Origin of the sequence: Serratia marcescens (assembly GCF_001902635.1) — a bacterium.
Classification (GTDB): domain Bacteria; phylum Pseudomonadota; class Gammaproteobacteria; order Enterobacterales; family Enterobacteriaceae; genus Serratia; species Serratia marcescens_F.
Genome location: NZ_MJAO01000022.1, coordinates 1 through 57,671, shown reverse-complemented (window position 1 = coordinate 57,671; position 57,671 = coordinate 1). Strand labels below are relative to the sequence as shown.

At 60.0% G+C, this 57,671-nt stretch carries 44 protein-coding genes, 3 tRNA genes and 1 pseudogene (1 of these 48 running past the window's edge); 14 read left to right on the top strand and 34 right to left on the bottom strand.

Annotated features, from left to right (window positions below):
• From BHU62_RS19500 to rpsB, 18 genes are all read right to left on the bottom strand, one after another.
• On the bottom strand, nucleotides 1-1,995 hold the 5' portion of the coding sequence (locus BHU62_RS19500) for a lysine decarboxylase LdcC (RefSeq protein ID WP_073533724.1). The gene continues 150 nt to the left of window position 1, outside the view; the window shows 1,995 of its 2,145 coding nt (coding positions 1-1,995); its start codon is at nucleotides 1,993-1,995; the stop codon falls past the left edge of the window.
• Nucleotides 1,996-2,107: 112 nt separating this feature from the next.
• On the bottom strand, nucleotides 2,108-3,067 hold the full coding sequence (gene accA / locus BHU62_RS19495; protein WP_004931972.1) for an acetyl-CoA carboxylase carboxyl transferase subunit alpha: 960 nt from the start codon (nucleotides 3,065-3,067) through the stop codon (nucleotides 2,108-2,110).
• A gap of 12 nt (nucleotides 3,068-3,079) precedes the next feature.
• Nucleotides 3,080-6,568, bottom strand: coding sequence for a DNA polymerase III subunit alpha (gene dnaE, locus BHU62_RS19490; RefSeq protein ID WP_073533722.1), 3,489 nt, complete (start codon nucleotides 6,566-6,568; stop codon nucleotides 3,080-3,082).
• A gap of 82 nt (nucleotides 6,569-6,650) precedes the next feature.
• Nucleotides 6,651-7,244, bottom strand: a complete 594-nt coding sequence (gene rnhB / locus BHU62_RS19485; protein ID WP_073533720.1) for a ribonuclease HII — start codon at nucleotides 7,242-7,244, stop codon at nucleotides 6,651-6,653.
• Nucleotides 7,241-8,389 (bottom strand): lipid-A-disaccharide synthase, encoded by a 1,149-nt coding sequence (gene lpxB / locus BHU62_RS19480; protein WP_073533717.1) that lies wholly within the window; start codon nucleotides 8,387-8,389, stop codon nucleotides 7,241-7,243. The genes rnhB and lpxB overlap by 4 nt, the downstream gene beginning before the upstream one ends.
• A 3-nt stretch (nucleotides 8,390-8,392) precedes the next feature.
• The gene (lpxA, locus tag BHU62_RS19475) at nucleotides 8,393-9,181 is read right to left on the bottom strand and encodes an acyl-ACP--UDP-N-acetylglucosamine O-acyltransferase (protein WP_073533713.1); all 789 of its coding nucleotides are present in this window, start codon (nucleotides 9,179-9,181) and stop codon (nucleotides 8,393-8,395) included.
• A gap of 3 nt (nucleotides 9,182-9,184) precedes the next feature.
• Nucleotides 9,185-9,640, bottom strand: a complete 456-nt coding sequence (gene fabZ / locus BHU62_RS19470; protein ID WP_004931962.1) for a 3-hydroxyacyl-ACP dehydratase FabZ — start codon at nucleotides 9,638-9,640, stop codon at nucleotides 9,185-9,187.
• A gap of 160 nt (nucleotides 9,641-9,800) precedes the next feature.
• Nucleotides 9,801-10,823, bottom strand: a complete 1,023-nt coding sequence (gene lpxD, locus BHU62_RS19465; RefSeq protein WP_073533710.1) for a UDP-3-O-(3-hydroxymyristoyl)glucosamine N-acyltransferase — start codon at nucleotides 10,821-10,823, stop codon at nucleotides 9,801-9,803.
• 3 nt (nucleotides 10,824-10,826) lie between these two features.
• Complete coding sequence (gene skp / locus BHU62_RS19460; protein WP_004931958.1) at nucleotides 10,827-11,324, bottom strand: molecular chaperone Skp; 498 nt, start codon at nucleotides 11,322-11,324, stop codon at nucleotides 10,827-10,829.
• Between the two features lie 156 nt (nucleotides 11,325-11,480).
• Nucleotides 11,481-13,910: an outer membrane protein assembly factor BamA gene (gene bamA, locus BHU62_RS19455; protein WP_073533701.1), complete on the bottom strand. Its 2,430-nt coding sequence runs from the start codon at nucleotides 13,908-13,910 to the stop codon at nucleotides 11,481-11,483.
• A 35-nt stretch (nucleotides 13,911-13,945) separates the two neighbouring features.
• Nucleotides 13,946-15,301: a sigma E protease regulator RseP gene (gene rseP / locus BHU62_RS19450; protein ID WP_073533768.1), complete on the bottom strand. Its 1,356-nt coding sequence runs from the start codon at nucleotides 15,299-15,301 to the stop codon at nucleotides 13,946-13,948.
• Nucleotides 15,302-15,328: 27 nt separating this feature from the next.
• Nucleotides 15,329-16,171 carry a phosphatidate cytidylyltransferase gene (gene cdsA / locus BHU62_RS19445; RefSeq protein WP_073533699.1) on the bottom strand — a complete coding sequence of 281 codons (843 nt, stop codon included), beginning with the start codon at nucleotides 16,169-16,171 and terminating at the stop codon, nucleotides 15,329-15,331.
• Nucleotides 16,172-16,180: 9 nt separating this feature from the next.
• Nucleotides 16,181-16,939 (bottom strand): (2E,6E)-farnesyl-diphosphate-specific ditrans,polycis-undecaprenyl-diphosphate synthase, encoded by a 759-nt coding sequence (gene ispU, locus BHU62_RS19440; RefSeq protein WP_073533695.1) that lies wholly within the window; start codon nucleotides 16,937-16,939, stop codon nucleotides 16,181-16,183.
• A 277-nt stretch (nucleotides 16,940-17,216) separates the two neighbouring features.
• On the bottom strand, nucleotides 17,217-18,413 hold the full coding sequence (gene ispC, locus BHU62_RS19435) for a 1-deoxy-D-xylulose-5-phosphate reductoisomerase (protein ID WP_073533693.1): 1,197 nt from the start codon (nucleotides 18,411-18,413) through the stop codon (nucleotides 17,217-17,219).
• Between the two features lie 157 nt (nucleotides 18,414-18,570).
• A complete protein-coding gene (gene frr / locus BHU62_RS19430) occupies nucleotides 18,571-19,128 on the bottom strand; it encodes a ribosome recycling factor (protein ID WP_073533691.1) in 558 nt (185 codons plus the stop codon).
• 119 nt (nucleotides 19,129-19,247) lie between these two features.
• On the bottom strand, nucleotides 19,248-19,973 hold the full coding sequence (gene pyrH, locus BHU62_RS19425) for a UMP kinase (RefSeq protein WP_004931940.1): 726 nt from the start codon (nucleotides 19,971-19,973) through the stop codon (nucleotides 19,248-19,250).
• Between the two features lie 148 nt (nucleotides 19,974-20,121).
• Nucleotides 20,122-20,973: a translation elongation factor Ts gene (gene tsf / locus BHU62_RS19420; RefSeq protein ID WP_073533687.1), complete on the bottom strand. Its 852-nt coding sequence runs from the start codon at nucleotides 20,971-20,973 to the stop codon at nucleotides 20,122-20,124.
• 129 nt (nucleotides 20,974-21,102) lie between these two features.
• Complete coding sequence (gene rpsB, locus BHU62_RS19415) at nucleotides 21,103-21,828, bottom strand: 30S ribosomal protein S2 (RefSeq protein ID WP_016929891.1); 726 nt, start codon at nucleotides 21,826-21,828, stop codon at nucleotides 21,103-21,105.
• Between the two features lie 345 nt (nucleotides 21,829-22,173).
• Between rpsB and map the strand changes: the two genes are divergently transcribed.
• From map to BHU62_RS19395, 4 genes are all read left to right on the top strand, one after another.
• On the top strand, nucleotides 22,174-22,968 hold the full coding sequence (gene map / locus BHU62_RS19410; RefSeq protein WP_073533681.1) for a type I methionyl aminopeptidase: 795 nt from the start codon (nucleotides 22,174-22,176) through the stop codon (nucleotides 22,966-22,968).
• A 72-nt stretch (nucleotides 22,969-23,040) separates the two neighbouring features.
• The gene (gene glnD, locus BHU62_RS19405) at nucleotides 23,041-25,704 is read left to right on the top strand and encodes a bifunctional uridylyltransferase/uridylyl-removing protein GlnD (protein ID WP_073533766.1); all 2,664 of its coding nucleotides are present in this window, start codon (nucleotides 23,041-23,043) and stop codon (nucleotides 25,702-25,704) included.
• A gap of 42 nt (nucleotides 25,705-25,746) precedes the next feature.
• Nucleotides 25,747-26,571 (top strand): 2,3,4,5-tetrahydropyridine-2,6-dicarboxylate N-succinyltransferase, encoded by an 825-nt coding sequence (gene dapD / locus BHU62_RS19400; RefSeq protein ID WP_004931932.1) that lies wholly within the window; start codon nucleotides 25,747-25,749, stop codon nucleotides 26,569-26,571.
• A gap of 129 nt (nucleotides 26,572-26,700) precedes the next feature.
• The gene (locus BHU62_RS19395) at nucleotides 26,701-27,090 is read left to right on the top strand and encodes a DUF3461 family protein (RefSeq protein ID WP_004931929.1); all 390 of its coding nucleotides are present in this window, start codon (nucleotides 26,701-26,703) and stop codon (nucleotides 27,088-27,090) included.
• 57 nt (nucleotides 27,091-27,147) lie between these two features.
• Here BHU62_RS19395 and BHU62_RS19390 read toward each other — a convergent pair whose 3' ends face one another.
• The 5 genes from BHU62_RS19390 to BHU62_RS19370 all read right to left on the bottom strand — a co-directional run bounded on the left by BHU62_RS19390 (nucleotide 27,148) and on the right by BHU62_RS19370 (nucleotide 37,302).
• Nucleotides 27,148-27,600 (bottom strand): flavodoxin, encoded by a 453-nt coding sequence (locus tag BHU62_RS19390; protein WP_047729983.1) that lies wholly within the window; start codon nucleotides 27,598-27,600, stop codon nucleotides 27,148-27,150.
• A gap of 33 nt (nucleotides 27,601-27,633) precedes the next feature.
• Nucleotides 27,634-28,404: a tRNA pseudouridine(65) synthase TruC gene (gene truC / locus BHU62_RS19385; protein WP_073533679.1), complete on the bottom strand. Its 771-nt coding sequence runs from the start codon at nucleotides 28,402-28,404 to the stop codon at nucleotides 27,634-27,636.
• Between the two features lie 60 nt (nucleotides 28,405-28,464).
• Nucleotides 28,465-30,813, bottom strand: coding sequence for a penicillin-binding protein 1C (gene pbpC, locus BHU62_RS19380; protein WP_073533678.1), 2,349 nt, complete (start codon nucleotides 30,811-30,813; stop codon nucleotides 28,465-28,467).
• A gap of 49 nt (nucleotides 30,814-30,862) precedes the next feature.
• The gene (locus tag BHU62_RS19375; RefSeq protein WP_073533677.1) at nucleotides 30,863-36,829 is read right to left on the bottom strand and encodes an alpha-2-macroglobulin family protein; all 5,967 of its coding nucleotides are present in this window, start codon (nucleotides 36,827-36,829) and stop codon (nucleotides 30,863-30,865) included.
• Nucleotides 36,830-36,975: 146 nt separating this feature from the next.
• Nucleotides 36,976-37,302 (bottom strand): YqcC family protein, encoded by a 327-nt coding sequence (locus BHU62_RS19370; RefSeq protein WP_073533765.1) that lies wholly within the window; start codon nucleotides 37,300-37,302, stop codon nucleotides 36,976-36,978.
• Between the two features lie 178 nt (nucleotides 37,303-37,480).
• On the opposite strand from BHU62_RS19370, the gene BHU62_RS19365 reads away from it, so the two are divergent.
• Nucleotides 37,481-38,719, top strand: a complete 1,239-nt coding sequence (locus BHU62_RS19365) for an MFS transporter (protein ID WP_073533676.1) — start codon at nucleotides 37,481-37,483, stop codon at nucleotides 38,717-38,719.
• 610 nt (nucleotides 38,720-39,329) lie between these two features.
• On the opposite strand, the gene syd is transcribed toward BHU62_RS19365, so the two are convergent.
• Nucleotides 39,330-39,878: a SecY-interacting protein gene (gene syd, locus BHU62_RS19360; protein WP_073533673.1), complete on the bottom strand. Its 549-nt coding sequence runs from the start codon at nucleotides 39,876-39,878 to the stop codon at nucleotides 39,330-39,332.
• Between the two features lie 63 nt (nucleotides 39,879-39,941).
• Between syd and queF the strand changes: the two genes are divergently transcribed.
• From queF to xni, 3 genes are all read left to right on the top strand, one after another.
• A complete protein-coding gene (queF, locus tag BHU62_RS19355; RefSeq protein WP_073533671.1) occupies nucleotides 39,942-40,787 on the top strand; it encodes an NADPH-dependent 7-cyano-7-deazaguanine reductase QueF in 846 nt (281 codons plus the stop codon).
• 192 nt (nucleotides 40,788-40,979) lie between these two features.
• On the top strand, nucleotides 40,980-42,344 hold the full coding sequence (gene ppnN / locus BHU62_RS19350; RefSeq protein WP_073533668.1) for a nucleotide 5'-monophosphate nucleosidase PpnN: 1,365 nt from the start codon (nucleotides 40,980-40,982) through the stop codon (nucleotides 42,342-42,344).
• Between the two features lie 55 nt (nucleotides 42,345-42,399).
• Nucleotides 42,400-43,158: a flap endonuclease Xni gene (xni, locus tag BHU62_RS19345; protein ID WP_073533666.1), complete on the top strand. Its 759-nt coding sequence runs from the start codon at nucleotides 42,400-42,402 to the stop codon at nucleotides 43,156-43,158.
• A 39-nt stretch (nucleotides 43,159-43,197) separates the two neighbouring features.
• Here the strand turns inward: xni and rlmM are convergent, their stop codons facing one another.
• From rlmM to BHU62_RS19325, 4 genes are all read right to left on the bottom strand, one after another.
• Complete coding sequence (rlmM, locus tag BHU62_RS19340) at nucleotides 43,198-44,301, bottom strand: 23S rRNA (cytidine(2498)-2'-O)-methyltransferase RlmM (protein ID WP_073533663.1); 1,104 nt, start codon at nucleotides 44,299-44,301, stop codon at nucleotides 43,198-43,200.
• Complete coding sequence (locus BHU62_RS19335; protein ID WP_004931896.1) at nucleotides 44,294-44,689, bottom strand: DUF423 domain-containing protein; 396 nt, start codon at nucleotides 44,687-44,689, stop codon at nucleotides 44,294-44,296. Before BHU62_RS19335 ends, rlmM begins: the two co-directional genes overlap by 8 nt.
• Before the next feature lie 51 nt (nucleotides 44,690-44,740).
• Entirely contained in the window at nucleotides 44,741-45,658 is a 918-nt protein-coding gene (locus BHU62_RS19330) for a transcriptional regulator GcvA (protein WP_004931894.1), read from the bottom strand.
• Between the two features lie 385 nt (nucleotides 45,659-46,043).
• Nucleotides 46,044-46,268: a YgdI/YgdR family lipoprotein gene (locus BHU62_RS19325; protein WP_073533656.1), complete on the bottom strand. Its 225-nt coding sequence runs from the start codon at nucleotides 46,266-46,268 to the stop codon at nucleotides 46,044-46,046.
• A gap of 196 nt (nucleotides 46,269-46,464) precedes the next feature.
• Between BHU62_RS19325 and csdA the strand changes: the two genes are divergently transcribed.
• On the top strand, nucleotides 46,465-47,670 hold the full coding sequence (csdA, locus tag BHU62_RS19320) for a cysteine desulfurase CsdA (protein ID WP_073533654.1): 1,206 nt from the start codon (nucleotides 46,465-46,467) through the stop codon (nucleotides 47,668-47,670).
• Between the two features lie 19 nt (nucleotides 47,671-47,689).
• On the top strand, nucleotides 47,690-48,124 hold the full coding sequence (csdE, locus tag BHU62_RS19315; protein WP_073533652.1) for a cysteine desulfurase sulfur acceptor subunit CsdE: 435 nt from the start codon (nucleotides 47,690-47,692) through the stop codon (nucleotides 48,122-48,124).
• Here the strand turns inward: csdE and tcdA are convergent.
• Entirely contained in the window at nucleotides 48,115-48,921 is an 807-nt protein-coding gene (gene tcdA / locus BHU62_RS19310) for a tRNA cyclic N6-threonylcarbamoyladenosine(37) synthase TcdA (protein WP_004931886.1), read from the bottom strand. The genes csdE and tcdA overlap by 10 nt on opposite strands.
• 84 nt (nucleotides 48,922-49,005) lie before the next feature.
• Nucleotides 49,006-50,142 carry a murein transglycosylase A gene (gene mltA, locus BHU62_RS19305; RefSeq protein WP_073533650.1) on the bottom strand — a complete coding sequence of 379 codons (1,137 nt, stop codon included), beginning with the start codon at nucleotides 50,140-50,142 and terminating at the stop codon, nucleotides 49,006-49,008.
• A gap of 216 nt (nucleotides 50,143-50,358) precedes the next feature.
• On the opposite strand from mltA, the gene BHU62_RS19300 reads away from it, so the two are divergent.
• From BHU62_RS19300 to BHU62_RS19290, 3 genes are all read left to right on the top strand, one after another.
• A tRNA-Met gene (locus tag BHU62_RS19300) sits at nucleotides 50,359-50,435 on the top strand.
• Between the two features lie 58 nt (nucleotides 50,436-50,493).
• Nucleotides 50,494-50,570: transfer RNA gene (locus BHU62_RS19295), tRNA-Met, on the top strand.
• A gap of 65 nt (nucleotides 50,571-50,635) precedes the next feature.
• Nucleotides 50,636-50,712: transfer RNA gene (locus BHU62_RS19290), tRNA-Met, on the top strand.
• 47 nt (nucleotides 50,713-50,759) lie between these two features.
• Here the strand turns inward: BHU62_RS19290 and BHU62_RS19285 are convergent.
• Both BHU62_RS19285 and amiC read right to left on the bottom strand, forming a co-directional pair.
• Complete coding sequence (locus tag BHU62_RS19285; RefSeq protein ID WP_139282299.1) at nucleotides 50,760-52,103, bottom strand: MFS transporter; 1,344 nt, start codon at nucleotides 52,101-52,103, stop codon at nucleotides 50,760-50,762.
• A 276-nt stretch (nucleotides 52,104-52,379) separates the two neighbouring features.
• Nucleotides 52,380-53,633: an N-acetylmuramoyl-L-alanine amidase AmiC gene (gene amiC / locus BHU62_RS19280; RefSeq protein ID WP_073533647.1), complete on the bottom strand. Its 1,254-nt coding sequence runs from the start codon at nucleotides 53,631-53,633 to the stop codon at nucleotides 52,380-52,382.
• 240 nt (nucleotides 53,634-53,873) lie between these two features.
• Here amiC and argA point away from each other — a divergent pair, with 240 nt between their 5' ends.
• Nucleotides 53,874-55,199, top strand: coding sequence for an amino-acid N-acetyltransferase (argA, locus tag BHU62_RS19275; RefSeq protein ID WP_073533764.1), 1,326 nt, complete (start codon nucleotides 53,874-53,876; stop codon nucleotides 55,197-55,199).
• 42 nt (nucleotides 55,200-55,241) lie between these two features.
• Here argA and recD read toward each other — a convergent pair whose 3' ends face one another.
• Together recD and recB are read right to left on the bottom strand one after the other, a co-directional pair.
• Nucleotides 55,242-57,092: an exodeoxyribonuclease V subunit alpha gene (recD, locus tag BHU62_RS19270; RefSeq protein WP_073533646.1), complete on the bottom strand. Its 1,851-nt coding sequence runs from the start codon at nucleotides 57,090-57,092 to the stop codon at nucleotides 55,242-55,244.
• Nucleotides 57,089-57,671, bottom strand: a pseudogene (gene recB / locus BHU62_RS19265) (exodeoxyribonuclease V subunit beta); the annotation flags it as partial. The pseudogene recB and the gene recD, both read right to left, overlap by 4 nt.

Below are 57,671 nucleotides of genomic sequence, written 5' to 3'. Positions count from 1 at the left end.
GATCATCTCCCCCGGCATCACCAGCGGTACGCCCGGCGGATACGGCAGGATCATATTAGCCGCCACCTTGCCCACCAGCTGATCCAGCTCACAGGTTTCCACGTTGCCGCGCACCTGCTCCTGGAACATTTGGTGCGGCGTCAGCTTCATTTCCGGCAACACGTCAAACGCCCGCTGCATCAGGCGCGGCAGATCGTGTTGGCAGATCAGGTGATGAATGCCGGCGGCCAGATCCTGGATGCGCATATGGCGGTAGAAATCCGGATCTTCGGCGTACAGATCCGGCAGCATGTTCTTCACCCGCAGGTTGAGATCGTAGGCACGCTTGAAATCGGTCAGGCCGCGCAACAGGCTCATCGCCTTGGTTTTGTCGATGCCGATGCTGAACAGGAACAGCAGATTATACGGCCCGGTCTTCTCCACCACGATGCCGCGTTCGTCGAGATACTTCGCCACCAGCGCCGCCGGGATCCCCTCCTCCTCCAGCGCGCCCAGCTCATTCATGCCCGGTGTCAGGATCGTCACTTTGATCGGATCGAGGTACATGTGATCGCGATCGGTCTGGCCAAAACCGTGCCAGTTGTCGTCCGGATCCAGCGGCCAGCACTGCGCCTCATCGATCGCTTCCGGCTGCCAGATGTCGAAGAACCAACTGTCGCTCTCCTCACGCAGCCGCTGCACTTCACGGCGGAAATGCAGCGCGCGCTCCACCGAACGGTTGATCAAGCGGCGCCCGGGGTTGCCGCGCAGCATGGCGGCGGCGGTTTCCATCGACGCCACGATGCCGTAGTGCGGCGAGGTAGTGGTGTGCATCATGTAAGCTTCGTTGAAGGTGCTTTCGTCATAGTCGCCCTTGATATGAATCATCGAGGCCTGCGAGAAAGCCGCCAGCAGCTTATGCGTCGACTGGGTTTCATAGATCACCTTACCGGGCACCCGATCGCCGCTCATGCCGCTCTTGCCGTCGTAAATCGGATGGAAGTTGGTGTAAGGCACCCAGGCGGAATCAAAGTGGATCGACGGCACCTCCAGCGTCTGCTTGATGTAGTCGGTGTTGTACAGCAGGCCGTCATAGGTGGAGTTGGTGATCACCGCGTGCACCGGCCAAGTGGCGTTCAGGGTTTCCTGCACCCGGGTGGCGATGCTGGCGCGGGTGAACTCGCGCTGCGGAATGCCGCCGAGAATACCGTAGGCGTTGCGCAGCGGGCGCAAATAGATCGGCACGATATCGCTCATCATCAGCAGGTGGCACAGCGATTTGTGGCAGTTGCGGTCGATCAGTACCGTGCTACCGGCCGGCGCCGAATACATGCCGACGATCTTGTTGGCGGTGGAGGTGCCGTTGGTGACCAGATAGCTCTGCTCGGCGTTGAAGGTGCGCGCGATATACTCTTCGGCCTCCAGATGCGGCCCGGTGTGATCCAGCAGCGAACCGAGTTCGGTAACCGAAATCGAGATGTCGGCCTTCAGGGTATTGGCACCGAAGAAGTCATAGAACAGGCAACCCACCGGGCTTTTCTGGAACGCGGTGCCGGCCATGTGGCCCGGCGTGCAGAAGGTGTATTTCCCTTCGCGCACGTAGTTGAACAACGCCTTGGTCAGCGGCGGCGTAATGGTGTCGATATATTCCGCGGTGTACTGCTGGATGCGCTGCGCGATATCGTCCGCCGCATTCAGGCCGTACTCGAAGAAGTAGAGCACCATGCGCATTTCATGCAGGCTGACGTCGAAGGTGGAGTGGGTATTGATAAAGGCGTACAGCGGCAGGTATTCGTTCAGTTCGTTGATCTCGCTGCACAGCTCCAGACTGTAATCGTCCCAGTCGAAGATCACCCCGCAGATGCGGGCATTGGCTTCGATCAGCTTCAGCAGGTCGCCGCTGTTTTTGGGGTACACCAGCTGAAAACCCATGGCGGCCAGCGCAGCGTGGAGCTCGCGGATCGGCTCATCTTTGTAGTAGACGCCCGTCGGGCCCATGATGGCGATGATATTCATCGGCAGCTCCTGTCAGTTAACGGCCAAGTCTCTATAACACCACGAAAATCCGGCGGTGTGTAGCCAAAAAAAAAACCGCCCGAAGGCGGTTTCTTACAGCGAAGAACAGAACTCAGCAGTAGCCGTAGTTCATCAGGCGCTGGTAGCGGCGGTTGAGCAACTCTTCGTCGTTCAGACCGTCCAGATCTTTCAGATCGGCCAGCAGCTGCGCTTTCAGCGCGGCGGCCATCGCCGGCACGTCGCGGTGCGCGGAACCCAGCGGCTCCGGGATCACCGAGTCGATCAGCTTCAGCTCTTTCAGACGCGGCGCGGTAATGCCCATCGCTTCTGCAGCCAGCGGCGCCTTGTCGGCGCTCTTCCACAGGATGGAAGCACAGCCTTCCGGCGAAATCACCGAGTAGGTGCTGTACTGCAGCATGTTCACCTTATCGCCCACGCCGATCGCCAGCGCGCCGCCGGAGCCGCCTTCGCCGATGACGGTGCAGATGACCGGTACGTTCAGACGCGACATCTCACGCAGGTTGCGCGCGATGGCTTCGGACTGGCCGCGTTCTTCCGCGCCCACGCCCGGATAAGCGCCTGGGGTATCGATAAAGGTGATGATCGGCATCTTGAAACGCGCGGCCATTTCCATCAGGCGCAGCGCCTTACGGTAGCCTTCCGGCGCCGGCATGCCGAAGTTACGGCGGATCTTCTCTTTGGTTTCACGGCCTTTCTGGTGCCCGATGATCATCACCGGGCGGCCATCCAGGCGCGCAATACCACCGACGATCGCTTTGTCGTCGGCGTAAGCGCGATCGCCCGCCAACTCTTCGAAGTCGGTAAAAATGTGTTTGATATAATCCAGGGTATAAGGACGGCGCGGGTGGCGTGCCAATTGGGCAATCTGCCAAGCCCCAAGATCGGCAAAAATCTTGCGCGTCAGCTCAACGCTCTTTTCACGCAGGCGCTGAACCTCTTCGTCCAGATTAATATCTAATTTTTCGTCTTGACGGCTGACTGCAGTCAGCGAGTCAATTTTCGCTTCCAGCTCCGCAATCGGCTGTTCAAAATCAAGAAAATTCAGACTCATAGCATTCCTATTTTAGTCAAATTCCAAGTCCACCTGCTCGTTGCCTACCAACGTCCGCAAGTCGATCAACAAGCGGTCGGTGGGCGTCACGCGCCAGGTTGCGCCAAAACGCAGCTTGGCTCGCGCATCTTCCCGTTGATAGTAGAGATGCACTGGAATCGTCCCCGATCGATGGGGTTCCAACGACTGACGGAGACGGTTCAAAAGCTGGTCATCAATTTGCCTGTCAGTCAGCGAGATAGCAAGCCCACGAGCGTATTTTTCACGGGCTTCACTGATGTCCATTACTTCGCGGGCCATCATTTTAAGCCCGCCGCTAAAGTCATCAAAGCTGACCTGTCCACTGGCGATAAGGATACGGTCTTTTTCCAACAAATGCTGGTATTTTTCTAACGCTTCGGTGAATAACATCACTTCCAGGCGGCCCGAACGGTCATCCAGCGTACAGATGCCGATGCGGTTGCCACGCTTGGTCACCATCACCCGCGCGGCGACCACCAGCCCGACGGCGGTGGTCATTTTGCCCCGATCCGTCGGGTGCATGTCTTTCAAACGCTGGCCACCGGCGTAACGTTCGATTTCCTTCAGGTACTGGGTGATCGGGTGGCCAGTCAGGTACAGCCCCAGCGTTTCCCGCTCTCCGTCCAGCACCACCTGCTCCGGCCAGGGCGCGATATTGGCGTAGGATTGCTCAACCTGCTCCGGCGCTTCCGCCAACACGCCAAACATATCCACCTGGCCGATCGCTTCGGCTTTCGCATGCTGATCCGCCGCTTTCAACGCGTCGCCGAGCGAATTCATCAGCGCGGCGCGGTGCGGCCCAAGGCGGTCGAACGCCCCGGACATGATCAGTTTTTCCAGAATGCGGCGGTTCAGTTTCTTGATGTCAGAGCGCGCGCACAGGTCGAACAGATCCTTGAAGTAACCTTGTTCGCCGCTGTTGCGCGCCTCGATGATGGCTTCGATCGGCCCTTCCCCCACGCCCTTGATGGCGCCGATGCCGTAAACGATCTCGCCTTCGTCGTTGACGTGGAAGTGATACAGGCCGCTGTTGATGTCCGGCGGCAGGATCTTCAGCCCCATGCGCCAACATTCATCCACCAGCCCCACTACTTTGTCGGTGTTGTCCATATCGGCGGTCATCACCGCCGCCATAAACTCGGCCGGGTAGTGCGCTTTCAGCCACAGCGTCTGGTAGGAGACCAGCGCATAGGCGGCGGAGTGCGATTTGTTGAAGCCGTAACCGGCGAATTTCTCCACCAGGTCGAAGATTTTCACCGACAGTTCGCCGTCGATGCCGCGCGATTTCGCTCCGTCTTCAAAGCCGCCGCGCTGCTTGGCCATTTCGACCGGGTTCTTTTTACCCATCGCACGGCGCAGCATGTCCGCGCCGCCCAGCGTATAGCCCGCCAGCACCTGGGCGATCTGCATCACCTGTTCCTGATACAGGATGATGCCGTAGGTCGGTTCCAGCACCGGCTTGAGCGACTCGTGCTGCCACTGGATATCCGGGTAGGAGATCTCTTCGCGGCCGTGTTTGCGGTCGATGAAGTTATCCACCATGCCCGACTGCAGCGGCCCCGGACGGAACAGCGCCACCAGTGCGATCATGTCTTCGAAGCAGTCGGGCTTCAGACGTTTGATCAAGTCTTTCATGCCGCGCGATTCAAGCTGGAACACCGCCGTGGTTTCCGAGCGCTGCAGCATGTCGAAGCTTTTCTTGTCGTCGAGCGGAATGGCGGCGATGTCAATCGGCTCCAGCCCGGTCTTGGCGCGCCGGGCGTTGATCATCTCCAGCGCCCAGTCGATGATGGTCAGGGTGCGCAGACCGAGGAAGTCGAACTTCACCAGCCCAGCGTATTCCACGTCGTTCTTGTCGAACTGGGTCACCGGGTGATGCCCTTCGGCGTCGCAGTACAGCGGCGCGAAGTCGGTGATTTTGGTCGGTGCGATCACCACGCCCCCGGCGTGTTTACCGGCGTTGCGCGTCACCCCTTCCAGCTTGCGCGCCATGTCGATCAGCGCCTTGACCTCTTCGTCGGCCTCGTAAATTTCCGGCAGTTGCGGTTCGGCGGCGAAGGCTTTCTCCAACGTCATGCCCGGATCCGGCGGCACCAGCTTGGAAATGCGATCGACGAAGCCGTACGGGTGCCCCAGCACCCGGCCTACGTCGCGGATAACCGCTTTCGCCGCCATGGTACCGAAGGTAATGATCTGCGATACCGCTTCGCGGCCATACATCTCCGCCACGTGCTCGATCACCTGATCGCGTTTCTCCATGCAGAAGTCGACGTCAAAGTCGGGCATTGAGACACGTTCCGGGTTCAGGAAGCGTTCGAACAGCAGGTCGAACTCCAGCGGATCGAGGTCGGTGATTTTCAACGCATAGGCCACCAGCGAACCGGCGCCGGAGCCGCGCCCCGGGCCAACCGGCACGTTGTTATCCTTCGACCATTGGATAAACTCCATCACGATCAGGAAGTAGCCGGGGAACCCCATCTGGTTGATCACCTTCAGCTCGACGTCGAGGCGCTCGTCGTATTCCGGGCGGCGCTGCGCACGCACTTCAGGATCGGGGAACAGGAACTCAAGGCGCTCTTCCAGCCCCTCTTTCGATTTGAGCACCAGGAAGTCCTCGGTGCTCATATCGCCGGTCGGGAACTGCGGCAGGAAGTATTCGCCGAGGCGAATGGTGACGTTGCAGCGCTTGGCGATCTCGACGCTGTTCAGCAGCGCTTCCGGGATGTCGGCGAACAGCTCGCACATCTCGTCTTCGCTGCGCATGTATTGTTGCGGGCTGTAGTTGCGCGGCCGCTTGGGATCGTCCAGCGTAAAGCCGTCGTGAATGGCGACGCGAATTTCATGGGCGTCGAAGTCGTCTTCCACCAGGAAACGCACGTCGTTGGTGGCCACCACCGGTAAGCCGCGTTCGGTGGCCAGCGCCACCGCCGCATGCAGGTAGTTCTCTTCGTCCGGGCGGCCGGTGCGAATCAGCTCCAGATAGTAACAATCTGGGAAATGCTGCCGGTAGAAGTCCAGGCACTGCTCCACCTGCGCCTGATTGCCGCGCAGCAGGAATTTGCCGACGTCGCCCTGACGTGCGCCGGAAAGCAAAATCAGCCCTTCGCGATGTTCGATCAGCCAGTCGCGATCGATGACCGGGCCGGCGGCGCCGTAGCCACGCTGATAGGCGCGGGAAATCAGCAGCGTCAGGTTCTGGTAGCCTTCGTTGTTGCTGGCCAGCACCGTCAGCTGAGCCAGTTCATCGCCCAGCTCTTCGCTTTGCACATGGAAATCCGCGCCGATGATCGGTTTGATCCCGGCGCCGTGCGCGCTGCCGTAGAACTTCACCAGCCCGCACAGGTTGGTAAAATCGGTGATTGCCAGAGCAGGCATGGCTAACGCGGCGGCTCTTTTCACCAACGGCGCCGTCTTGGCCAATCCATCAATCATGGAGTAGTCACTGTGGACGCGCAGGTGAATAAAACGAGGTTCGGCCATCTCCAGATACCTGAATGAAGGGGTTCAGCGTGTTGAACCCGGGTTAATGCTATCGTCGAGCCTGAGCAATCAGGCCCGCAGGCTACAGCGCCAGCGCCCTTTTCACCGGCGCGAAGCTGCGGCGGTGATGCTCGGTGGCGCCCAGCGCAGCCAGCCGCTCCAGGTGGAAGGCGGTCGGGTAGCCTTTATGCTGCGCGAAACCGTAGTCCGGGAACTCGCGGTCCAGCTCGGCCATTTCGCGATCGCGCGTGACCTTCGCCAGAATGGACGCCGCGCTGATCTCCGCCACGCGGCTATCGCCCTTCACCACCGCCTGCGAACGCATCGGCAGGTTCGGGCAACGGTTACCGTCGATTAAAACCATGTCCGGCGCGATATGCAACCCGGCCACCGCGCGCTGCATCGCCAACATGGTGGCGTGCAGGATGTTCAATTGGTCGATTTCCGCCGGTTCGGCGCGCCCCAGGCTCCAGGAGAGCGCTTTGGCGACGATTTCGTCATACAGCGCCAGGCGGCGCTTTTCACTGAGTTTTTTGGAGTCCGCCAGCCCGACGATAGGCTGCGCCGGATCGAGGATCACCGCCGCGGTGACCACCGCACCGACCAACGGGCCACGGCCCACTTCGTCCACACCGGCAATCAGCGTGGCAGCGGGATAGATAAAGGGTTCAATCATGCTTTCGCCAGCTCCAACACAGCCTGAGCGGCCTGTTCGTCCGCACCGCAACGGATGCTTTGGTGCAAGGTAAGGAAAGTGTGTTTCAGCGCGTCGGTTTCGGGGCTCGCTTCCAGCAATGGCATTACGGCGGCGGCCAATTTGTCCGGCACGCAGTCATGCTGCAGCAGCTCGGTGACGATCTCGCGCCCCGCCAGCAGATTCGGCAGCGAAACGTAAGGCGTTTTCACCAGCTTCTGCGCCAGCCAGAAAGTGAACGGCTTCATGCGATAGCCCACCACCATCGGGCACTTGGCCAGCATGCACTCCAGCGCCGCCGTGCCGGACGCCAGCAGCGCCGCGTCGCTGGCGATCATCGCCTCGCGCCCCTGGCCGTTCAACAGGTGTACGGTCAGATCCGGCGCCACTTCAGCCTTGATGCGCTCAAACTGTTCGCGCCGCTTGGCGTTGACCAGCGGCACCACCACTTCCAGCTCGGGATAACGCGTGCGCAGCAGCTGCGCGGTTTTGAGGAAGTCGGCGCTCAGCATCTCGACTTCGGCGCCGCGGCTGCCCGGCAACAAGGCCAGACAGCGCGCCTGCGGGGCGATGCCAAGCTGAGCGCGCGCCGCCAGCCGATCAGGCTGCAGCGGCATGGCGTCCGCCATGGTGTGGCCGATAAACCGGCAGGGCACGTTGAAACGATCGTAAAACGCTTTTTCGAAAGGGAGAAAGGCCAGCACCAGATCGGTGGCTTTGCCAATTTTGAAAACGCGCTTTTGCCGCCAGGCCCACACGGAAGGGCTGACGTAGTGGATGGTGCGGATGCCGCGCTGCTTGAGACGGCCTTCCAGCGTGATATTGAAGTCCGGCGCGTCGATGCCGACAAACACGTCCGGCTGCAGTTCGCTAAAGCGACGGGTCAGATCCTTGCGGATCTTCAACAGGCGTGGCAAGCGCTCGAGCACTTCCACCACGCCCATTACCGCCAGCTCTTCCATTTCGTACCAGGCTTCACAGCCTTCGGCCTGCATCAGCGGGCCGGCGACGCCAACGAAACGCGCGTCGGGGATCTGCGCCTTGAGCGCGCGGATCAAACCGGCGCCGAGAATGTCACCGGAAGTTTCTCCGGCGACCAATCCGATAGTCAATGGACGCTTTGACATAACTCAGCGAATGATGCCGCGGGTGGAACGGGTGAAGAAATCGAGGTACAGCTGCACCACCGGCTGCTCTTTGGCCAGGGCTTCGATTTCCGCTTTCGCTTCATCCAGCGTTTTCTCGCTGCGATACAGGATTTTGTAGGCGTTGCGAATCGCCTGCATTTCATCCTTGTCAAAACCGCGACGTTTCAGGCCGACCGCATTGACGCCGAACGGCGTCGCGTGGTTGCCCTGAGCGATGACGAAAGGAGGCACATCCTGAGCAACCCCGGAACAACCGCCTACCATCACATGCGCACCGATAACGCAGAATTGGTGGATCGCCGTCATGCCGCCGATGATGGCGTGATCGTCGATTTCCACGTGGCCACCGAGCGTTGCGTTATTGGCCAGCACGCAGAAGTTGCCGACTACGCAGTCATGCCCGATATGCGTGTTGACCATCAGCAGGTTGTCGCTGCCCAATTTAGTCACGCCGGTGCCCTGCGCGGTGCCGCGGTGAATGGTGACGCTTTCGCGGATGCGGTTGCGGTCGCCCACTTCAACGCGTGTCGGTTCGCCCGCGTATTTCAGATCCTGGTTCACTTCACCGATAGAGGCGAACTGATAGATCTGGTTATCGCGGCCAATCTTGGTAATGCCGTTCACCACCACGTGGGATTTCAGCACCGTGCCGGCACCGATTTCCACCTGGGAACCCACGTAGCAGAAAGGGCCGATATGCGCACCGGCGCCGATCACGGCGCCTTCTTCGACTATCGCGCTTGGATGGATAAAGGCGGTTTGGTCAATCACGGATTAAGCCTCCCGGCTGCGGGCACACATCATGGTTGCTTCGCAGACAATTTTACCGTCAACGGTCGCCACGCCTTTAAAACGCGTCAGACCGCGGCGAGTTTTCTCGAAGGTGACTTCCATGACCATCTGATCGCCAGGCACAACCGGGCGCTTGAAGCGAGCTTCGTCGATACCGGCGAAGTAATACAGCTCGCCCGGTTCCAGTTTGCCGACGCTCTTAAACGCCAGGATGCCGGTGGCCTGCGCCATGGCTTCCAGAATCAATACGCCTGGGAAAATCGGTTTGCCAGGGAAGTGGCCCTGGAAAAACGGTTCGTTCACCGATACGTTCTTCACCGCACGCAGATATTTGTGCTCTTCAAACTCGAGGACGCGGTCGACCAGCAAGAACGGGTAACGGTGAGGAAGCAGATCCAAAATTTCTGCAATATCCAGAGTATGAGTGTCAGTAGTCAAAATACTCTTCCTGTCTCTAAAAACTGATGGCATCAACAACACGGCCTGCGCTGACCCCAAAAGGAGATCATCATGCAGGCCGCAAATTAACATCTCTTTGCGCTTTTGGTCTCACGACCAACGCGTTTCGTTTTGTCCCCGCCAGGGCGGGTGGCAATGATTAGTCTTTTCCGACTTTACGTTCGACAGCTTTCAAGCGCTTGCTGATCTCATCGATATTCATCACCAACGCAGCGGTTTTACGCCAAACCTTGTTAGGCTGCAACGGAATGCCCGAAGAGTATACCCCAGGTTCGGTGATTGGTCGCATAACCATTCCCATTCCGGTAACAACAACCTTGTCGGCAATCTCCATGTGACCGTTGATCACGCTGGCGCCGCCGATCTGGCAGTAGCGGCCGATTTTCAGGCTGCCGGCCATGATCACACCGCCGGCGACGGCGGTATTGTCGCCAATCACGACGTTATGTGCAATCTGGCATTGATTGTCGATGATAACACCATTCCCGATCTGGGTGTTATCCAAAGCGCCGCGGTCAATGGTGGTGCAAGCGCCGATTTCGACGCGATCGCCGATAATCACCGTGCCCAACTGAGGGATTTTGATCCACTCGCCGCGCTCGTTCGCATAGCCGAAACCGTCGGCGCCGATCACGGTGCCGGACTGGATCAGGCAGCGCTGGCCGATTTCAACCGCATGATAAATCGTGACGTTCGCCCACAGACGCGTACCCGCGCCGATGCGTGCGTGTTTGCCGATGAAGCAGCCCGGGCCGATAACCACGTTATCGCCAAGCACCGTGCCCGACTCGATCACCGCGTTCGCCCCAATGGCGACGTTCTGCCCCAGCTGCGCTTCAGGCGAGATCACCGCGCTTGGCGCGATATCCTGCGCCGGTGCCGGCGTGGTGTCCATCAGCTGCGCCATGCGCGCGTAGGTCAGGTAAGGGTTCTTAACCACCAGCGCCGCAGTACGACAGTGTGGTAAATCCGCTTCGGTAAGCACCACGGCGCTTGCCTGGCAGGAAGACAGCTGCTCTTGATAGCGGCTGTTTGACAAAAACGTGATTTGGCCAGGCTGTGCCGAATGCATAGAAGCAATGCCGGTGATGACGATATCGCCATCACCGTGCAATTGTGCATCCAACTGCTGCGCTAAATCAGCCAGTCGAATTGAAAGCATGTGTTATTTAACCTGTTTCAGCACGTCAGCAGTGATATCTTTGGAAGAGTCTGCATAGGCAACGGCGTTGGCGTCGATCACCACGTCATAACCGCCTTTGCTGGCGACGGATTTCACAGCGTCCTGGATACGGCTCAGGATCTTGTTACGCTCTTCCATCTGGCGGCGACGGTTGTCCTGCTCGAAAGCCTGCGCTTTCTGAGAGAACTGCTCGCGCTGCGCCATCACGTCTTTTTCCAACTTGCTGCGATCGCTGGCTTTCATGGTAGCGCCGTCACGCTGCAGACGTTGCATTTTGGTCTGCAGGCTACGTTCCATGTTCTGGAGCTCGCTTGCACGGCCTTTAAACTCGTTTTCCAGCTGTTTAGCGACCGCTTCGCGGGCCGGCAGCTGTTGGAAAATGCTGGAGACGTTAACGACAGCGATCTTATCTGCTGCCTGAACGCCAGCTGAAGCAGCCATTGCTAAACCGAGGCCTGCGGCACACAACCACTTTTTCACTATAAACTCCTTACCATCACCCATTTGTGTCATATGACACTGAAGTACACAATTTGCCAGACTTATCCCACCAAACAATGAGAATCATCTCCCTCTGCCGGCGGGCGCCTGGCCATTGCGATTCTTAATAACTGTTATGCCCAGAGGCGAGACCCGTTACCAGGTCTTACCGATGTTAAACTGGAACTGTTCGGATTTGTCGCCTTCGTATTTCTTGATCGGGTTGGCGTAAGAGAACACCAACGGCCCCAGTGGCGACATCCACTGCAACGCGATACCGGCGGAGGAACGAATATTTCCGGCCTTGCTGTAGTCAGGCACGCCATACATCAGCGTCTGGTCGGTATTCTTCCACTTGGTATCCCACACGGTACCCGCATCGATGAACAGCGAAGTCCGCACCGAGTTGGCGTATTTCTCGCTGATGAACGGCGTCGGGGTGATCAGCTCCAGGCTGGCCACCGCCATGGCGTTACCGCCCACCGCATCGGTCGAATTACAGATGCTCTGACGCGTGGTAGTGCTGCCGGCGTTGAACTGGCACTGATACGAGTTGGAGTTGTAGTACACCGCCTTCGGACCGATGGTGTTGGACTGGAAGCCACGCACGGTGCTCGAACCACCGGCATAGAAGTTCTCATAGAACGGCATTTCCTTGCCGCCCAGCCCATCCGCGTAACCCAGACGGCCACGGCCCAACAGCACCCAGGTGCGGTCGTCGTTGATCGGCACGTACTGCACGCTGTCCAGCGTCACTTTGTAGTATTCGTTGTCCGAGCCAGGAATGGTGACCTTGCCGTTCAACGTGGTACGGTTGCCCGAAGTCGGGAAGTAGCCGCGGTCCAGGTCGTTGTAGGTCCACCCCAGGTTCAGGGTAAAGTCGTCCGTCGAGTAGCTGGCGCGATCGTTCTTATCGGTGGTATCCACACCCATCGAGCCGAGATAACGCCACATGGCGATCTGCGGCTGCATGTTCGACAAGCCGTTGTGGACATAGCCCAGGCCAGTGCGCAACGAGTTGTTTTCGTTGATCGGGAAGCCCAGCGTGCCGTCGACACCGTAACTCTTGTTGGTGTAGTCGGACAGGTCCGCGTTATCCGCTTTAAAGTCATTGTAGAACACGCGGCCGCCCAGGCTCACACCGTCAACGGTGAAGTACGGGTTGGTGACCGACAGTTCGGTATAGGTTTGGTAGTCGTTCTTGGTGCCGCTGATGCCGACCGAGTAGCCGGTACCCAACCAGTTATCCTGCTGCACGCCCGCCTGGAAGCTGACGCCGCTCTCGGTGCCGTAACCGACGCCGAAGTTAAAGGTACCGGTGTTGCGCTCTTTCACCTTGTAGGTAACGTCGACCTGATCGGCGGTGCCCGGCACGCGCTGGGTTTCTACGTCAACCGTTTCGAAGTAGCCCAGACGGTTCAGACGCTCTTTGCCCTGCTCGACCTGCTCGTTGCCAAGCCAGGCGCCTTCCATCTGGCGCATTTCGCGGCGCAGTACGGAGTCCTTGCTGGTGTCGTTGCCTTCGAACTTGATGCGGCGCACGTAGAAGCGGTTGCCCGCGTCGACGTTGACGTGCAGCTTGACGGTTTTATCCGCGTCGTTGATTTCCGGCTGGGTGCCGACGCGCGGGTAAGCGTAACCATAACGGCCCAACATCGTTTTGATGTTGTCTTCCATTTTGGTCACCTTGCTGCCGTTGTACAGCTCGCCCGGTTCGATCTTGGTGATCTGAGCGACTTCCGCCGAGTGGCCGGCCAGGTTGCCGTTCACGACAACATCGGAAAGCTTGTACTGGTCGCCTTCGGTGATGTTGATGGTGATGTAGATGCCTTTTTTATCCGGCGTCAGGCTCACCTGGGTAGAGTCGATGTTGAAGCGGGCATAGCCGCGATCCAGATAGAAGCTGCGCAGGGTTTCGAGATCGCCCGCCAGCTTTTGTTTCTGGTATTTGCGGTCGCCGACCAGGTTCCACCACGGCACTTCGTCACGCAGCTGGAAGCGCGAGATCAGTTCGTCGTTGGTGAAGGCATGGTTGCCGACGATGTTGATTTGTTGAATCTTGGCGGAGACCCCTTCCGTGAACACCAACTTCAGGTCGACACGGTTGCGCGGCAGCGGCGTGACCACGGCTTTCACCGAGGCGCTGTACTTACCGACGCTGTAGTAGAAGTCTTCCAGCCCTTTTTCAATGCTGGAGATCGTGGTGCGGTCGAGCGCCTCGCCCACCCGGACGCCGGAGGCTTCCAGGTTCTGCTTGAGCATGTCATCCTTCACCGACTTGTTGCCGGAGAAAGTGATGCTGGCGATGGTAGGACGTTCCTTCACCTGCACGATCAACGTATTACCATCGCGCAGCACGCGCACGTCCTCGAAGTTGCCGGTGGCAAACAAGGCACGGATGGTATTACTGATGTCATCGTCAGTGACGGTATCGCCGACGCGAACCGGCATGTTGAGTAACGCCGCACCGACGGCGACTCGTTGCAGGCCTTCGAAATGAATATCTTTCACTACGAACCCGTCTGCACCGTATACGGTGGCGCTGCCAAACAGCAGCGACGCTATGAGCAACTTTTTCATCGCCATCGTTGTTATGCGTTCTTCCTAACCTATCCCCGCCCCTAGAGGCGGGAAAAATCATTGAAAAGTGCAAGACCCATCAACAACACCAGCACGATCGAACCTATGCGGTAGCTGTAGTCCTGTACTCGCTCGGAAACCGGCCCACCCTTCAGCTTTTCTATCGCCAGGAAGAGGAGATGCCCACCATCTAACACCGGTAATGGGAACAGGTTGATGATCCCCAGGTTGACGCTAATCAACGCCAGGAACATCAGATAATACACGAACCCGACTCCGGCTGACGCCCCTGCTCCCTGTGCAATCGAGATCGGGCCACTCAGGTTGTTCAGCTTTACATCACCGGTTATTAATTTGCCCAGCATGTTGACCGTCAGCCGCATCAGCTGCCAGGTCTTGTCACCGGCCTGATACAGCGCCGAGAACGGTCCATACTGGCGAATCGTCTTATACTCGTCCGGCAGCGGCAGCACTTTTGGAATGATGCCTGCAAACCCCACCGATTTGTCTTTTCCCACCGGCTTTGTATCCGGTATCAGCGTCAAAGACAAGGGGGCGCCGTTTCTTTCAATCTCCAAAGCCAGCGGTTGCCCAGGGCCATCGTGGATACGCTTCACCAGCGTCTGCCAACGACCCAGCGGCTGACCATCGACTTTAACGATCCTGTCCCCCGCTTGTAAACCCGCCTTTTGCGCCGCCGAGTTCGGCTGCACTTCCGCCAGCACGGATTCGATCTGCGGGCCGCGCGGCATAATGCCCAGCGCGACAACGGGATCCTGCTTGTCCGGTTCAAAGTTCCACTGGCGCAAATCCAGGGTTTTGGTCACCACCAGCGAAGAGCCGAACGGCGCGACGCCGACTTCGGTTTGCGCATCGCCAATCTTCGCCACCAGCGCCAGACGAACTGACTCCCAATCAGGCGTTTCGATGCCGTCAACCGACTTTAGTTCCATTCCAGACGAAATTTCGGCCTTGGCGGCGATCGATTGCGGGGTGATTTCGCCGATCACCGGACGGAAACTCGGCACGCCGATGATAAACACCAGCCAGTAGGCAAGGATAGCAAACAGGAAGTTGGCGATGGGGCCGGCGCTGACGATGGCCATGCGCTGCCAGACGGTTTTGTTGTTGAAGGCCTGGTGGCGCATTTCCGGCGCCACCGACTCCACGCGCTCGTCCAGCATCTTCACGTAGCCACCGAGCGGGATCAAGGCGATGACGTACTCGGTGCCCTGGCGATCGGTGCGGCGCCACAGCGCCCGGCCGAAGCCGATAGAGAAACGTTCAACGCGCACGCCGCAACGGCGGGCAACCCAAAAGTGTCCGAACTCGTGCACGGTAATCAAGATACCGAGCGCAATCAGAAACGCCACCAGGTTCCAAAGCACGCTGACCATCATCCCTCACTTTCCGTCATCGACGGATTAAAACACCAACAGCATCAGGCAGGCAAACACCGGCACCGCCGCGGTCAGGCTGTCGATACGATCCAGTATGCCGCCATGACCGGGGATCAAATGACCGCTGTCCTTGATGCCCGCTTCGCGTTTGAACATACTTTCGGTCAGATCGCCCAGCACCGAAGCCAGCGCGGCGAGCACCGAACAGATCAACAGGGTGGCCGGCACCACGTTCAGCGGCGCATAGCGGCCGAACAGCCAGGAGATGACCGCCGACGTCAACAGCCCGCCGATCAACCCTTCCCAGGTTTTGCCCGGCGAGACCTTCGGCGCCAGCTTATGCTTGCCGAACAGCTTGCCGAACATGTAGGCGCCGGAATCCGCGCCCCACACCAGCAGCATCACGTACAGCAACCACCAGGCGCCGGTAAACGGGTTTTGCTCGTAGCCGTATTGACGCAGCGCCAGCATGCCCCAGAAGAACGGCACGATGGTCAGCAAGCCAAACAGCAGACGCAAAGGGCGCGAATTGCGCCAGATGGCCGCAGAACCGGGGTAGAACAGCACCAACAACAGCGCCGCCAGCCACCAGACCAGCGACAGCCACAGCGAGCCGCTAACTTGCGGCACGGATTGATGGTAAGCGGGGACGCTGAGCATCATCAGCGCCAGCAAAAAACCGCACAGTATCGCCAACCAGATGCGCTGCGAACGGGAGGTGAAACCGGCCAGTTGGCCCCACTCCCAGGCTGCTAACATGCACACGACGAGCGTTACCAGAGCAAAGGCCAGCGGCGGCAACAAGAACAGCGCCGCGATAACGATCGGGATTAAAATCAGAGCAGTTATGAGGCGATACTTCAGCAAAAGTTCTCCCTAGGACGCATCGGCGCCGATAGGTGTTGTTCCCCCGAAGCGGCGCTCACGTTGTGCAAATGCATTCAGCGCACCTTCAAAGACAAGTTCATCGAAATCAGGCCAGAGCACATCAGTAAAGTAAAGTTCAGCATAGGCTATTTGCCACAGCAGGAAGTTACTGATGCGATGCTCACCACCGGTGCGGATAACCAGATCCACCGGCGCCAGATCGCTCATGCAGACCCGCTCGCTCAATAATTCCTCGCTGATCTGATCCGGGCGCAACTCCCCTACCCGTACCTGTTCGGCCAGTTCCCTTACTCCCTGAATGATATCCCAACGGCCGCCGTAGTTGGCAGCGATATTGAGCGTCAGGCCATCGTTATTTTCCGTCAGTGCTTCAGAGCGGCGGATCCGCTCCTGCAAACGCGAGCTGAATCGGCTGATATCGCCGATCACCCGCAACCTGACGTTATGTTTATGCAGGCTTTTTACTTCACTATCCAAGGCGCGGACAAAAAGCTCCATCAGGGCGGAGACTTCCTGCACCGGACGGTTCCAGTTTTCGCTGCTGAAGGCATAAAGCGTGAGCGCATCTAAATGGTGGCTGGCGGCAAAGCTGACCGCGCGGCGAACCGATTTCACCCCTGCTTTATGACCGAAGACACGTAACTTGCCCTGACGTTTGGCCCAGCGCCCGTTACCGTCCATGATAATGGCGACATGGCGCGGCCCCAGGGAAGATGGATTAGCCTCTTGTTGGTTTGCGGACGACATAACTCGTACTTATTTCCTCAATAGAAATATAACTGCCTTTCCGGAACATCAGGCCCTTACGCGCAAAAAAAGCCGTGTGCCCGACACGGCTTTCAACCTGCCCCCGCGATGCCCGGCTCGGCCGGGTCGCCATTGGCGCGCAGGGCACCAATCGGGCCATTATTCAACGGTATAACCGCTGACAGGTGGCGCAGACTATACCACCTCAGCGGGGCATGAACAAACGGCCCCGCTGCGGCACGCGCGAATTACGAGCAAAATCGGATAATCGCCGTGATCAACCGCACAGCGCGCGAACCCGCTCCTCGGCGACGGCGCGCGCCTGGCGGTCAATGTCCAAGACCGCGTCGATGCACGCCGGTTCCTGCAACGCGAGACGCTCCACCACCTGGCGGTTGACCACGGCGATGTCGGTAAAGCGGATCTGCTGCTGCAAAAACGCCGCCACGGCGATTTCGTTGGCCGCGTTCAGCGCGGTGGTCGCCGCCTGACCGGCGTCGAACGCTTCAATCGCCAAATACAGGCAAGGATAACGCTCGCGTTCCGGTTCGGCGAAGGTCAGCGAACCGATGCGGCAGAAATCCAGCGCTTCCACGCCGGAGTTCACGCGCTGCGGATACGCCATCGCATGGGCGATCGGCGTGCGCATATCCGGCGTGCCCAGCTGCGCCAGCACGCTGCCATCAGCGTAGCGCACCATCGAGTGAATCACCGACTGCGGGTGCAGGATCACTTCCATTTGCTCGGCCGAGGCGTTAAACAGCCAGCGGGCCTCAATGTATTCCAGACCTTTGTTCATCATGGTGGCGGAATCCACCGAGATCTTGCGGCCCATCGACCAGTTCGGGTGGGCGCAGGCTTGATCCGGGGTCATCGCGGCGAACTGCTCCAGCGGCGTGGTGCGGAACGGGCCGCCGGAGCCGGTAAGCACGATGCGCGACACACCATGATCGTCCAGTGAAGAGTATCCCAACTGACGCTGAATGTTCTCAGGCAAACTCTGAAAAATCGCGTTGTGCTCGCTGTCGAGCGGCAGCAGCTGCGCCTGGCTTTGCCGCACCGCGTCCATAAACAGGCGGCCACAGGTGACCAGCGACTCTTTGTTGGCCAGCAGTACTTGCTTGCCCGCGCGGATCGCCGCCAGCGTCGGCAACAGCCCCGCAGCGCCGACGATCGCCGCCGTCACTTGATCGACGTCGTCCAACGCGGCCAGTTCGCAGGCCGCTTGTTCCCCGGCCAATACCTCGGTGGCGACGCCGTTTTCCGCCAGAATGGCGCGCAGTTCGCGCGCGGCGCTTTCATCCGCCATCGCAGCGAAGGCGGGCCGGAATTCCATGCATTGCTGCGCCATGACCGCGACGTTACGGCCGGCCACCAGTGCTTTGATCGCGAAACGGTCGGGATTCGCCCTGACCACGGCCAGGGTGCTGGTCCCTACCGAGCCGGTCGAGCCAAGAATGGTCAGTTGCTTCATGAGTTCACTCTGAATAACTGTCTGATGAGATCGGAGGTGCTCCAGTGTGGAACCTTGGACACCGCTTGTCCATGATCTTTCAGTACGATGAAACGGGATCTGCGCCACAAAAAACAAAGCGCCGCCCAGGCGACGCTTTGTTTCTGCGCGATGCTGATTAGAAATCCATCAGCTCTTTTTCTTTCTCCGCCAGTGCGGCGTCAACCAGCTTGATGTAAGCGTCGGTCATTTTCTGAATGTCGTCTTGCGAACGACGTTCTTCGTCTTCGCTGATCTCTTTGTCTTTCAGCAGCGCCTTGACCTTGTCGTTGGCGTCGCGACGCACGTTACGCACCGCTACGCGACCCTGCTCGGCTTCGCCGCGCACGATCTTGATCAGATCCTTACGACGCTCTTCGGTCAGCGGTGGCAGCGGAACGCGAATGTCGGAACCGGCGGAAGACGGGTTGAGGCCCAGATCGGAGCTCATGATCGCTTTCTCAACGGCCTGGCTCAGGCTGCGGTCGAACACGTTGATTTTCAGCGTGCGGGAGTCTTCTACGGTCACGTTGGCCAGCTGACGCAGCGGCGTAGCAGCACCGTAGTATTCCACCATGATGCCGTCCAGAATGCTTGGAGAAGCGCGGCCGGTGCGGATCTTGCTGATTTGGTTTTTGAATGCTTCTACGCTTTTTTCCATGCGTGAATCAGCATCTTTTCTGATTTCATTAGTCACGTTGCAAACCCTTGGAAGCTGGTTACTTGGCAGGCGATACTCAAGTATAGCCCGTAATCGTATTCGGAAAACGCGCGACGCCCGGCGTCACGCGCTCCGCAAAATGGGTGCGAGCAGCCTTATTTGCTGATCAGCGTACCTTCGTTCTCACCCATCACCACGCGGCGCAGCGCGCCAGGCTTGTTCATGTTGAACACGCGGATCGGCAGACCGTGATCGCGGGCCAGCGTAAACGCCGCCAGATCCATCACTTTCAGCTCGCGCTCCAGCACGTCCTGATAGGTTAATTGTTCATACAGCGTCGCGTCCGGGTTTTTCACCGGATCGGCGGAGTAGACGCCATCCACTTTGGTGGCTTTCAACACCACGTCCGCTTCGATCTCGATACCGCGCAGGCAAGCGGCGGAATCGGTGGTGAAGAACGGGTTGCCGGTACCGGCGGAGAAGATCACCACGCGGTTGTTGCGCAGCAGGCTGATCGCCTCTGCCCAGCTGTAATTATCACACACGCCGTTCAGCGGGATCGCCGACATCAGGCGGGCGTTCACATAGGCACGGTGCAGTGCATCACGCATAGCCAGGCCGTTCATCACGGTAGCCAGCATTCCCATGTGGTCGCCCACTACGCGGTTCATGCCGGCCTGCGCCAGGCCCGCGCCGCGGAACAAGTTCCCGCCGCCAATAACTACACCGACCTGAATTCCCAGTTCGACCAGCTCTTTCACTTCCTGAGCCATGCGATCCAAAACGCTGGCGTCGATACCAAAACCTTCTGCACCTTGCAGGGCTTCGCCACTCAGTTTAAGCAGAATACGCTGATATACGGGTTTTGCATTGGTTGCCATGGTGTTCTGTCCTAAGAAGCAGTATTAGTATTGGGGATTTCAGCCGATGAAACGCGCCTGGGGTGAGTATAACGCCGCAGGGCCTGCCACCGGTGTAATTCTGGCTGGATAGTATGGAACCGCCAGACGGCGGTTCCATCGACAGTCATTAAGACTGTTTGCTCATCGCGGCAACTTCAGCAGCGAAGTCGGTTTCGACTTTCTCGATGCCTTCGCCCACTTCGAAGCGAATGAAGTTGGTCACGTCAGCGTTGTGCTCTTTCAGCACCTGAGCAACGGATTTGCTCGGATCCATAACGAAAGGCTGACCGGTCAGAGAAACTTCGCCGGTGAATTTCTTCATGCGGCCTTCAACCATTTTCTCTGCGATTTCTTTCGGCTTGCCGGACTGCATGGCGATGTCCAGCTGAACCTGGTACTCTTTTTCTACCACTTCAGCAGACACGTCTTCTGGCTTCACGAACTCTGGCTTGCTTGCCGCAATGTGCATTGCGATTTGCTTAACCAGCTCGTCGTCAGCGCCTTTAGCCGCAACCAGAACGCCGATACGCGCGCCGTGCAGGTAGCTGCCCAGCACTTCGCCTTCCAGGGAAGCAACGCGACGAATGTTGATGTTTTCGCCGATTTTTGCCACCAGCGCTACGCGCTCTTCTTCGAACTGTGCTTTCAGCACGTCAACGTCAGTGATTTTGCCGGCCATAGCGGCATCCAGCACTTTGTCGGCGAACGCCTGGAAACCGGCGTCTTTGGCTACGAAGTCAGTCTGGCAGTTAACTTCCAGGATGATGCCGTAGTTGCCTTCGATCTTGGTTTTGATCACGCCGTCAGCAGCCACGTTGCCTGCTTTCTTAGCGGCTTTGATCGCACCGGACTTACGCATGTTTTCGATTGCCAGTTCGATGTCGCCATTGGATTCAACCAGCGCCTTCTTGCAATCCATCATGCCAGCGCCGGTACGCTCGCGCAGTTCTTTTACCAGGGCAGCGGTAATATCAGCCATTTATTTTTCCTCGGTTATCTCGCGTGGAGACAGTTCTCATTCAGATAAGCAAAGGGGGCCTTTACAGGCCCCCCTAACCAACATATGTCAATACCTGGTTAATAAGGGCTCAGTGACGAGCTTGCCTTATTATTCAGCTTCTACGAAGCCTTCTTCCGCCTGAACGGCCAGATCTTGAGAACGACCTTCACGCACAGCGGCAGCAACAGCAGTCAGGTACAGGTTTACTGCACGGATTGCGTCGTCGTTACCAGGGATGATGAAGTCAACGCCGTCTGGGTTGGAGTTGGTATCAACGATAGAGAATACCGGGATACCCAGGTTGTTGGCTTCTTTGATCGCGATGTGTTCGTGATCGGCATCGATAACGAACAGTGCGTCTGGCAGACCGCCCATATCTTTGATACCGCCCAGGGAGTTTTCCAGCTTGGCCAGTTCACGAGTGCGCATCAGCGCTTCTTTCTTGGTCAGCTTGTCCAGGGTGCCGTCTTGAGACTGGATTTCCAGATCTTTCAAACGCTTGATGGACTGACGAACGGTTTTCCAGTTAGTCAGCATGCCGCCCAACCAGCGGTGGTTCACGAAGAACTGGTCACAGCTGTTAGCAGCGTCTTTTACCGCTTCGCTTGCTGCGCGCTTGGTACCCACGAACAGGATCTTGCCTTTACGGGAAGAGATCTTGCTCAGTTCAGCCAGAGCGGCGTTGAACATTGGTACGGTCTGCTCCAGGTTGATGATGTGAACCTTGTTACGAGCGCCGAAGATGAAAGGCTTCATTTTCGGGTTCCAGTAACGGGTCTGGTGACCGAAGTGAACACCAGCCTTGAGCATGTCGCGCATGGAAACAGTTGCCATGATTAAACCTCTATAGATTAATTGGGGTTATGCCTCCACGTATCCCATAACGCCGACCCTGGCGGCGACAAGTCACCTCAGGGCACCCCGGCGGATGTGCCGATACGTGTGTGTTATTTACACAAAATGAGTGCAGTTAAAGTATTTTCGGCCAATTCCTGCCAGGTCACAAGAACCAAGTCGCGGATCGCCGGCGCGCTTTATACCATAAACCCGCCGCCGACACCAACTTTTGTTGCTTTGCGCCGGGCATCGGGAAATGAAATTTGGCAGCCCCCGGCAGGGCTGATACCATAAGTCACTGCTTCTTATTGTCGACGATAACGACACCTGCGGACGAATTTCATGGCAATCTCAATTAAAACACCTGATGACATCCAAAAAATGCGCGTGGCCGGCCGCCTGGCCGCCGAAGTGCTGGAGATCATCGAGCCGTACGTCAAACCTGGCGTGACCACCGGCGAGCTGGACCGTATCTGTCACGAGTACATCACCAACGAGCAGCAGGCCATCTCCGCCTGCCTCGGCTACCACGGCTTCCCGAAATCCGTGTGCATCTCGGTGAACGAAGTGGTGTGCCACGGCATCCCGAGCGACGACAAAACGCTGAAAGACGGCGACATCGTCAATATCGACGTGACCGTGATTAAAGACGGCTTCCACGGCGACACCTCAAAGATGTTCATCGTCGGCAAACCGACCATTCTGGGCGAGCGCCTGTGCCGCGTCACCCAGGAAAGCCTGTATCTGGCGCTGAAGATGGTCAAGCCGGGCATCCGCCTGCGTACCCTTGGCAAGGCGATCCAGCAATTCGTCGAGGCCGAGAAGTTCTCCGTAGTGCGCGAGTACTGTGGCCACGGCATCGGCGAAGTGTTCCACGAAGAGCCGCAGGTGCTGCACTATGACGCCGATGACGGCGGCGTGGTGCTGCAGGCGGGCATGGCCTTCACCATCGAACCGATGGTCAACGCCGGCGACTACCGCATCCGCACCATGAAAGACGGCTGGACGGTAAAAACCAAAGATCGCAGCTTGTCGGCGCAGTATGAGCATACTATCGTGGTCACTGATAACGGCTGCGAGATAATGACGTTGCGCAAGGATGACACCATCCCCAACATCATTACGCACGAGATGTAAGCACCGCGGCGAAGCCGCGTGCAGAATATCACCAGGCCGGCTTTTGCCGGCCTTTTTTATGGGCTGCGCACTATGTCTGACAATCTCCTTCAACCGGCGGCCCCGGCCGTGCCGATGCCGTCCGCCTCTCCCAGCGCCTACGGCGATGACGAGCTCACCTGCCCGGTGCTGAAACAGCGGCTGGAGCAGTTCCAGCTGTGGTTGGCGGCGGCGTTCGACGCAGGCTCCAGCGCCGAAAGCCTGGTGGCGGCGCGCAGTGATTTCATCGATCGCCTGCTGCGCCGGCTGTGGACGTTCTACGGCTTCGAAGCGATTCCGGAAACTGCACTGGTGGCGGTCGGCGGCTACGGCCGCGGCGAACTGCACCCGCTGTCGGATATCGACGTGCTGGTGCTCAGCCAGCGTCGGCTGACGGAGCAACAGTCGCAGCGGGTCGGCGAATTCATCACCCTACTGTGGGATCTCAAGCTGGAAGTGGGCCACAGCGTGCGTACCCTGGAAGAGTGCCTGCTGGAAGGGCTGGCGGATCTGACCGTGGCCACCAACCTGATCGAATCGCGCATGATCTGCGGCGACGTCGCGTTGTTCCTGCAGATGCAAAAACATATCTTCAGCGACGGCTTCTGGCCTTCGCCGCAGTTTTTCCACGCCAAGGTCAACGAACAGCAGGAGCGCCACCAGCGCTACCACGGCACCAGCTATAACCTGGAGCCGGATATCAAAAGCAGCCCCGGCGGCCTGCGCGACATCCACACCCTGCTGTGGGTGGCGCGGCGCCATTTCGGCGCCACCTCGCTGGACGAAATGGTCGGCTTCGGTTTCCTCACCCAAGCCGAGCGCAACGAGCTGAACGAGTGCCAGAGCTTCCTGTGGCGTATCCGTTTTGCATTGCATCTGGTGCTGCCGCGTTACGACAACCGCCTGCTGTTCGATCGCCAGCTCAGCGTCGCGCAGCTGCTGCGCTATGAAGGCGAAGGCAACGAGCCGGTCGAGCGCATGATGAAAGACTTCTACCGCATGACGCGGCGCGTCAGCGAGCTGAACCACATGCTGCTGCAGCTGTTCGACGAAGCCATCCTGGCGCTGGACGCCACCGAGAAGCCGCGCCCGCTGAACGACGATTTCCAACTGCGCGGCGATCTGATCGATCTGCGCGACGAGACGCTGTTCATCCGCGAGCCGCAAGCCATCATGCGCATGTTCTACCTGATGGTGCGCAACCGCGAGATCAAGGGCATTTACTCCACCACCGTGCGCCAGCTGCGCCACGCGCGCCGCCACCTGAAACAGCCGCTGTGCACCATCCCGGAAGCGCGCGATCTGTTTATGGCCATCCTGCGCCACCCCGGTGCGGTGTCGCGCGCGCTGGTGCCAATGCACCGTCACAGCGTGCTGTGGGCCTATATGCCGCAGTGGGGCAAGATCGTCGGGCAGATGCAGTTCGACCTGTTCCATGCCTATACCGTCGACGAGCACACCATTCGCGTGCTGCAGAAACTGGAGAGCTTCGCCGATGCGCAAACCCGGCCGCGCCATCCGCTGTGCGTGGAGCTGTACCCACGCCTGCCGCATCCGGAATTATTACTGTTAGCGGCGTTGTTCCACGATATCGCTAAAGGGCGCGGCGGCGATCACTCGATCCTCGGCGCGGAAGACGTGGTGGAGTTCGCCGAACTGCACGGTCTCAACTCGCGCGAAACCCAACTGGTGGCCTGGCTGGTGCGCTGGCACCTGCTGATGTCGGTCACCGCACAGCGCCGCGATATTCAGGATCCGACGGTGATCCAACAGTTCAGCAGCGAAGTGCAGAGCGAAACCCGCCTGCGTTACCTGGTGTGCCTGACGGTGGCGGATATCTGCGCCACCAACGAAACCCTGTGGAACAGCTGGAAGCAGAGCCTGTTGCGCGAGCTGTACTTCGCCACCGAGAAGCAGCTGCGCCGCGGCATGCAGAACAGCCCGGATCTGCGCGAACGCGTGCGCCACCATCGCCTGCAGGCGCTGGCACTGCTGCGCATGGACAACATTGACGAAGAGGCGCTGCACCGCATCTGGAGCCGCTGCCGCGCCGACTATTTCCTGCGCCACTCGCCGAACCAGCTGGCCTGGCACGCCCGCCACCTGCTGGCCCACGACTCCACCCAGCCGCTGGTGCTGGTCAGCCGCCAGGCGACGCGCGGTGGCACCGAGATCTTTATCTGGAGCCCGGATCGCCCCTACCTGTTCGCCGCCGTCGCCGGGGAGATGGACCGCCGCAACCTGAGCGTGCACGACGCGCAGATCTTCACCAACCGCGACGGCATGGCGATGGACACCTTTATCGTACTGGAGCCGGACGGCAGCCCGCTGGCGCAGGATCGCCACGCGGCGATCCGCCAGGCGCTGCTGCAGGCCATCACCCAGCGGGAATACCAGCCGCCGCGCGTGCGCCGGCCATCTTCCAAGCTGCGTCACTTCAGCGTGCCGACCGAGGTCACCTTCCTGCCGACCCACACCGATCGCCGCAGCTACCTGGAGCTGATCGCACTCGATCAGCCCGGCCTGCTGGCGCGGGTGGGCGAAGTGTTCGCCGATCTGGGGCTGTCGCTGCACGGCGCGCGCATTACCACCATAGGCGAACGGGTCGAGGACTTGTTTATCCTGGCCGACGGCGAGCGACGCGCGCTCGATCAGGAAACGCGCAGAAAGTTGGAGCAACGGTTGACAGAGGCCCTCACCCCAAACGATAAAATGTGATACAAGTAACTTTTTACCGACAACATCAGGAAAGAGAACAGCATGCAGCAATTACAGAACGTTATTGAAAGCGCCTTCGAACGCCGTGCGGACATCACCCCGGCGAACGTAGACACCGTAACGCGCGAAGCGGTAAACCAGGTGATCGGCCTGCTGGACAGCGGTGCCCTGCGCGTCGCCGAGAAGATCGACGGTCAATGGGTCACCCATCAGTGGCTGAAGAAAGCCGTGCTGCTCTCTTTCCGTATCAACGACAACAAGGTGATGGACGGCGCGGAAACCCGCTACTACGACAAGGTGCCGATGAAGTTCGCCGACTACGACGAAGCGCGTTTCCAGAAGGAAGGCTTCCGCGTCGTGCCGCCGGCCACCGTGCGCCAGGGCGCGTTCATCGCTCGCAACACCGTGCTGATGCCGTCTTACGTTAACATCGGCGCCTACGTCGACGAAGGCACCATGGTCGATACCTGGGCCACCGTCGGTTCTTGCGCGCAGATCGGCAAAAACGTTCACCTGTCCGGCGGCGTCGGCATCGGCGGCGTGCTGGAGCCGCTGCAGGCCAACCCGACCATCATCGAAGACAACTGCTTCATCGGTGCACGCTCCGAAGTGGTGGAAGGCGTGATCGTGGAGGAAGGCTCGGTGATTTCGATGGGCGTGTACCTCGGCCAGAGCACCCGTATTTATGACCGCGAGACCGGCGAAATCCATTACGGCCGCGTGCCGGCAGGTTCGGTGGTGGTTTCCGGTAACCTGCCGTCGAAAGACGGTTCTTACAGCCTGTACTGCGCGGTGATCGTCAAGAAAGTCGACGCCAAGACGCGCGGTAAAGTCGGCATTAATGAGTTATTGCGCACTATCGACTAAATTGAAATAGCGGGTGATTCACCCGCTATTTTTTTGTCTGCGTTTCGCTGGCAGTCACAGTCGCAGATCTCGCTTTCCGCCATAATTGCAGTCGTGGAATATAACGATCACATCTAAAGAGGGCGCAGTATGTACGATAACTTGAAGAGTTTGGGCATCAATCAACCGGAAGACGTCGATCGCTATAGCCTGCGTCAAGAGGCCAACAACGACATCCTCAAGATCTATTTCCGCAAGGACAAGGGCGAGTTCTTCGCCAAGAGCGTGAAGTTCAAGTACCCGCGCCAGCGTAAAACCGTGGTGGCGGACAACGCCGGCCAGGGCTACAAGGAAATTCACGAGATCAACCCGAACCTGCGTTACGTGATCGACGAACTGGATCAGCTGTGCCAGCGCGATCAGGTGGAAGTGGATCTGAAGCGTAAAATCCTCGACGACCTGCGCCATCTCGAAGGCGTGGTGTCGCACAAGATTGCCGAGATCGAAGCCGATCTGGAAAAACTCACCCGCGGCAAATAATGCGGATCGGTTGACCCGCATCATCGCCAAGGCGCCCTTTCGCGGCGCCTTTTTACGTTACGATTGCAGCAGCGTGCCCCACTGCTCGACCCACGGGCAGGCGGCCACTTCCGGCTCCGGCTGTTCCATCGCATCGATCTCCAACACTTCGCCAACGCGGGTGGCGCCCTGCTCTTGCAGCAGCGCGTCGAACGCGCGCCCGGCGCCGCAGAAGTTGTCATAGCTGCTGTCGCCGAGGGCGATCAGCCCATAGCGCAGCTCCGGCTGGTAGCCGACCCGATCGCGAATGGCGTGGAACAGCGGCGCGATGCTGTCCGGTAGATCGCCCTGCCCGGTGGTTGAGGTGATCACCAGCGCGTAGTGCTGGCGATAAAACTGCCAGGCCTCCAGCGTGCCCTCTTCGAACAGTTTGACCTCATGGCCCTGCTCGCTGAGGATGTTTTGCGCTTCTTCCGCCACCAGCAGCGAATTGCCGTAGACCGTTCCCACGAAGATACCAACCTGAGCCATGGCTCCTACTCCCTTCATTACCTTTAAAAATTGTCAGCTATCCTGACCGTTAGCCGCACTAAACTCAACCCCGGCAAGTTCAGGGAATACCCCCGCCCAGCCGAACTGCGCCATCACCCCTTGCCAGTCTTCGTCCCAGCGCGCCGTCACCCGCAGCGGCTCGCCGGTCACCGGGTGCGCCAGCTGCAGATGGCTGGCGTGCAGCATCAGGCGCGGGCAGCCGAAATGCTGCGCCATACCGCGGTTCTGCCGCAGATCGCCGTGCTTGCTGTCGCCGATGATCGGATGGCGAAGATGCGCCATGTGGCGCCGCAGCTGGTGCTTGCGGCCGGTTTCCGGCTGCAGCTCCACCAGGCTGTAGCGCGCGCTGTCGTAGCGGCCGACGGCCACCGGCATCTCGACCTGCGCCAACGGCCGGTAGTGCGTCACCGCCGGCTGCGGCCCCTTGTCGGCATCGGCATGTTTATCGGCGATTTTGTCCAGCTCGGCCGTCAGCGGGTAGTCGAGGGTCGCCCCCTCCTGCACGTAGCCGCGCACCACCGCATGGTAGGTTTTCTGCACCTGGTGCTGCTCGAACTGCTGCGACAACAGGCGCGCCACCTCGCTGGAGAGCGCCATCAGCAATACGCCGGACGTCGGGCGATCGAGACGGTGCACGGTAAAGACGTGCTGCCCGAGCTGATCGCGCACCGTCTGCATCATAAAGCGAGTTTCATGACGGTCCAGCCAACTGCGGTGCACCAACCAGCCCGACGGCTTGTTCACCGCCACCAGGTGTTCATCCTGATACAAAATCTCAATCACATCGCTTTCCCAGGTAAATAGCCGTTTCGGGCGCGAGTATAACAGGCGTGCGGCTCAGCGCTAGTTCACCCATTCGATGGTCACCAGGCGCGTATCGGCGCGGCCGCGATCGTCCACCGCCCGAATGCGGTAGCGCCCGTTGTTGATTGGCCGCCAGTCGATCGGCTTTTTGCTGGCGCTGCTGCCAAGGTAGATATCGTCGACGAACCAGTACACCGTCTTGCTGTCGGCGTCCGTCACCGCGTTGAAGGCGATTTTATCCCGCCCCTGCTGCGACTGACGCAGGGTATAGGTGGTGTTTTTCAGCGGCGAAGTGATGCGCGGTGCGTTGCCGCCGACGGCGATGCCGTTGTCCTTGCAGCGATTGACCGGCGGCGTGCGTTTTGGCAAACCGGCCTGGGCGAAGACGTTGGCCAGATCGGAAGGCCAGAACTCAAAGACTTCGGTGCGGGTCTGCGCCGCGTCATACGGCGGGCAGACGACCTCGCCGCTGTGAATATCCAGCACCACCGGCCGGTAAACGCTGTCGACCTTGATCGGCGACTTGCCGGGAATGAACCAGGTCTTGCCCTTTTGCTGGCACCACGGCGTCGGCAGATCGCCGCTGGCGAGGCAAATATCCACCCGCCGCAGCCGTTTGGGGAACGGGTGTTTCGGTTCCCGCAGGCCGGGGTAGCTGGCGTTAACGCTGTCGATGATGTTGAAGAACAGCGGTGCGGCAGCCTCGGCGCCGACCAACGCATTGTTGCCGCGCCCGTCGAAGTTGCCCTCCCACACCACCAGTACATAAGGGCCGAAAATCCCGACGCTCCAGGCATCGCGAAAACCCCAGGAGGTGCCGGTCTTCCAGTACACCGGCAGCGAAGAAGAACGCTGCGCCAACGTATCGCCCGGCCGCCGGTGCTGGCGCAGCATATCCAGCGTGATGAAACTGGCCTCCTCGCTCAGCAGCCGCACCGGCGTCGATTCGGCCTCGTTCAGCTGCATGCGAAGCGGCCGCAGCTCGCCGCGATTCGCCAGCAGCGCATACAGCTTCGCCAATTCCTGTGCCGTCACCTCGCCGCCGCCCAGCACCAGCGACAACCCGTAGTGGCTCTCGCTGGCCATATTGGCGACGCCGGTCAGACGCAAAAACTGATAAAAGGTCGGCTGACGCAGCTGCGAGGCGACATACACCGCCGGAATATTACGGCTGAAATTCAGCGCGTCGGTGGCGGTCACCGGGCCGAGAAAGCGCCGGTCGAAATTTTCCGGCGCATAGGCGCCGAACGACGAGGGCACGTCTTTCAGGATAGTCATCGGATGCAGCACGCCCTGCTCCATGCCCAGCGCGTAGATGAACGGTTTCAGCGTCGATCCCGGCGAGCGCTTGGCATTGGTGCCGTTCACCTGCCCCTGAATCGGCCGATTGTAATAGTCCGCCGATCCCACCAACGCGCGCACCCCCATATCGCGGCTGTCCACCAGCAGCACCGCGGCGTTTTGGATGCCGCGGCTGCGGTTGCGGGCGATAAAGGCGTTGACCTGCCGCTCGACCAGCCGCTGCAACCCGGCGTCCAACGTGGTGTCGGCGCGGGTATCGCGCTGCACCAGTTGCTGCGTCTGCAGGCGCAACTGTTCGATAAAGTGTGGCGCGATATAGGGCACTTGCTCAGGCTGCCGCAGCGCCAACGGCAGGCGGAACAACGTTTGCTGGCTGGCATCGGTCGGGTAAACCCGCTGCCAGCGCTGGAACAGACGGTTGCGCGCCTGCGTCAATGCAGCGCCGAGCACGCCGGTTTTCGGCTCCAGACGGTAGCTGGGCGACTGCGGCAGCACCGCCAGCGTCAGCGCTTCCGGCAGGGTCAAATCCTTCGGCGACTTGGCGAAATAGATCAGGCTGGCGGCACCGATGCTTTCGATGTTGCGCCCGTAAGGGGCGTAATTCAGGTAGGCTTCAAGGATATCGCGCTTGGAGTAACTGAGTTCCAGCTGCACCGCGCGCAGCACCTGCAGCAGCTTGCCGCCCGGCGTGCGGGTATTGAGATGCCAACGCATGCGCGCCAGCTGCATACTGATGGTCGATCCGCCCTGCATTTTGCCGCCGGCGACATAGCTGCGCCAAAAGCCGCGCATCAGGCTGACGGGGTTAAAGCCGGGGTTGTAGTAGAACCAGCGGTCTTCGTGCAACAGCAACCCGCGTACCGCCAGCGGCGACACCTGCTCCAGCGGGGTCCACAGCCGGTAGCGATCGTCGTTGGCCAGGGTGATACGCAGCAGCGCGCCGTGCCTGTCGTAATAGACGGATGACTGCGGCAGCCCCTGCCACAAGGGCGGATGCGGCCACAGCCGAATCGCAGCCAGCAGCAGCGCCAGTAAAAACACCGCCATCAAGCCGTTTTGCAGCACGCGCCCGGTCAGGATCTTCATACGTTCTCAGCATTCCGGCACCAGACGCAGGCCTGGCGCCGGATACGGCCTAGTCGTTGCCCGCCGGCACCACCACCAGCTTGCCGCCGCCGGCCGACATGGCCTGTACTTCACGGTCGTACATGGCTTCGCCGTAGGCCGGTGGAACAATAAAGCTGCCGGTATTGGTGGCCTTGATCTGATAGACGAACTCCTGCACCTCGGTGCCGGCGCTGCCGTAGATAATCACCCGATCTTCACGGATATCGCTGTAATCCGGCGCCCAGGTGGAGCCGGAGGCGGCCAGCGGCGACTGCCAACCGCCGCGATCGTCGCTCTCCTCGCCGGCATCGGCCGGTTCCGGCGGCGTCTGCTGCACCACTTCGAACCCGCCCGGCAGCAGATCGACGATCGCCAGGTTGCTCTGCCCCTCTTTCGAGTTGGCGCGCACCTTCAGATGGACGTTGATCTTCTGCCCCAGCGTCACCTGCGTCACCGGTTTACCCTGTTCGTCGGTGTAATCGCGGACGATCTCAATCCCACGCGACAGCGCTTTTTGCGGCGCATTCAGGTCGTAACCGGCCTGCGTCACCACATACCAGGCCGGCGCGCTGCCGCCGTTGCTGAAGCGCACCGCGGTGGCATCGGCGTTGAACTGCCCCTGAACGAACAGCCCCTGCAGCTCACTGATGCGCTGCGGCTCGCCGCCGGCTTTGCCCACCTGCGCGATACTCAACGCATCCGCATTGGCGGATTGCGCCGCTACTTGAGTCGAATAGCTTTCCAACGCCAGAATGCTCATCGCGGAGGAGTAGGTGGTATAGCGCTCTTCTTTCAGCGCCTTGACCATGTTCTCCAGCACCTGCGGCGGGATCGACGCTACCTTCTCCGGGAAGTGACGGGTAATCAGATACAGCCGCGTCGCATCTTGCACCAGCGGATCGAAATAGTTCTGCGTCCACCAGGCGCTGTCATACGCCTTGCTCAGCTGTTGCCAACTCGGTTGCAGCAGCGCGGCGGCTTCGTCGTCCATCTTCAACAGGCGATAGGAAGAAGCCAGATACAGCGCACTCAGATCGGTTTTCCACCCTTCGCCAGAGCGCTTTTGCAGCGTATCCTGCACCGCCGCCAGCGAGTTGGTGGTCACTTCGCCCTGCAGCGTCAGCAGGTAGACCGCCCAGCTGCGCAGGCGCAGCAGATACAGATCGTCGAATCCGCTGGCCGCCAGCTCGCGCAACGCACCGTTGGCCTCGTCCAGCATGCCTTCCGGCAAGGCGTAGCCCGCCGCTTTGGCTTCGAGCAGGTACTGCACCACATAAGGCGTAACGAAAGGATCGGCATCCGGCGACGAACGCCAGGCACCGATCGCCCCGCTGTCGTTCTGGCGGGCGCGCAGCACGCCAAACAGGTTGCGCAGCTGCTTGCTGACTTCCGCCTGGCTCAGGCTGCTTTTCATCTCTGGGTGTCGGCTCTGCAGCATCAGCGGAATGGAGCGGCTGACGATCTGCTCAGAACAGTAATACGGGTAATCAGCCAGGTATTGCGCCAGCCCGCTGGTCAGCACCAGCGGCGAATTCGACACCGCAGCCCTGCGCTGCGCGAAAGCGTCGAACATCTGGCGCAGGCCATCGACGTTCTGGCTGCTGCCGTTCATGCGCCCCATCACCGACTGGGTACGGTACGGCGCCGCCGGCCGCACCGAGGTGCTGACGGTGCGGCGGCTGGCCCGATCGCCATAACGGGCATCGAACACCAGCGGCGCATCGCCCAGGGCAGCTTTGGCACGCAGGCGGAAAGCGATCACGCCTTCGCGTTTTTCCGCCAGCGTCAGGCTTTGCGTCGCATTGCCCACCACCTCCAGCTGCGGCGGTGGCGTCAGCAGGACGTTGACGGCCACCGACTGGCCGTTCAGCCCTTCGAGGTTGTTGCTGACGCCCACGCTGACGTCGAACTCGTCGCCCGGCGCCACCATCGCCGGCACGTTCGGCGTCATGATGAAGTTGTCGCGCACCGTGGCGGCGGTTTGCGCCTTGCCGATTTTTTCCGGCGTCACCGAAATCGCCATGACGCGGATCTTGCCGTTAAAGTAGTCCGGTACCGGGTAGACGAACTGCTTCTCGCCGCTGACTTCGGTAATGCCGGACCAATAGGCCACCGGCTTGTCACGCTTGCGCTTGAACGGGTTGAGATTGAGATCCAGCCCTTCGCCCGCATCGCCGCCCGGCGCCGCGGTCAGCGCCATCAGCTTGCTGAACTCCGGCAGGATCAGATCGAGGATCTGCGAGCTGCTCACGCTCAGTTCGCGCTTGCTGAAGAAGAACTCCAGCGGATCCTTCAAGCGGTAACGCGCCACCTGCAGAATGCCCTCATCGACGGCGAACAGCGCCACCTGCTGCGGCGCGTCGGTCTTGACCGTCATCGTCAGGTTTTCACCCGGTTTGATGACCTCCGGCGCCGTCACCTCGAGGCTGTTTTGGCGCGCCTTGGTGCTGATCTTGAACGGCATCACGCCATAGCTCAGCGGGCTCATGAAGATCTCGCTGGAGTTGATGTCACGCACGAACTGCACGTTGATGTAGCCGTTGCCCTCCATGCCGGCCGGCACGCGGATCTTCTGCACCGAGCTGGTGGTGTCGGTGTGGAACCACTGCCAGGCGTAAACCTTGTCCTTCTCGATGGTGATCAGACCGCTGCCGGTATAAGGCGCGTTGATCGCCACCTCAATCTCTTCGCCGGGCTGGTATTCCGCCTGGTTCAGTTTCAGCTTCAGTTCGGCGTTGCGATCCAGCGAACGGCTCAGGTTGGCATTGCCGGCCACGCTGTAGGTGACGCGGTTGAGCGTTTTGCCCTGCGCATCTTCGATCACCAGCACGAAGTCGCCCGGTTTATCGGTCGCCAGCCGCAGATCGGTGCCCTGCTCGCTCAGCGCCAGCGGCTGTTCCGACAGCTGCACTTCCTTCATCTTCGACTGGTATTTGTAAACGCCCGAATCCTGTTTGGTCAGCACCGAAATGTATTTCTGCTCGATCAGCACCTGCTTCAGGCTCGGCATGGCAATCTGTTTCAGACTCGGATCGATGGCGATCACGTTCAAGTGCCGCTCCGCATCGCGATTGATGTAGCCCAAATCGCCATCCGCCTTCACGCCGATCAGGTAATCGTAAGGCGAAACCAACGTGCGGGCGGTGGCCGCCACCGAGCGCCCGCCGCCGGCGACGAACGCCTCCGACAGCAGCTGCAGCTGATAGGTAGCGTCGGCGTAGGATTTCAGATCGAGCGGGATATCGGCCGCGCCGTGCTCATCGGTGGTGCGATCTTCCAGCTCGGTTTCGAACCCGTCGCTGTTTTGCCGGTTTTCATAGAACGCATAATCCGGGAAACGATCGAAGCTCGGATACATCGGCCGCAGCGTCAGCTTGGTGGTCACGCGGCGATCCTGCGCCGGGGTGCCGAACAGGTTCTGCACATCGATGCTGGCCTTCAGCTCGGACGGTTTGACCCAGCCTTGCTGGCGATTCGGCGTCAGCGCCAACTTCACTTTCAGCTGATCCGGCTCGAACTCCTTCACATTGACCGCGGTATGGCCAAGCAGCGTGGAGGTATCGTTGTTTTTGCCGATCAGATACAGATAGACGTTCCACTCGCCGGTGGGTGAGTTTTCATCGGTGGTATAGCTCAGCTCGTTGAAACCGCTGGCGCCCAGCGTCAGCGGCACGGTGGTCATCAGCTTGTCGCGCGGATCGCGGACTTCGGCACGCACCGGCACGCCGGCCAGGCCAACGCTCCAGTCGGCGGCGCGGGTGATCAGGCCGATGTTAAAAGTATCCCCCGGCCGATAAACGCCGCGATCGGAGAACAGGTAGCTGCTGAGCGTGCGCGGATCGGTCGGCGTTTGTTCACCGGCGACGTCGAAGCGCGAGAAGTCCAGCCCGCGATCGTTATAGCTGCCGGTCGGCAAGAAGGAGACATCCCCCTCTTTTTCCACCAGGAACATCACCGGCTGGCGCTCATTGGTGTATACGTCAAGCGCCGGGAAACGCACGTGCCCCTCGGCCCCGGTCGTTTGGCTGAGCAGCGTTACGCCGTTTTTGGCCACCACCGACACTTTAGCGCCGCTGACCGGTGCACCGCTTTGGATCGACTGCACGAAGACGTCGCGTGTCTTATCCTGCGAGCTCTTGGCGACGATGCCCAAATCGGTCACCACCACAAAGCGCGAATCGCCGACGTCGGGCTGATCGTGCCCTTCGCTCTCATCCTGCTCTGCGCCCGCCTCTTCTTGCGCCGCCGGTTTCCGGTTCGGCTGCCATTCTGACAGCGTCAGCAGGAACACCCCGCGGTGGGAATCCGCGTTGGTGGAGAGATAGCGTGAAAGATCGATACCCTGATAATTCATCTCCCCCGGCCGCTCGTTGTTGAGCGCCGTCTGGTAGCTGAAATGCTCGGTGAAATATTCGTCGTTGAGCCGGTTGAATTCAGCAGACGAATATTCCCGGCTCTTGAAGGAGACGATGTGCTGCAGCTGGCTCGGGATCACCCGTTTGATGTCCAGGCGCAGGCCCGCCACGTTGCGCGCCGCCACGCTGATCTGCTTGTCGCCGTTGACCGACAACAGCGAACCCTGCGACATGAACTGCAGCGATTTCGGGAATTCCGGCACTTCGACCACCCGGTAAACCTTCTTCGGCATTTTGTAACCGCCGGCGGAGACCAGCTGGTTGTCGACTTCTAGCAGCACAAAGCGGTGCGCCGGGGCCTCAAAACGGAAGCTGAACTGCGGTTGGTAGGCCTCTTCCGCCTCGTTGAGCGTCAGTGACAACGGCGTCGCCTGCGCCAGTACGTTCTTGCCGACGCTGTCGACCGTCCATTGATAGAAGTCTTCAGCATCCTTGGCGGCCTCGGCGTCGCTCGGATCGTGCTGCGGCAACAGCCACGCCTTGGTGGCCCGCGCCAACTCTTGATCCTTTACCGCATCGCTGAAACCGACCACCAGCGCGCGCTGCCCCTTACCGCCGTCGGTATCCACGACCTGCGCGCTGGCGTCGCTCAGCGCCAGGCTGTACAACGTCGGCACCGCCACCCAGTTGCTTTTCGCCTCTTCGACCGCATTGCCGGCCACCGTCGATTTGACGCCCTTGCCGACGGTCAGATGTACCGCTCCGCCCTGATCCAACGGCTGCAGCGGCTCGGAATGCACCCAGGCGTTCAGTTTTTTCTCGTCATAGACCAGCGAGAAATTCAATTTCTTCTCAGACTTGTTGCTGCCTTCCTTCAATCCCAGTGAAATCTGTTTTTCAAAACTGGCGACGTCGACCGGCGCGTTGAACTTCAGATTGAAAATCGCACTGCGCTTCTGCGCATCCTGCGGATCGCGATAGTACTCGGCCTGCCCCAGGCGGTAGTCGAACGCGGGAACGGTGAAGGTATAGCGGGTTTTGGCCAGTTTAATCTGCGGCGCCAGCAAGGTGGCGGGCTCAAGGGCCACGTCATACTTCGCGCCCATCGGCAGCGGCTTTTTCGGCGTGAACACCAGCGTCGACTCATTGCTCCACGCCCACTGCCCTTCCGCCGTCGGCTTGAGGGTGATGCCGGCATTCACGGCTTTGCCTACCGCGGTCAACGGCGCAACCGATCCGCTGAAAGCCAGGTTCACCGTTTGTGGCGCCTGCCGGCTGGCGGCGTAATCTATCGGCTGGGGGTTGGTCAGTTCAGCGCTGACATCCTGAATCACCATCGGCGCCGGTTCGATCGGCTGGGGCCGGTTTTGCCACCAGTGCCAACCGTAAAACGCGCCGCCTGCGGCACCCGCCAGCAGCAACAGGCCCAGACCGATCGCTTTCGGGTGTTTATCCACGCCGCTTTCGAGCCGCAAAAAACCGCGCGGCAGCACAGCCCACCAGGCCGGCGCACGCCAGCTAAGGTTGCCGACCAGCGGTCTCAGCAACCGCCCCAACAGCGACAACACCCCGCCCAGCAGACGGCACACGCCCTTAACCAGGGTAAAAGGCAAACGCAGGATAAACCTTAATAAATCCATTATTGCAGCACCTCATCATCCTAATGCAGCCCCCGGTCAACCGCCACGGTTTAACCGAGCCGAAAGACGCCGTCGGCTCTCCTGCCCGGCATCCGCGCGAGTACTCTATACTGCCGGGCGGCAAAAATCTGCACGCCGCCGGCGAATTACGGCTCTTTATTCAACATCAAATCCAGCTGCTGCAGCAGCACCAGCAGCGGCAAGCAGCTCGGTTCACGATCTTTCAACGCTTCTTCGAAGTAAGGCGTGATGGCGAAGCGCGTCGGCAGCGGCGCGTCGGCGTCCAGCAACGCATACATACGCGGCAGAAACACCCACTGCAGCCAGGCTTCAGCCGACATGCTGTCGATGCAGAACGGCTCGGTGCTGGAGAAAGCCTCAGGCTCGGGCGGGGCAGCCTGCCACAGCGCCAAATCGCGCATGGACTGTTCAATCGCCTGCAAACTGCGGCGCACCTGGTTATGTATACTCATCTGCATTCCCGATCTCTTTTCATCATGATATTCAGCGCGCTGGCTGAAAGGCGGCAAAGCATAGCATTTTTATAGCCCAAATTCGGCGCGCCTGAGACGCCCCGCCGTTTTTATCTGGTGGCGCTCGCCGCCGCGCGGCACAATACCCCCACCGAACTCACCACACAGATTAAGATTCATGTCCTTAATAACAGAGAAAAAAAACCACGCGACGCCCGGTAAGGCCATGCTGGCTTCGGTCACCGGTTATGCCATGGACGGTTTTGACCTGCTGATCCTCGGCTTTATGCTGCCGGCCATCAGCATCGAATTGGGATTGACCTCATCGGCCGCCGGTTCACTGGTCACCTGGACGCTGATCGGCGCCGTGCTGGGCGGCGTGATCTTCGGCCATCTCAGCGATCGCTTCGGCCGTATCCGGGTGCTCACTATCACCATCCTGATGTTTTCCCTGTTTACCGGCCTGTGCGCCGTGGCGCAAGGGTATTGGGATCTGCTGGCCTACCGTACCCTGGCAGGCATCGGGCTGGGCGGCGAATTCGGCATCGGTATGGCGCTGATCGCCGAAGCCTGGCCGGCGGAGAAGCGCAACCGCGCCTCGGCCTACGTCGGCATGGGCTGGCAACTGGGCGTACTGGCGGCGGCCTTCCTGACGCCGCTGCTGCTGGAACACATCGGCTGGCGCGGCATGTTCTTGGTCGGCCTGCTGCCGGCGCTGGCGTCATTCCTGATCCGCCGTACGCTGGGCGAGCCGGAGGAATTCGTGCGGCAGAAAGACGCCGGGCAACCGCTCTCCTTCCTGCAGCGCCTGCGCCTGCTGTTTAAGGATCGCGCCACCGGCAAGGCCAGCATCGGCATCTTCATTCTCTGCTCGGTGCAGAACTTCGGTTATTACGGATTGATGATCTGGATGCCGACCTATCTGGCGAAAAACTTCGGCTTTTCGCTCACCAAGTCCGGCCTGTGGACGGCGGTGACGGTAGTGGGCATGACGTTCGGCATCTGGCTGTTTGGCGTGCTGGCCGACCGTTTCGCCCGCTGGAAGATCTTCGTGCTTTATCAGATAGGCGCCGTGATGATGGTGATCGGTTACGCCCAGTTGAGCGATCCGATGCTGATGCTGTTCGCTGGCGCAGTGATGGGGATGTTCGTCAACGGCATGATCGGCGGTTACGGCGCGCTGATTTCCGATACCTACCCGGTACAGGCGCGCGCCACCGCGCAAAACATCCTGTTCAACCTGGGGCGCGGCATCGGCGGCCTGGGGCCATTGGTGATCGGTGCGCTGGTGACGCAGGTGTCGTTTACCGCGGCCATCAGCCTACTGGCGGCGATTTACCTGCTGGATATCTACGCCACGCTGTTCCTGCTGCCGAGAAAACAGGGCGTCGGCGATACGCTGGGTGCGATTGGTTAACGCTGAAGAGGGATTAAGGCGGGGCCGCACGCTCGGCGGGTTGGAACAAAAAGTTGGGGGCACTGCGCTAACAGTGCCCCCGGTTCGTTTTATAGCCATCCCGCTACACAGCGTGCTCCCTGCTCAATCCTTGAAAACTTTTCCTGCGGCCATCCTGACCAAGCAGTCCTTGCGTCATCCTGCAGCATCATCCTGACGCGGTTCCTCAGCCTTCCTGACCCGCCGACAGTCCTGTACCGGCTCTCAATCTCCGTCCTGGAGGTGTCCCTGGTTTCTATCCTGAAACATCCTGGGCATCTCCTGACGCCATCCTTCGCTCTTGCCTGAGCGCATCCCTTTCTTCTTCCTGAAGCTGCATCATCCTGATGCTTTCCTGCTCCGCCGGTTCCGTTCCGGTAACGATAAGATCGCTTAAATTCCCCGGAATCACAAGGGCTTGGGAGCTGTCTCACACTAAATTAAGCCTAAGAGTTATCCTAAAGAAATTCTAACCAATTGATCTGGATAACAATAATCTCATTGCCTGGTGAAAGGTGGGAAAAATTAATAGCGATATCTCACAACCCGTGTGAGAGATCTCTCACACGGGCGGTGGCGAATCCATCGCGATTCAGTCCAGCTCAGGGCGCAGCGCATCGAGGAAGTTGCCCAGCGTCGCCGCCAGCAGGGTGCGCTTATCGCTACCGAACTGTTCCAGCACGACGTTGCCGCTCACGTTGCACAGCGATACCATCGTCATCTCGGATTCGGTGGTCGCCAGGAACAGCGTCGGCGACAGCTTGAGGCGTTTTTGCGTCACCAGATGGCCTATCAGGTTCTCCTGCAGGCGGATAAAATCATCCTCGCTCCAGACCTGCAGCAGGCTCAGGCGATGCTCACCAAATTGCGCGCTCATGTCGCCGGCGTATTGCTGCGTGTAGAAGCGGTGCGCGTCCGGCTGCAAACGCAGCTCCAGCGCGGCCTCCACCTTTTCCAGCGTCGCCGCCGGCTCGAAAGGCTGCGGCAACCACAGCACGTCGTCCTCGCGGTTCTCCACGATGCAGGGCGACGGCACGCCGTACAGCGCCTGGCTGGCCGGCGCGTGGCCGCGCTCTTGCCGCCACAGCTCGACATAGCGTTGTGTAAATTCACGCAGAGCGTGCGATACATCATGGTCCATATTCTTTCTCGCATACGTTAAACTGACGGCCATTGTACCTATCTCTGACCGAGGTGACAGCAGATGTCCTCATATCAAGACCACCAGGCCCTGTCAGGGCTGACGCTGGGCAAACCCACCGCCTACCGCGACCGTTACGACGCCACGCTGTTGCAGGCGGTGCCGCGCAGCATGAACCGCGAGCCGCTGGGGCTGTACCCCGATAACCTGCCCTTCCACGGCGCGGATATCTGGACGCTGTACGAACTCTCCTGGCTGAACGCCAACGGGTTACCACAGGTGGCGGTCGGCGAAATCAGCCTCAACGCCGACAGCCTGAACCTGATCGAATCGAAAAGCTTCAAGCTGTATCTCAACAGCTTTAACCAAACCCCGTTCGCCGATTGGGAAACGGTGCGCAGCACGCTGCAGCGCGATCTGTCCGCCTGCGCCCAGGGCGAGGTGAGCGTTACCCTGTTCAGCGTCGAGCAGCTGGAAGGCAGCCCGATCGCCCGTCTGGCCGGTGACTGCATCGACCAGCAGGATATCCGCATCGACAATTATGAGTTCAATGCCGACTACCTGCTGAATGCCGCCGGTGAAGACGTGGTGGAAGAACAATTGGTCAGCCACCTGCTGAAATCCAATTGCCTGATCACCCATCAGCCGGACTGGGGCTCGGTGCAGATAAGCTACCGCGGCGGCAAGATCGATCGCGAAGCGCTGCTGCGCTATCTGGTTTCCTTCCGCCACCACAACGAATTCCACGAACAGTGCGTCGAGCGCATCTTCAACGATCTGATGCGCTACTGCCGGCCGCAAAGCCTGACGGTCTACGCCCGCTACACCCGCCGCGGCGGGCTGGACATCAACCCGTGGCGCAGCAACGTCGAATTCGCGCCCGAGCGCGGCCGTCTGGCGCGCCAATAAGTGCGAAGCATTGCTCAACAACTGAGCTAACGAGCGGTTTGTGTTGGTAAAAGCGCAGGGACGGCGGTAAGGTTAAAACGAGGCTGCGGCCGGGCAGAGCGCCCGCTTCACCGCAGCACGCCAACCATAACGAGATGCTGTTTTGCTGCGTATGGATTACTACCGCCCCGCACCGGGTGCAAAGGAGTTACCTTGATTACACACATCAGCCCGCTTGGCTCTATGGATTTATTGTCGCAGCTGGAAGTAGACATGCTGAAGCGCACCGCCAGCAGCGACCTGTACCGCCTGTTCCGCAACTGTTCGCTGGCCGTGTTGAACTCCGGCAGCCAAACCGACAACAGCAAACAGCTGCTGTCGCGCTATGAAACCTTCGACATCAACGTGCTGCGCCGCGAGCGCGGGGTGAAGCTGGAGCTGGTCAACCCGCCGGAAGAGGCGTTCGTCGACGGTCGCATCATCCGCTCGCTGCAGGCCAACCTGTTCGCCGTGCTGCGCGACATCCTGTTCGTGCACGGCCAAATCGCCAGCGCCGGCCGTTTTCAACACCTGAACCTGGAAAACTCGGCCCACATCACCAACCTGGTGTTCTCGATCCTGCGCAATGCGCGCACGCTGCATCTGGATGAGGATCCCAACATGGTGGTGTGCTGGGGCGGCCACTCGATCAACGAGAACGAATACCTGTACGCGCGCAAGGTCGGTAGCCAGCTGGGCCTGCGCGAGCTGAACATCTGCACCGGCTGCGGGCCGGGCGCCATGGAAGCACCGATGAAAGGCGCAGCGGTCGGTCACGCGCAGCAACGTTACCGCAACAGCCGCTTCATCGGCATGACCGAACCGTCGATCATCGCCGCCGAGCCGCCTAACCCGCTGGTGAACGAGCTGGTGATCATGCCGGATATCGAAAAACGCCTGGAAGCCTTCGTGCGCATCGCGCACGGCATCATCATCTTCCCGGGCGGCGTCGGCACCGCCGAAGAGCTGCTGTACCTGCTGGGCATTCTGATGAACCCGGAGAACAGCGAACAGGTGCTGCCCCTGATCCTGACCGGGCCGAAAGAGAGCGCCGATTACTTCCGCGTGCTGGACGAGTTCATCATGAACACGCTGGGCGACGAAGCGCGCCGTCACTACACCATCATCATCGACGACCCGGCGGAGGTCGCGCGGCAGATGAAGAAAGCCATGCCGTTGGTGAAGGAAAATCGCCGCAACACCGGCGACGCCTACAGCTTCAACTGGTCGATCCGCATCGCGCCGGATCTGCAGCTGCCGTTCGAGCCGACCCACGAGAACATGGCAGACCTCAACCTGTATCCGAACCAGCCGCCGGAGCAGTTGGCCGCCGCGCTGCGCCGCGCGTTCTCCGGCATCGTGGCCGGCAACGTGAAGGAAAATGGCATCCACGCCATCGAACAGTTCGGCCCGTACAAGCTGCACGGCGAACCGCAGATGATGAAGCAGATGGACAGCCTGCTGCAGGGCTTCGTCGCCCAGCACCGCATGAAGCTGCCGGGCAGCGCCTATGTACCTTGCTATGAAATCGTAGCCTGACCCTCAATCCCGGGCGGCATAATAGCCGCCCTGTTTTTTTCTGACCTTACCGCCCATGATGATACACCTACTGATTGTCGACGCCCTGAACCTGATCCGCCGCATTCACGCCGTGCAGGGCTCCCCTTGCGTCAACGCCTGCCGCCACGCGCTGCAGCAGCTGATCCAGCACAGCCGCCCGACCCACGCGGTGGCGGTGTTCGACGAGGACGATCGCAGCGACAGCTGGCGCCACCAAATTTTGCCGGACTACAAAGCCGGGCGTTCGCCGATGCCGGAAAACCTGCAGCAGGAGATGCCGCAGCTGCGCCAGGCCTTCGCCGAGCTGGGCGTCGCCAGCTGGCACTCTCCCGGCAACGAGGCGGACGATCTGGCGGCCACGCTGGCGGCGAAGGTCGCCGGTGGCGGCCACCAGGTGACCATCGTCTCCACCGACAAAGGCTACTGCCAGCTTTTGGCACCGAACGTGCAGATCCGCGATTACTTCCAGAAACGCTGGCTGGATATGCCCTTCGTGCAACAGGAATTCGGCGTGCAGCCGCAGCAGCTGCCGGACTATTGGGGGTTGGCGGGGATCGGCAGCAGCAAGATCCCCGGCGTGGCCGGCATCGGGCCGAAAACCGCCGTGCTGCTGTTGCAGCAGTCGGGCAGCCTGGACGGGCTTTATCAGCACCTGGAGCAGGTGCCGGAAAAATGGCGCGGCAAGCTGGAACAGCACCGCGAGTTAGCCTACGTCAGCAAACGGGTCGCCACGCTGCGCACCGATCTGTCGCTGGACGGCAACCTGCAGCAGCTGCGCCTGCCGATACAATAAGGGCGCTGCAAGCAGCGCCCTTCATCAAGCTTCACGCGGTTAATCGCGCTCGTCGCGCCGGCCAGGCACCGCCGACCACATGCGGCGCACGTGTACGGTGATCTCTTCGCGGTCGTGATACAGCTGCTTGGCGTGTACTTCAACGCTGATGCCGGCAGCGCCCAGCGCTTCGCGGATGCTCATCAGGTTCTGCGACACTTCCTCGTAGCGCTTTTTCATCGGCAGCTTCAGGTTGAAGATCGCTTCGCGGCACCAACCTTTCACCAGCCACTGGATCATCAGGCTGGTCACCTTCGCCGGTTTCTCCACCATGTCGCACACCAGCCAATAAATCTTGCTGCTGTTCGGCTCGAACTTGAAGCCGTCGGCGCGGTGGTGCGTCACCTGGCCGGTTTCCATCAGGCTCGGCGCCATCGGGCCGTTATCCACCGAGTGCACCATCATGCTGCGTTTCACCAGCTGATAGGTCCAACCGCCCGGGCAGGCGCCCAGATCGACCGCGTGCATGCCGCTGGCCAGGCGTTCGTCCCACTCATCGGCAGGGATGAACACGTGAAACGCTTCTTCCAGCTTCAGCGTCGAACGGCTCGGCGCGTCGGTCGGGAAGCGCAGACGCGGAATGCCCATGTAGAACGGCGAGTTGTTGTTGCTGTAGGAGTAACCGACGTAACAGCAGCCCGGCGCGATGAAGAACACGTGCACCACCGGGCGAGTCGGATTCTCGCGCGCCATCAGCACCTTCTGCTCGCGCATCGCGGCGCGCAGCGGCACCGTCAGCTTGCGGCAGAATTTCATCAGCTCTTTGCTTTCGTTGGTGTCCGGTACCTCTACCCGCAGCTCGCCGCCGCGATCAACCACGCCGATCAACATGCCGACGATCGGCGATACCCGATCTTCCGGCGGCAGATCGCGCAACAGCTCGCCCACCACGATCATCTGGCGGGCGAAAATCAGTTCGCGGAACGGAATTTCCCGCGCCAGGCGGTCGGCATCGTCCGGCTGATAGCATTCGAACAGCACGTAACCGCTGTGCTCTTTTACCCGCGCAAAGCCGTAAATTTCCAGCTGGGCGGCTTTGTCGGTGATCTCCGCCGCACACTCTTTTTCGAAGCCGGGGCGGCAGTACAACGCAATCTTATTCATGGCGCTCGGCCTTTTTCCTCAGACGCAAAGCGCCAATCAACATCAATATCCAGCCGATCAGGAAGCACACGCCGCCAACCGGCGTGATGTATACCCAGACCTTCAGGTGCGACAGCGCCAGGCAATAGAGGCTGCCGCTGAACAACACGGTGCCGAACGCCAACAGCGCCCCGCTCCAGTAAAACCACAGGCTCACACGACGCTGCATCGCAACCGCCAGCGCCAGGATCGCCAGGGTGTGAAACCCCTGATACTCCAGCCCGGTGCGGATCCAGGCCATTTCGTTGGCGCCGAGCGTGCCGCTTAACACATGCGCGCCAAATGCACCCAACGCGACAAACACAAAGCCGCTGATAGCGGCGAAAACCAGCATGGAACGGCTGCTCATCGTAATCTATCCCATTAAAAATCACCGGCCGCGGCAAGGCGGCGGCCGGCCTTATTGTTCGTAACGGAAGCGGAACTTCTCTTGTTCGCTGGCGGCACGCGCCAGGATCCACTGCCGGAAGGCGGCTATTTTACCCAGTTCTGCCTGGCTGTCATGACATACCAGATAAAAAGCGTTTTTGCTGACCAGCACATCGTTGAACGGGCACACCAGGCGACCGGCTTCGATCTCGGTTTGCGCCATCACGTTGTTCACCAGCGCTACCCCCTGACCGTGCACCGCCGCCTGCACCACCATCGCGCTGTGGCTGAAGATCGGCCCCTGCTGCACGTTGATGTGCTGTAGCCCCAGCTGGCGCGTATAGGCCAACCAGTCACGGCGTGAAACATCATGCAGCAACGTATGATAAGCCAGATCGTCTGCGGTTTTCAGCGGATGATCGCCGGTCAGCAGGCTCGGTGAACAAACCGGCAGCAGATACTCTGCATACAGACGCTCGGCGCGCAGCCCCGGCCAGTTGCCGCGGCCATAGAATATCGCCACGTCAACGTCGTCCGCCAACTTGTCCTCTTCGCGGTCCACCGCCTGGATGCGCACGTCGATGCCCGGATAAGCTGAGTTAAAGCCGGACAGGCGCGGCACCAGCCACTGAATGGCGAAGCTCGGCGGCAGACTGACGGTCAATGCCCCCTTGGCGCTACGCGCCTGCAGCTTGCGCGTCGCCTCGTTGATCGAAGAGAAAATCTCCTTGATATCGAGGTAGTAACTTTGCCCCTCTTCGGTCAGCAGCAGCGAGCGGTTACGCCGGCGAAACAGCTTCAGTCCGAGGAAGTCCTCCAGCGACTTGATCTGGTGGCTCACCGCGGCCTGAGTCACGAACAGCTCTTCCGCCGCCTTGGTAAAACTCAGGTGGCGAGCGGCCGCATCGAACACGCGCAGCGCATTGAGGGGAGGTAAGCGTTTAGACATTAAATTAGCTACTTTTGTGTAACATTAATCCGAATGATTCGGTGCCGAAAATCGGGCGGCTTTGTGTGGCAAGCCATCGGTAAACTCTAACGGCGCATTGCCATTAGTTTTTTTAATCCGAGCCATTATAATTTGTCCGTTGAGGATGCGCCAGCAAATACCTATAGTGGCGGCACTTCCCGGGCCGGAACGAAAAGGGAGTGGGTGTCGAGGACGCCGATGAACTTTTGGCTTGTGGTTGTGATGTTGTGTTTGCAAATTGTCCGGCGATTCCGGACATGGTAGCTAGGCTACTGTTTTTTCACTTCCTGTACATTTACCCTGTCTGTCCATAGTGATTTTATGCAGCACCGCAAAACTTGCGGTGCTTTTTTTTGCCTGACGTTTACCGGTCGCTTTCAACCATCTCTTTCACATCGGCGCGGTTGATCTGCTGCTTGACGCCGTTGGCGTCTGTATAGCGGAGCATGCCGGTATCTTTGTCCAATTTGGGCTTACCGTAAGCGACAAGAGTGCGTCCGTCATTGGTATGCATCACGTAGTTGCTGGAACAGGCGGCCAAGGTGAACGTCAGCATCAGGGCAGAGAGAACTGCGGCTGTTTTCTTCATTGAGGACTCCTTTGCAGTTTAAAATGCTAATGAATACCTTTTATTCGAATGGATACGGTTAATTAGCACACATTTTATAGCATAACAAACCCACCCAATTTTGCCAGACGATAAGAGCCTGTGGACGGGATCGCTTGTCTCCGGCGGCAAAATAGGACAGGATCCCCCATCGACTCAAGCCAGTGACAATCAGGGTATGACGCCTTTTAACCCCAGCCTTTTTCGCCAACAGTTTCCCGCGCTCGCGCAGGACGGTATCTATCTCGACAGCGCCGCCACCGCGTTGAAACCGCAGGCGGTGATCGACGCCACGCAGCAATTTTATCGCGATGACGCCGCCACCGTACACCGCAGCCAGCACCGGGCGGCGCAGGATCTGACCGCCCGCTTCGAGCAGGCGCGCGGCCAGGTGGCGCAGCTGATCAATGCACCGTCGGCCGACGACATCGTCTGGACGCGCGGCACCACCGAGGCGATCAACCTGGTGGCGCAAAGCTACCTGCGGCCGCGTCTGCAGCCGGGCGATGAAATCCTGGTGAGCGAAGCGGAACACCACGCCAACCTGATCCCCTGGCTGATGGTGGCGGAGCAAACCGGTGCGCGGGTGGTGAAACTGCCGATCGGCGCCGACCGGCTGCCGGATCTGTTGCAGCTGCCCGCCCTGCTCAACGATAAAACCCGCCTGTTGGCGCTGGGACAGATGTCGAACGTCACCGGCGGCTGCCCGGATCTGGCGCCGGCGATCGCGCTGGCGCATGCCGCCGGCGCGCGCGTGATGATCGACGGCGCGCAGGGCGTGGTTCACGGCCCGGCCGATGTGCAACGTCTCGACATCGATTTCTACGCCTTCTCCGGCCATAAACTGTATGGCCCGACCGGCATCGGCGCGCTGTATGGCAAAACCGAACTGCTGGCGCAGATGGCACCCTGGCAAGGCGGCGGCAAAATGCTGACCCAGGCGTCATTCGACGGCTTTACCCCGCAAAAACCACCGCACTGTTTCGAGGCCGGCACGCCAAACATCGCCGGCGTGCTGGGGTTGGCCGCGGCGCTCAGCTGGCTCAGCGAACAGGACATGGTGGCGGCGGAGCGATACAGCCGCGCGCTGGCGGACCAGGCGGAACAGCGGTTGGCACAGCTGCCGGGCTTTCGCAGCTTCCGCAGTTCCGGCTCCAGCCTGCTGGCGTTCGACATCGCCGGCGTACACCACAGCGACATCGTTACGCTGCTGGCAGAGCAAGGCATTGCGCTGCGCGCCGGCCAGCACTGCGCACAGCCGCTGATGGCGGCGTTAGGCGTCAGCGGCACGCTGCGCGCGTCGTTCGCCCCCTACAATACGCAACAGGACGTCGATACGCTGGTCAGCGCGTTGACTCACGCCCTCGATCTGCTGGCCGACTGACTTGACTCCCGGAGACGCTATGCTCGCCCCCCATCCTTTTGGCCGAGAGATCACCGCTGAAGCGCTGATCGCCGCCTTCAGCGCGCTGAAACAGTGGGAAGACCGCTACCGCCAGCTGATTATGCTCGCGAAACGGCTGCCGCCACTGCCGGAGGCCTTGCGCAGTGAAGAGATGGCATTGAGCGGCTGTGAAAACCGCGTCTGGTTGGGGCATCAGCTGCTGGAAGACGGCACACTGCACTTCTATGGTGACAGCGAAGGCCGCATCGTGCGCGGCCTGCTGGCGGTGCTGCTGACCGAAGTAGAAGGGAAAACGCCGCAGCAGATCGCCGCATTGGATCCACTGGCGCTGTTCGACCGCCTGGCATTGCGCGCGCAGCTGAGCGCCACCCGCGCCGGTGGCCTGGCGGCGTTGGCCGCCGCCGTAAAGGCGATCGCCGCCCGTTACGCCTGACGCGCCGCCTTCGCCACCATCTTTTTCAGCGCGTGCGACACAGCAACGAAGCCGAAGGTAGCGGTGACCATGGTCGCCGCGCCGAATCCCGCGCTGCAATCCATTCTTTTCGGCCCTTCCGCCGTGCTGCGCGAAGCGCACACCGAGCCGTCCGGCTGCGGGTAAACCAGCGGCTCGCTGGAGAAGACGCAGTCGATGCCCAGCTTGCCCTTGCCGTTTTTCACCACATTGAAATCGTGCTTCAGCCGCTCACGCAGCTTGGCGGCCAGCGGATCCTGAATGGTTTTCGCCAGGTCGGCCACTTCGATTTTGGTCGGGTCTATCTGCCCGCCGGCGCCGCCGGTGGTCACCACCGGGATCTTGAAACGGCGGCAGTATGACAGCAGCGCCGCCTTCGGCCGCACGCTGTCGATCGCGTCGATGACATAGCTGAAGTTATGATCCAACAGCTCGGCGACATTGTCCGGCGTGATGAAATCATCGATGCAGGTCACCCGGCATTCCGGATTGATCGCCAGGATGCGCTCCGCCATCACCTCGGTTTTCGATTGCCCAACATGTTGGCGCAACGCGTGGATCTGGCGGTTGGTATTAGTGACGCAAACATCATCCATGTCGATCAGGGTGATGGCGCCGATGCCGGTGCGCGCCAGCGCCTCAGCCGCCCAGGAACCCACGCCGCCGATGCCGATCACGCAGACGTGCGCCTGCGCAAACACCGCCAGCGCCTGCTGGCCGTACAACCGCGCCGTGCCGCCGAAACGCTGCAGATAGGCTTCTGAATAAGCTGTGCTCATAACGCTTTAATTACCTTCGTAATGCAAATGATAAGGGCCGGAAAATCCGGCCCTTGCGGGTCAATCTTTTCACGCCGTATGCGTTTAGCGGGTAACCAGCAACGAACCGCCGCCGTTTGGCTGATTGGCGCTGAACAGCTGACCGCCGCCGTTGTTCTTCAGCACCCAGACGCGGCCATAGTGGTTATAGTAGCCCGCCGAGTGGCCGGCTTCCGGCCCGATGCCCTGATACATGTCAAAATGCTGGCCCTTGATGGCGCCGCCCACGTCGAGCGCGACCATCAGACGCATCTCGTATTTTCCCGTGAATTTACCCTTGTTGTCCAGCAGCGGCACTTCGGCCAGCAACGTGGTGCCCGCCGGGATCAGTGAACGGTCGGAGGCCACCGAGGCTTTGGCCACCAACGGCACCGCGCTGGCGCCTTTCACCGGCGCGAACGCTTCCGGGCGGAAGAACACGAACGACGGATTCTGCTCCAGCAGCTCACGCACCTCTGCGGCGCTGTGGGTATCCGCCCACTGGCGGATCGCCTGCATCGACATGTCCGCCTTGGCCACTTCGCCGCGATCGATCAACACCTTGCCGATGCTGCGATACGCGTGGCCGTTCTTGCCGCCGTAGCCAAAGAACACCAGCGGCTGACCGTTGCCGTAATCGACATAGCCGCTGCCCTGGACTTCCATCATGAAGTTGTCCATCAGCGAATTGGTGTAAGCGATGATATAGCGATCGTCGAGCCCGCCGGAATAGATGCCCGCGCGATCCGGCAGACGGCCTTTGCCTTTCGGCGGCATGCGGTACAGCGGATAACGGAACTCGCCCTGTTGGGTATAGCGCGCCTGCACCACCGGCGTGTAGTAACCGGTAAATTGCACGTTGCCGTAATTATCGACGCCTTCCATCTGGTAGGCACTGAGGCCGTGCTGGCTCAACAGGCGCGTGTCGGCGCCGGAGGCCATCCAGCTCTGCACCGCCTGATAGGTGCTGTTGTTGCGATTAAAGAGCGAAGGAGACGCGTACTTGATCTCCATCAGCTGATCCGAATAATCCTTGGCGTTAACCGGCGAGCCTTTGGCATTGGGCTGATTGACCAGCTCCAGCGACTGATCCAGATGGCCGTCTTTATATTGCTGACCCCGATCGGTCGGCTTGGACGAACACCCCGCCAGCACCGCCACCATCAACCCGCCCAGCAGGTATTTGCCCCAACGTCCTTTCATCGCGCACACTCTCAAACTGATATGATCCACCGGCTGAACGATAACAAACGCTCATTGATAAAGGAATCGCCGCAAATAAAAAAAGCCGCACGGAGGATGGTGATGAAAAAGAAGGCAAATCGCAGACAAATCCAGCAGAAAAACGGGTTTAGGCCAATAAAATGCAAAAAGGGTTTGCAACAAAACGCATGGAGAGTATAGTGCGCATCCATCGGACGCGGGGTGGAGCAGCCTGGTAGCTCGTCGGGCTCATAACCCGAAGGTCGTCGGTTCAAATCCGGCCCCCGCAACCAACCGATGCCGCATTGGCGGTAGTTTTCGTTTGGTTTCGATGAAAAAGTATTATACGGACGCGGGGTGGAGCAGCCTGGTAGCTCGTCGGGCTCATAACCCGAAGGTCGTCGGTTCAAATCCGGCCCCCGCAACCAACCGAATGTCGTACCAGCGGCATCACATGAACGGTGGTTTCGTCATAATACCGCACCAAAACGGACGCGGGGTGGAGCAGCCTGGTAGCTCGTCGGGCTCATAACCCGAAGGTCGTCGGTTCAAATCCGGCCCCCGCAACCAATTTCAATTTTCCTCAGTCAATACCCATCTCTCCTTAGCAGTTTCCTTCAAGCATCGCTATCGTCACGATTTCTCCACCACATTAGCGCTATTGCCATCGCAGATATCATCGCCGGCACCGCCGCCAGCAGCAGCAAATCTGACGCCAGCCAATGCCGGGCGATCAACGCCGCGCCCAATAACGGACCGAGCATCGATGCCCCCCGGCCAATGCCCAGTCCCCACCCCAGACCGGTTGAACGCAAGAACGTTGGGTAACCGCTCGCCGCCAACGTGTTCACCCCCGGCATGCCGCCGACCACAAAAATGCCCGTAATAAAAATGGAACTGAAAAGCAGCAGCAGGTTGCTCGGATCTACGCCGATCGCCGCTATCGACAGTGCGGCAACGGAAAAACCGGTGACAAGCACGCTATAAGCGCCAAACTTGTCGATCAGGCGGCCAAGGGCCAACGTACCCAAAACGCCGCCAAACTGTAGCGTCCCGGTGGCCAGATTGGCCGTTTCCAATGTCAGACCGGCGTCCCGAATTAAGGTGGGCAGCCAGTTGGCCAGAAAATACAGATCGATAAGGTTCATAAAATTCACCAGCCACAGCAGCAGCGTAAACATCGTCCGCCGCTCTCTGAACAGATCCAGCACGCTTGCCTTGGCCGGAGCCGTTTCTGCCTGGCTGACCGAGAGATCGACCTCCTGCGCTCGCTGTGACGGAAACATCTGATGCAACAGCGCGCGAACCGCGCCCTCCTTCCCCCCGCATTTCAACAACCATTGCGCAGACTCAGGCAAATAGAACCACATCGCCAACGCCAATAGCATCGGCAACAGGCCGCCGAGCAGAAAAACGGCTCGCCAGCCAAACGGCGGGATCAGCGTGGCGGCGGCAATGCCACCAAGCCCGCCGCCGATGGCGAAAAAGCAGGTAATGGCGGTGATATAGGTCGCTCGCTGGCGGCTCGGGCTGTATTCGACAACCAGCGCGATACAGTTCGGCATCACGCCCCCTAACGCGATGCCCGCCAAAAAACGCAGCACCAACAGCTGTTCCACATTCTGGGCGAAGGCTGAACCGAGCGTAAACACGCCAAAAACCAGCGTCGCCAATAAAATGGCCGGCCTGCGGCCGATCCGATCGGCAAGCCATCCCAACGCGAAAGCGCCGAGGGCGATGCCGGCCAGACCGGCGCTGAACACCGGGCCGAGCTGCGCGGTTTCCAGCCCCCACTCTTCCCGAATCGCCGGCCCGGCATACCCCATTGCCTGAATATCAAAGCCATCACACATCAGGCAAAGCGCACACAGAATCAGTAAACGAATCTGACGGCCGCGCGTGCCCAGGCTGTCGATCATCGTTTGAATGCCGTTCTTTCCTTCCGGGGTTGCTATCGGCACAGAGCCTCCTCACAGTTCAGCAGAAACGGGTACGGGGCGTTTACTACACATCGCCATAAAATTTATTTTTTATAAAAATATAAATTTTATTCCCTGTCAATCTGCCGTTCACGCAATCTTGTTGTCGGTCAGATTTTCTCTTGGACGGTCGGTATCAGGGCGGGGAGCCCTGGGCGAACGGGGGGCAAATACGCGGCGACGGATGTCAAGCGGAAAGCATGGCGATAAAAAAACCTCCCGAGAGGGAGGTTGCCATGTGAGGAAAATGACGGGGATTTATCGGCTCGCCAGCGCGCCGCCGTTGGCGAAATAAGCCTTGATGCCCGCCAGAATCGACTCCGCCACCTGCTGCTGGAAATGGCTGGTGCGCAGCTTGCGTTCTTCTTCGATGTTGCTGATAAACGCCGTCTCCACCAGGATCGACGGAATATCCGGCGCCTTCAATACCGCAAAACCGGCCTGATCGACGCGATTCTTGTGCAACCGGTTGATTTTCCCCATCCGATTCAACACTTCCTTGCCGAACTTCAGGCTGTCGTTGATGGTCGCGGTCTGGATCAGATCGAACATGGTGTGGTCGAGATAGCGATCGCCGCTCTTGCTGACGCCGCCGATTTGGTCCGAGGCATTCTGCGTCTGCGCCAGGAACTTGGCCGCCGAACTGGTGGCGCCCTTGGTGGACAACGCAAACACCGATGAACCGCGCGCCGCGCGGCTGGTGAAAGCGTCAGCGTGAATCGAAACGAACAGATCCGCGCGCTGCTTGCGCGCCTTGGCGACACGCACCTTAAGCGGGATAAACACGTCTTCGTTGCGCGTCATAAACACTTTCATGTTCGGCTCGCGCTTAATCATGGCGCTCAGCTTGCGGGCAATCTGCAACACGATGTCTTTCTCACGCGTCTTGTACTTGCCGATAGCGCCGGGATCTTCGCCGCCGTGGCCGGGATCCAACATGATGACGATCGGACGATCGCGCCCCGCCTTGCCGGCCTGCGGCGCTTCCGGTGGCAGCGTGCGCTCCAGATCGCCCTTGTTGTAATCTTCCAGTAACGCCAGTAGCGGATCATACTCCTCGCCGCCGCTGCCGACCTTGGTCGGGTAGAGATCCATCACCAGACGGTTGCGGTATTCCGGCACCGGCGCCAGCGAGAACATATGCGGACTGACGCTTTGCTTGAGCTCCAGCACCAGTCGCACGGTATTCTGATCGAACTGGCCGACGCGCGCCTGCTTCAGATAAGGATCGTCGGCGCGCACCTGACCGGCAATGCCCTTCAGCACGCTGTTGAGGTGAACGCCTTCGATATCCACCACCACGCGATCGGGATTGGTCAGGGCAAACTGCTTGTATTTCAGTTCGACGTTGGATTCCAGCGTGACGCGGGTATAGGTGGAAGACGGCCAGACGCGCACGGCGATCACATGCGATGAAGCGGCGAAGCCCGTGCGACTCACACTCAGCAACCAGCTGGCGGCAACGCCCTGTAATAAACGACGGCGGCCCAGATTGTGATTAGAGTTTGGCATGCGGCTCCGGCAGTAATAGCTGTTTACAACAGATTAAAAAAACACCAATAAAACGGGGATGCCGAAAACTTTAACCAATCATTCCAGCCCTGTCATCAGAAAATCTTTTTATGGTTTTTCAATTTATTAACGATTTGGCACCCTTAGCTCACTCTCCATGATGATTTCCCACTTGCCATTGACGCAATAAAAGAATAAAAATACAAAAATATCGTATAAATATGCAAAAGAGGTTTGACCGTGAAGGAACGTAGTACAGAGCTGGTGCAAGGATTCCGTCACTCAGTCCCCTATATCAATGCCCACCGCGGCAAGACGTTTGTCATCATGCTCGGCGGGGAAGCCATCGAACACGAGAATTTCTCCAACATCGTCAACGATATCGGGTTGCTGCATAGCCTGGGTATTCGCCTGGTGGTGGTTTACGGCGCGCGGCCGCAGATCGACGCCAATCTGGCGCAGCACAACCATGAGCCGATCTACCACAAGCATACCCGCGTGACCGACGCCCATACGCTCGAGTTGGTCAAGCAGGCCGCCGGTCTGTTGCAGCTGGACATTACCGCCCGGCTGTCGATGAGCCTCAACAATACGCCGCTGCAGGGTGCGCATATTAACGTGGTCAGCGGCAACTTCATCATCGCGCAGCCGCTGGGCATCGATGACGGCATCGACTACTGCCATAGCGGCCGCATTCGCCGTATCGATGAAGAAGCGATCCACCGCCAGCTCGACAGCAACGCCATCGTGCTGATCGGCCCGGTCGCGGTCTCGGTCACCGGCGAGAGCTTCAATCTGACCTCAGAAGAGGTGGCTACCCAGTTGGCGATCAAGCTGAAAGCAGAGAAAATGATCGGCTTTTGCTCCTCGCAGGGCGTTACCGATGCAGAAGGTAACATCCTTTCCGAACTGTTCCCCAATGACGCGCAAAAGCGCCTTGAAGAGTTGGAGGAAGGCGGCGATTACCATTCCGGCACCGTGCGCTTCCTGCGCGGCGCAGTGAAAGGCTGCCGCAGCGGCGTGCGCCGCAGCCACCTGATCAGCTACCAGGAGGACGGCGCGCTGGTACAGGAGCTGTTCTCGCGTGACGGTATCGGCACCCAAATCGTGATGGAGAGCGCCGAACAAGTGCGCCGGGCGACGATCAACGACATCGGTGGCATTCTGGAACTGATCCGGCCGCTCGAGCAACAGGGGATTCTGGTGCGCCGTTCGCGTGAACAGCTGGAGATGGAGATCGACAAGTTCACCATTATCGAACGCGACAATCTGACCATCGCCTGCGCAGCGCTGTACCCATTCCCGGAGGAAAAAATCGGTGAAATGGCCTGCGTGGCAGTGCATCCCGATTACCGCAGCTCTTCGCGCGGCGAGATGCTGCTGCAGCGGGTGGAAAACCAGGCGCGGCAGATGGGGCTGAAGAAGCTGTTCGTGCTGACCACCCGCAGTATCCACTGGTTCCAGGAGCGCGGATTCACCCCGGCGGAGGTCGACGTACTGCCGATGCAAAAACAGGCGCTGTACAACTACCAGCGCCGTTCCAAAATCCTGCTGGCCGATCTGTAATCAATCCCTGCGGGCGCGGCCGTTGCCGCGCCCCCTTACCGATTATTCCGTTGCCTGTAACCGTTCAGCTAACCCACTGCGCCGCTGGGTCGGTGTGCGAATGGCCCGCAGCAGCACCGCCTCCGTGGCATACAGCGAGAGCTGCTTACGCGCGCGAGTGATCGCGGTATAGACCAGTTCCCGCGTCAGCACCGGCAGGAAGTGGTTCGGCAATACCAAGACCGTATGGTCAAACTCCGATCCCTGAGACTTGTGCACCGTCATGGCGTAGGCGGTTTCATGCGCCGGCAAACGGCTCGGCTGCACCGACTTGATGCTGCCGTCCGGCAATTGGAAATGCACGCGCAGGTCGCCGTGCTCATCCGGCAGCGTAATGCCGATATCCCCATTGAACAGCCCCAGCGCACTGTCGTTGCGGCCGATCATCACCGGCCGCCCCCGATACCAGCGGCCGAGCACGCCCGGTTTGCGGTCGATCAGGCCCGCACGCTGCAACCCGATCTCAATGCGCTCGTTCAGGCCGGCGACGCCGAACGGCCCTTCGCGCAGCGCGCACAGCACCTGAAAACGGCCAAAGGCCGCCAACACCGTCGCCGCGTCCGCGCCTTCGGCGATCGGCCGCAGATAGTCGCGATAACCCGCTACGCAGGTATCCAACAGCGCCTGATACTCTTCGCTCGTCGCCAGCGCATAGCCCGAGACATCGTCGAAACTGCCGTTCAAGGCCGCCAGCGCGCGATCCCCCGCCCCGGCGTTGACCGCCAACGCCAGTTGACCGATGCCGGAACGGGCGTCGAAGCGATAGCTCTTGCGCAGCAGGCACAGGCTATCGCGCACCGCCGCTTCCGCGTCGGCCTGCCGCCCTTCAATGGAACAACCGGTCAGGCGGCTCAGCTCTGCGGCACGCGCGTCGCTGTACCCCTGCTCGGCAAAACGGCAAATGTCCCCCAACACCGCGCCGGCCTCCACCGAAGCCAGCTGGTCGCGGTCGCCGAGGAAAATCACCCGCGCCCGATCGGGCAGCGCGGCAATCAGGCGCGCCATCATCGGCAGATCGACCATCGAGGCCTCATCCACCACCAACACGTCCAAATGCAGCCGGTTGCCGCGGTGATAGCGCATGCGCTGGCTGTTCGGCTGCGCCCCCAACAGGCGGTGCAACGTCGCCGCCTCCGTCGGGAACAACGCCTGCTGCACCGGGGCCAACGCCAGCTCACGGCTGGCGCTGCCGAGTGACTCCGTCAGGCGCGCCGCCGCTTTGCCGGTCGGTGCCGCCAGCTGAATGCGCAAACGCGCGCTTTCATCCAACTGCACCAACGCCGCCAACAGCTTGGCGACGGTGGTGGTTTTACCGGTACCCGGCCCGCCGGAAATCACCGCGATGCGCCGCGTCGCAGCCACCGCCGCGGCGATCTTCTGCCAGTCGGGCTCGTCGCTCGCCGCACCAAACAGGCGGTCGAGGATCGCACGCAGCTCGGCTTCCGGCACCGCCAGCGATTCGCCTTCGCCGCCGATAAACGCCGCCACTTCACCTTCGTTTTGCCACATGCGCTGCAGATACAACCGCGGCCCGCGCAGCACCAACGGCGTAGCGCCGCTGCCGTCTCCGACCGCCGCGCTGGCCGCCAGGCGCTGTTGCCAGCGCGTGCCATCCGGCCGCCCGGCTGCCTCCCACACGGCCAGCGCCAGCGCCGGCTGGCGCCCTTCAAACAGCGTGTCCGCCTGCAATTGCTCCAACATCAGGCAGACGTGACCGGCCCCGGCCTCTGCACTCAGACAGGCGGCGGCCAACAAAATATCGGGTTCTTCTTCGCTCGCCACCACGCGTGCGAACTGCACGTCCAGCGGTCGCAGCGCGCCCAGCGCCACCGCTTGCTCCAGCAGTGCGATCATGATCCTTCCTCCGTCGCCGCAGCCTCGCCGCTGAACAAGCGATCCATCCCCGCCACCAACTCAAACTCGGGGAGACAGGTAAAAATGCCGTTGCCCGGGTGCGCCGCATCCACGCCGCGCAGGAACAGATAAATCACCCCGCCAAAATGGCGCCGGTAGTCGTAATCCGGCAAGCGATGGCGCAGGTAGCGATGCAGCGCCAGCGTATACAGCTGGTATTGCAGATCGTAACGATGCTCCGCCATCGCCTGCTCCATCGCCGGCCGGGTATAGGCGCTGCTGTCCTCCCCCAGCCAGTTGGACTTGTAGTCCAGCAGGTAGTATTTGCCCTGCCAGCAGAACACCAGATCGATAAAGCCTTTCAGCATGCCCTGCACCTGATGAAAATCCAGCGCCGGGCAGCGGGCGGAAAGCGGATCGTAACGCTTCACCAGAGCATCGAGCTCATTCGCCTGCAACAGCCGGTTAATCGGCAAATAGAACTGCAGCTCTGCCTGCTTGTGCCGCGGCGTCAGCGCCGCCAGCGTCACGCCGCTGTCGTCGAGCGGCGTATTGAGCAACACCTGCATCCACGCCAGC

Bases quoted from the DNA above. Each gene is read 5' to 3' on its own strand.
- accA (WP_004931972.1), bottom strand. From the start codon at position 3,067: ATGAGTCTGAATTTTCTTGATTTTGAACAGCCGATTGCGGAGCTGGAA.
- dnaE (WP_073533722.1), bottom strand. From the start codon at position 6,568: ATGGCCGAACCTCGTTTTATTCACCTGCGCGTCCACAGTGACTACTCC.
- rnhB (WP_073533720.1), bottom strand. From the start codon at position 7,244: ATGATTGAACCCTTTATCTATCCCGCTGCCACGCTGATTGCCGGTGTG.
- lpxB (WP_073533717.1), bottom strand. From the start codon at position 8,389: ATGTCAAAGCGTCCATTGACTATCGGATTGGTCGCCGGAGAAACTTCC.
- lpxD (WP_073533710.1), bottom strand. From the start codon at position 10,823: ATGCTTTCAATTCGACTGGCTGATTTAGCGCAGCAGTTGGATGCACAA.
- bamA (WP_073533701.1), bottom strand. From the start codon at position 13,910: ATGGCGATGAAAAAGTTGCTCATAGCGTCGCTGCTGTTTGGCAGCGCC.
- rseP (WP_073533768.1), bottom strand. From the start codon at position 15,301: ATGGTCAGCGTGCTTTGGAACCTGGTGGCGTTTCTGATTGCGCTCGGT.
- ispU (WP_073533695.1), bottom strand. From the start codon at position 16,939: ATGTCGTCCGCAAACCAACAAGAGGCTAATCCATCTTCCCTGGGGCCG.
- ispC (WP_073533693.1), bottom strand. From the start codon at position 18,413: ATGAAGCAACTGACCATTCTTGGCTCGACCGGCTCGGTAGGGACCAGC.
- pyrH (WP_004931940.1), bottom strand. From the start codon at position 19,973: ATGGCAACCAATGCAAAACCCGTATATCAGCGTATTCTGCTTAAACTG.
- tsf (WP_073533687.1), bottom strand. From the start codon at position 20,973: ATGGCTGATATTACCGCTGCCCTGGTAAAAGAACTGCGCGAGCGTACC.
- rpsB (WP_016929891.1), bottom strand. From the start codon at position 21,828: ATGGCAACTGTTTCCATGCGCGACATGCTCAAGGCTGGTGTTCACTTC.
- map (WP_073533681.1), top strand. From the start codon at position 22,174: ATGGCAATCTCAATTAAAACACCTGATGACATCCAAAAAATGCGCGTG.
- glnD (WP_073533766.1), top strand. From the start codon at position 23,041: ATGTCTGACAATCTCCTTCAACCGGCGGCCCCGGCCGTGCCGATGCCG.
- dapD (WP_004931932.1), top strand. From the start codon at position 25,747: ATGCAGCAATTACAGAACGTTATTGAAAGCGCCTTCGAACGCCGTGCG.
- BHU62_RS19395 (WP_004931929.1), top strand. From the start codon at position 26,701: ATGTACGATAACTTGAAGAGTTTGGGCATCAATCAACCGGAAGACGTC.
- BHU62_RS19390 (WP_047729983.1), bottom strand. From the start codon at position 27,600: ATGGCTCAGGTTGGTATCTTCGTGGGAACGGTCTACGGCAATTCGCTG.
- pbpC (WP_073533678.1), bottom strand. From the start codon at position 30,813: ATGAAGATCCTGACCGGGCGCGTGCTGCAAAACGGCTTGATGGCGGTG.
- BHU62_RS19375 (WP_073533677.1), bottom strand. From the start codon at position 36,829: ATGGATTTATTAAGGTTTATCCTGCGTTTGCCTTTTACCCTGGTTAAG.
- BHU62_RS19370 (WP_073533765.1), bottom strand. From the start codon at position 37,302: ATGAGTATACATAACCAGGTGCGCCGCAGTTTGCAGGCGATTGAACAG.
- BHU62_RS19365 (WP_073533676.1), top strand. From the start codon at position 37,481: ATGTCCTTAATAACAGAGAAAAAAAACCACGCGACGCCCGGTAAGGCC.
- syd (WP_073533673.1), bottom strand. From the start codon at position 39,878: ATGGACCATGATGTATCGCACGCTCTGCGTGAATTTACACAACGCTAT.
- queF (WP_073533671.1), top strand. From the start codon at position 39,942: ATGTCCTCATATCAAGACCACCAGGCCCTGTCAGGGCTGACGCTGGGC.
- xni (WP_073533666.1), top strand. From the start codon at position 42,400: ATGATGATACACCTACTGATTGTCGACGCCCTGAACCTGATCCGCCGC.
- rlmM (WP_073533663.1), bottom strand. From the start codon at position 44,301: ATGAATAAGATTGCGTTGTACTGCCGCCCCGGCTTCGAAAAAGAGTGT.
- BHU62_RS19335 (WP_004931896.1), bottom strand. From the start codon at position 44,689: ATGAGCAGCCGTTCCATGCTGGTTTTCGCCGCTATCAGCGGCTTTGTG.
- BHU62_RS19330 (WP_004931894.1), bottom strand. From the start codon at position 45,658: ATGTCTAAACGCTTACCTCCCCTCAATGCGCTGCGCGTGTTCGATGCG.
- BHU62_RS19325 (WP_073533656.1), bottom strand. From the start codon at position 46,268: ATGAAGAAAACAGCCGCAGTTCTCTCTGCCCTGATGCTGACGTTCACC.
- csdA (WP_073533654.1), top strand. From the start codon at position 46,465: ATGACGCCTTTTAACCCCAGCCTTTTTCGCCAACAGTTTCCCGCGCTC.
- csdE (WP_073533652.1), top strand. From the start codon at position 47,690: ATGCTCGCCCCCCATCCTTTTGGCCGAGAGATCACCGCTGAAGCGCTG.
- tcdA (WP_004931886.1), bottom strand. From the start codon at position 48,921: ATGAGCACAGCTTATTCAGAAGCCTATCTGCAGCGTTTCGGCGGCACG.
- mltA (WP_073533650.1), bottom strand. From the start codon at position 50,142: ATGAAAGGACGTTGGGGCAAATACCTGCTGGGCGGGTTGATGGTGGCG.
- amiC (WP_073533647.1), bottom strand. From the start codon at position 53,633: ATGCCAAACTCTAATCACAATCTGGGCCGCCGTCGTTTATTACAGGGC.
- recD (WP_073533646.1), bottom strand. From the start codon at position 57,092: ATGATCGCACTGCTGGAGCAAGCGGTGGCGCTGGGCGCGCTGCGACCG.